Origin of the sequence: Streptomyces sp. WMMB 322 (assembly GCF_900090145.1) — a bacterium.
Lineage (GTDB): Bacteria > Actinomycetota > Actinomycetes > Streptomycetales > Streptomycetaceae > Streptomyces.
This window is the reverse complement of record NZ_FMHI01000002.1, coordinates 1-55,572: the sequence shown is the minus strand read 5'-3', so window position 1 is coordinate 55,572 and position 55,572 is coordinate 1. Positions and strand designations below refer to the sequence as shown.

Annotated in this window: 53 protein-coding genes, 1 tRNA gene, 2 pseudogenes and 2 CRISPR repeat arrays (1 of these 58 only partly in view); of the genes and pseudogenes, 33 read left to right on the top strand and 23 right to left on the bottom strand. The window is 68.9% G+C overall.

Annotation, left to right across the window (positions count from 1 at the left end; genetic code table 11):
• Positions 1–411 carry the end of an FkbM family methyltransferase gene (locus H180DRAFT_RS03790; protein ID WP_055484553.1) on the top strand. 510 nt of this gene lie to the left of the window's left edge, so only the last 411 of its 921 coding nucleotides appear in the window; its start codon lies off the left edge, out of view; its stop codon occupies positions 409–411.
• Positions 412–475: 64 nt separating this feature from the next.
• Here the strand turns inward: H180DRAFT_RS03790 and H180DRAFT_RS03785 are convergent, their stop codons facing one another.
• The 3 genes from H180DRAFT_RS03785 to H180DRAFT_RS03775 are packed head-to-tail and all read right to left on the bottom strand — an operon-like array spanning position 476 to position 1,797.
• On the bottom strand, positions 476–679 hold the full coding sequence (locus H180DRAFT_RS03785; protein WP_139151353.1) for a hypothetical protein: 204 nt from the start codon (positions 677–679) through the stop codon (positions 476–478).
• Complete coding sequence (locus tag H180DRAFT_RS03780; RefSeq protein WP_055484551.1) at positions 679–1,464, bottom strand: GntR family transcriptional regulator; 786 nt, start codon at positions 1,462–1,464, stop codon at positions 679–681. The genes H180DRAFT_RS03785 and H180DRAFT_RS03780 overlap by 1 nt, the downstream gene beginning before the upstream one ends.
• Before the next feature lie 51 nt (positions 1,465–1,515).
• Complete coding sequence (locus H180DRAFT_RS03775) at positions 1,516–1,797, bottom strand: hypothetical protein (protein WP_055484550.1); 282 nt, start codon at positions 1,795–1,797, stop codon at positions 1,516–1,518.
• A 77-nt stretch (positions 1,798–1,874) separates the two neighbouring features.
• On the opposite strand from H180DRAFT_RS03775, the gene H180DRAFT_RS03770 reads away from it, so the two are divergent.
• Positions 1,875–2,651 (top strand): GntR family transcriptional regulator, encoded by a 777-nt coding sequence (locus tag H180DRAFT_RS03770; protein WP_055484549.1) that lies wholly within the window; start codon positions 1,875–1,877, stop codon positions 2,649–2,651.
• 1,309 nt (positions 2,652–3,960) lie between these two features.
• Here the strand turns inward: H180DRAFT_RS03770 and H180DRAFT_RS29680 are convergent.
• The 3 genes from H180DRAFT_RS29680 to H180DRAFT_RS03755 form a co-directional block, all read right to left on the bottom strand.
• Positions 3,961–4,116 (bottom strand): hypothetical protein, encoded by a 156-nt coding sequence (locus tag H180DRAFT_RS29680; RefSeq protein ID WP_159033555.1) that lies wholly within the window; start codon positions 4,114–4,116, stop codon positions 3,961–3,963.
• Positions 4,117–4,806: 690 nt separating this feature from the next.
• Positions 4,807–5,571 carry a glycosyltransferase family 2 protein gene (locus H180DRAFT_RS03760; protein WP_254665861.1) on the bottom strand — a complete coding sequence of 255 codons (765 nt, stop codon included), beginning with the start codon at positions 5,569–5,571 and terminating at the stop codon, positions 4,807–4,809.
• Positions 5,565–6,353: a GntR family transcriptional regulator gene (locus tag H180DRAFT_RS03755; RefSeq protein WP_055484546.1), complete on the bottom strand. Its 789-nt coding sequence runs from the start codon at positions 6,351–6,353 to the stop codon at positions 5,565–5,567. Before H180DRAFT_RS03755 ends, H180DRAFT_RS03760 begins: the two co-directional genes overlap by 7 nt.
• 458 nt (positions 6,354–6,811) lie before the next feature.
• On the opposite strand from H180DRAFT_RS03755, the gene H180DRAFT_RS03750 reads away from it, so the two are divergent.
• From H180DRAFT_RS03750 to cas2, 19 genes and pseudogenes are all read left to right on the top strand, one after another.
• Complete coding sequence (locus tag H180DRAFT_RS03750; protein WP_055484545.1) at positions 6,812–7,120, top strand: hypothetical protein; 309 nt, start codon at positions 6,812–6,814, stop codon at positions 7,118–7,120.
• Positions 7,117–8,100 carry a DUF2637 domain-containing protein gene (locus tag H180DRAFT_RS03745; RefSeq protein WP_055484544.1) on the top strand — a complete coding sequence of 328 codons (984 nt, stop codon included), beginning with the start codon at positions 7,117–7,119 and terminating at the stop codon, positions 8,098–8,100. Before H180DRAFT_RS03750 ends, H180DRAFT_RS03745 begins: the two co-directional genes overlap by 4 nt.
• 144 nt (positions 8,101–8,244) lie before the next feature.
• On the top strand, positions 8,245–10,434 hold the full coding sequence (locus H180DRAFT_RS03740) for a cell division protein FtsK (protein ID WP_055484543.1): 2,190 nt from the start codon (positions 8,245–8,247) through the stop codon (positions 10,432–10,434).
• Positions 10,435–10,574: 140 nt separating this feature from the next.
• A complete protein-coding gene (locus H180DRAFT_RS03735) occupies positions 10,575–10,832 on the top strand; it encodes a hypothetical protein (RefSeq protein ID WP_055484542.1) in 258 nt (85 codons plus the stop codon).
• A gap of 34 nt (positions 10,833–10,866) precedes the next feature.
• Positions 10,867–11,049, top strand: coding sequence for a hypothetical protein (locus H180DRAFT_RS03730; RefSeq protein ID WP_055484541.1), 183 nt, complete (start codon positions 10,867–10,869; stop codon positions 11,047–11,049).
• Between the two features lie 18 nt (positions 11,050–11,067).
• The gene (locus H180DRAFT_RS03725) at positions 11,068–11,331 is read left to right on the top strand and encodes a hypothetical protein (RefSeq protein ID WP_055484540.1); all 264 of its coding nucleotides are present in this window, start codon (positions 11,068–11,070) and stop codon (positions 11,329–11,331) included.
• A 76-nt stretch (positions 11,332–11,407) separates the two neighbouring features.
• Positions 11,408–12,067, top strand: a complete 660-nt coding sequence (locus H180DRAFT_RS03720) for a hypothetical protein (RefSeq protein ID WP_055484539.1) — start codon at positions 11,408–11,410, stop codon at positions 12,065–12,067.
• Complete coding sequence (locus H180DRAFT_RS03715; protein ID WP_055484538.1) at positions 12,067–12,414, top strand: hypothetical protein; 348 nt, start codon at positions 12,067–12,069, stop codon at positions 12,412–12,414. The genes H180DRAFT_RS03720 and H180DRAFT_RS03715 overlap by 1 nt, the downstream gene beginning before the upstream one ends.
• Positions 12,415–12,593: 179 nt before the next feature.
• Entirely contained in the window at positions 12,594–14,570 is a 1,977-nt protein-coding gene (locus H180DRAFT_RS03710) for a DUF3987 domain-containing protein (RefSeq protein ID WP_074466617.1), read from the top strand.
• 383 nt (positions 14,571–14,953) lie between these two features.
• The gene (locus tag H180DRAFT_RS03705; RefSeq protein WP_107097579.1) at positions 14,954–15,169 is read left to right on the top strand and encodes an excisionase family DNA-binding protein; all 216 of its coding nucleotides are present in this window, start codon (positions 14,954–14,956) and stop codon (positions 15,167–15,169) included.
• Positions 15,170–15,179: 10 nt separating this feature from the next.
• On the top strand, positions 15,180–16,403 hold the full coding sequence (locus H180DRAFT_RS03700) for a tyrosine-type recombinase/integrase (RefSeq protein WP_055484536.1): 1,224 nt from the start codon (positions 15,180–15,182) through the stop codon (positions 16,401–16,403).
• Between the two features lie 152 nt (positions 16,404–16,555).
• Positions 16,556–16,972: direct repeats of the CRISPR family, unit length 29 nt; unit sequence GTTGCGAACCCTCCAGGGCTGATGACGAC.
• 371 nt (positions 16,973–17,343) lie between these two features.
• Complete coding sequence (cas6, locus tag H180DRAFT_RS03695) at positions 17,344–18,033, top strand: CRISPR-associated endoribonuclease Cas6 (RefSeq protein WP_074466616.1); 690 nt, start codon at positions 17,344–17,346, stop codon at positions 18,031–18,033.
• Positions 18,030–19,466, top strand: coding sequence for a hypothetical protein (locus tag H180DRAFT_RS03690; RefSeq protein ID WP_055484887.1), 1,437 nt, complete (start codon positions 18,030–18,032; stop codon positions 19,464–19,466). The genes cas6 and H180DRAFT_RS03690 overlap by 4 nt, the downstream gene beginning before the upstream one ends.
• Positions 19,466–20,524, top strand: a complete 1,059-nt coding sequence (cas7i, locus tag H180DRAFT_RS03685) for a type I-B CRISPR-associated protein Cas7/Cst2/DevR (RefSeq protein WP_055484535.1) — start codon at positions 19,466–19,468, stop codon at positions 20,522–20,524. Before H180DRAFT_RS03690 ends, cas7i begins: the two co-directional genes overlap by 1 nt.
• On the top strand, positions 20,508–21,200 hold the full coding sequence (gene cas5, locus H180DRAFT_RS03680) for a CRISPR-associated protein Cas5 (protein WP_055484534.1): 693 nt from the start codon (positions 20,508–20,510) through the stop codon (positions 21,198–21,200). The genes cas7i and cas5 overlap by 17 nt, the downstream gene beginning before the upstream one ends.
• Positions 21,182–23,605, top strand: coding sequence for a CRISPR-associated helicase/endonuclease Cas3 (locus tag H180DRAFT_RS03675; protein WP_055484533.1), 2,424 nt, complete (start codon positions 21,182–21,184; stop codon positions 23,603–23,605). The genes cas5 and H180DRAFT_RS03675 overlap by 19 nt, the downstream gene beginning before the upstream one ends.
• Positions 23,602–24,117, top strand: coding sequence for a CRISPR-associated protein Cas4 (locus H180DRAFT_RS03670; RefSeq protein ID WP_055484532.1), 516 nt, complete (start codon positions 23,602–23,604; stop codon positions 24,115–24,117). The genes H180DRAFT_RS03675 and H180DRAFT_RS03670 overlap by 4 nt, the downstream gene beginning before the upstream one ends.
• Positions 24,117–25,079, top strand: a pseudogene (gene cas1b, locus H180DRAFT_RS03665) (type I-B CRISPR-associated endonuclease Cas1b); the annotation flags it as partial. The gene H180DRAFT_RS03670 and the pseudogene cas1b, both read left to right, overlap by 1 nt.
• Positions 25,039–25,362: a CRISPR-associated endonuclease Cas2 gene (gene cas2, locus H180DRAFT_RS03660; protein ID WP_254665860.1), complete on the top strand. Its 324-nt coding sequence runs from the start codon at positions 25,039–25,041 to the stop codon at positions 25,360–25,362. The pseudogene cas1b and the gene cas2, both read left to right, overlap by 41 nt.
• An 89-nt stretch (positions 25,363–25,451) precedes the next feature.
• A CRISPR array of direct repeats spans positions 25,452–26,660; the repeat unit is 29 nt; unit sequence GTCGTCATCAGCCCTGGAGGGCTCGCAAC.
• A 221-nt stretch (positions 26,661–26,881) separates the two neighbouring features.
• On the opposite strand, the gene H180DRAFT_RS03655 is transcribed toward cas2, so the two are convergent.
• The 4 genes from H180DRAFT_RS03655 to H180DRAFT_RS03640 form a co-directional block, all read right to left on the bottom strand.
• A tRNA-Ser gene (locus H180DRAFT_RS03655) sits at positions 26,882–26,966 on the bottom strand.
• A 132-nt stretch (positions 26,967–27,098) separates the two neighbouring features.
• Positions 27,099–27,596 carry a tRNA adenosine(34) deaminase TadA gene (tadA, locus tag H180DRAFT_RS03650; RefSeq protein ID WP_055484530.1) on the bottom strand — a complete coding sequence of 166 codons (498 nt, stop codon included), beginning with the start codon at positions 27,594–27,596 and terminating at the stop codon, positions 27,099–27,101.
• 34 nt (positions 27,597–27,630) lie between these two features.
• Positions 27,631–28,176 carry a tRNA adenosine deaminase-associated protein gene (locus H180DRAFT_RS03645; protein ID WP_055484529.1) on the bottom strand — a complete coding sequence of 182 codons (546 nt, stop codon included), beginning with the start codon at positions 28,174–28,176 and terminating at the stop codon, positions 27,631–27,633.
• A 247-nt stretch (positions 28,177–28,423) separates the two neighbouring features.
• Complete coding sequence (locus tag H180DRAFT_RS03640; RefSeq protein ID WP_254665859.1) at positions 28,424–28,714, bottom strand: hypothetical protein; 291 nt, start codon at positions 28,712–28,714, stop codon at positions 28,424–28,426.
• 92 nt (positions 28,715–28,806) lie between these two features.
• On the opposite strand from H180DRAFT_RS03640, the gene upp reads away from it, so the two are divergent.
• The gene (gene upp, locus H180DRAFT_RS03635; RefSeq protein WP_055484528.1) at positions 28,807–29,442 is read left to right on the top strand and encodes a uracil phosphoribosyltransferase; all 636 of its coding nucleotides are present in this window, start codon (positions 28,807–28,809) and stop codon (positions 29,440–29,442) included.
• Positions 29,443–29,597: 155 nt separating this feature from the next.
• Here upp and H180DRAFT_RS03630 read toward each other — a convergent pair whose 3' ends face one another.
• From H180DRAFT_RS03630 to H180DRAFT_RS03610, 5 genes are all read right to left on the bottom strand, one after another.
• Complete coding sequence (locus tag H180DRAFT_RS03630; protein WP_074466615.1) at positions 29,598–30,275, bottom strand: LytR C-terminal domain-containing protein; 678 nt, start codon at positions 30,273–30,275, stop codon at positions 29,598–29,600.
• A 95-nt stretch (positions 30,276–30,370) separates the two neighbouring features.
• Positions 30,371–30,667, bottom strand: coding sequence for a type II toxin-antitoxin system VapB family antitoxin (locus tag H180DRAFT_RS03625; protein ID WP_031508611.1), 297 nt, complete (start codon positions 30,665–30,667; stop codon positions 30,371–30,373).
• A gap of 285 nt (positions 30,668–30,952) precedes the next feature.
• Positions 30,953–32,455, bottom strand: coding sequence for a M28 family peptidase (locus tag H180DRAFT_RS03620; protein ID WP_107097578.1), 1,503 nt, complete (start codon positions 32,453–32,455; stop codon positions 30,953–30,955).
• Between the two features lie 517 nt (positions 32,456–32,972).
• Entirely contained in the window at positions 32,973–34,067 is a 1,095-nt protein-coding gene (locus H180DRAFT_RS03615; RefSeq protein ID WP_055484884.1) for an acyltransferase family protein, read from the bottom strand.
• A gap of 598 nt (positions 34,068–34,665) precedes the next feature.
• A complete protein-coding gene (locus tag H180DRAFT_RS03610) occupies positions 34,666–35,760 on the bottom strand; it encodes a tetratricopeptide repeat protein (RefSeq protein ID WP_055484526.1) in 1,095 nt (364 codons plus the stop codon).
• A 395-nt stretch (positions 35,761–36,155) separates the two neighbouring features.
• On the opposite strand from H180DRAFT_RS03610, the gene H180DRAFT_RS03605 reads away from it, so the two are divergent.
• Positions 36,156–38,582, top strand: coding sequence for a terpene synthase family protein (locus tag H180DRAFT_RS03605; protein ID WP_074466613.1), 2,427 nt, complete (start codon positions 36,156–36,158; stop codon positions 38,580–38,582).
• 186 nt (positions 38,583–38,768) lie between these two features.
• Here H180DRAFT_RS03605 and H180DRAFT_RS03600 read toward each other — a convergent pair whose 3' ends face one another.
• From H180DRAFT_RS03600 to H180DRAFT_RS03590, 3 genes are all read right to left on the bottom strand, one after another.
• On the bottom strand, positions 38,769–39,281 hold the full coding sequence (locus H180DRAFT_RS03600; protein ID WP_055484525.1) for a hypothetical protein: 513 nt from the start codon (positions 39,279–39,281) through the stop codon (positions 38,769–38,771).
• A gap of 60 nt (positions 39,282–39,341) precedes the next feature.
• Complete coding sequence (locus H180DRAFT_RS03595; RefSeq protein ID WP_055484882.1) at positions 39,342–40,910, bottom strand: sensor histidine kinase; 1,569 nt, start codon at positions 40,908–40,910, stop codon at positions 39,342–39,344.
• A gap of 83 nt (positions 40,911–40,993) precedes the next feature.
• A complete protein-coding gene (locus H180DRAFT_RS03590; RefSeq protein ID WP_055484881.1) occupies positions 40,994–41,815 on the bottom strand; it encodes a response regulator transcription factor in 822 nt (273 codons plus the stop codon).
• 364 nt (positions 41,816–42,179) lie between these two features.
• Here H180DRAFT_RS03590 and glgC point away from each other — a divergent pair, with 364 nt between their 5' ends.
• From glgC to H180DRAFT_RS03565, 5 genes are all read left to right on the top strand, one after another.
• Entirely contained in the window at positions 42,180–43,400 is a 1,221-nt protein-coding gene (gene glgC / locus H180DRAFT_RS03585) for a glucose-1-phosphate adenylyltransferase (protein ID WP_055484524.1), read from the top strand.
• Between the two features lie 590 nt (positions 43,401–43,990).
• Positions 43,991–44,437, top strand: coding sequence for a DUF485 domain-containing protein (locus H180DRAFT_RS03580; RefSeq protein WP_055484523.1), 447 nt, complete (start codon positions 43,991–43,993; stop codon positions 44,435–44,437).
• On the top strand, positions 44,434–46,077 hold the full coding sequence (locus H180DRAFT_RS03575) for a sodium:solute symporter family transporter (RefSeq protein WP_055484522.1): 1,644 nt from the start codon (positions 44,434–44,436) through the stop codon (positions 46,075–46,077). The genes H180DRAFT_RS03580 and H180DRAFT_RS03575 overlap by 4 nt, the downstream gene beginning before the upstream one ends.
• A gap of 145 nt (positions 46,078–46,222) precedes the next feature.
• A complete protein-coding gene (locus H180DRAFT_RS03570) occupies positions 46,223–47,416 on the top strand; it encodes an ATP-binding protein (protein ID WP_254665858.1) in 1,194 nt (397 codons plus the stop codon).
• Positions 47,413–48,450, top strand: a complete 1,038-nt coding sequence (locus H180DRAFT_RS03565) for a ParA family protein (RefSeq protein WP_055484521.1) — start codon at positions 47,413–47,415, stop codon at positions 48,448–48,450. The genes H180DRAFT_RS03570 and H180DRAFT_RS03565 overlap by 4 nt, the downstream gene beginning before the upstream one ends.
• Positions 48,451–48,474: 24 nt before the next feature.
• Here the strand turns inward: H180DRAFT_RS03565 and H180DRAFT_RS03560 are convergent, their stop codons facing one another.
• The 3 genes and pseudogenes from H180DRAFT_RS03560 to H180DRAFT_RS30910 form a co-directional block, all read right to left on the bottom strand.
• The gene (locus tag H180DRAFT_RS03560; RefSeq protein WP_055484520.1) at positions 48,475–48,684 is read right to left on the bottom strand and encodes a DUF397 domain-containing protein; all 210 of its coding nucleotides are present in this window, start codon (positions 48,682–48,684) and stop codon (positions 48,475–48,477) included.
• Positions 48,681–49,187, bottom strand: coding sequence for a DUF5753 domain-containing protein (locus tag H180DRAFT_RS30915; protein WP_368073106.1), 507 nt, complete (start codon positions 49,185–49,187; stop codon positions 48,681–48,683). Before H180DRAFT_RS30915 ends, H180DRAFT_RS03560 begins: the two co-directional genes overlap by 4 nt.
• A gap of 169 nt (positions 49,188–49,356) precedes the next feature.
• Positions 49,357–49,512: pseudogene (locus tag H180DRAFT_RS30910) on the bottom strand (multiprotein-bridging factor 1 family protein); the annotation flags it as partial.
• Between the two features lie 130 nt (positions 49,513–49,642).
• Here H180DRAFT_RS30910 and H180DRAFT_RS03550 point away from each other — a divergent pair.
• From H180DRAFT_RS03550 to fdhA, 5 genes are all read left to right on the top strand, one after another.
• On the top strand, positions 49,643–49,888 hold the full coding sequence (locus H180DRAFT_RS03550; RefSeq protein WP_254665857.1) for a hypothetical protein: 246 nt from the start codon (positions 49,643–49,645) through the stop codon (positions 49,886–49,888).
• Complete coding sequence (locus H180DRAFT_RS03545; protein ID WP_055484519.1) at positions 49,885–50,121, top strand: hypothetical protein; 237 nt, start codon at positions 49,885–49,887, stop codon at positions 50,119–50,121. The genes H180DRAFT_RS03550 and H180DRAFT_RS03545 overlap by 4 nt, the downstream gene beginning before the upstream one ends.
• Before the next feature lie 342 nt (positions 50,122–50,463).
• The gene (locus H180DRAFT_RS03540; RefSeq protein ID WP_055484518.1) at positions 50,464–51,852 is read left to right on the top strand and encodes an FAD-binding oxidoreductase; all 1,389 of its coding nucleotides are present in this window, start codon (positions 50,464–50,466) and stop codon (positions 51,850–51,852) included.
• Between the two features lie 307 nt (positions 51,853–52,159).
• Positions 52,160–52,945 carry an Fpg/Nei family DNA glycosylase gene (locus H180DRAFT_RS03535; RefSeq protein ID WP_055484878.1) on the top strand — a complete coding sequence of 262 codons (786 nt, stop codon included), beginning with the start codon at positions 52,160–52,162 and terminating at the stop codon, positions 52,943–52,945.
• 183 nt (positions 52,946–53,128) lie between these two features.
• The gene (fdhA, locus tag H180DRAFT_RS03530; RefSeq protein WP_055484517.1) at positions 53,129–54,358 is read left to right on the top strand and encodes a formaldehyde dehydrogenase, glutathione-independent; all 1,230 of its coding nucleotides are present in this window, start codon (positions 53,129–53,131) and stop codon (positions 54,356–54,358) included.
• Between the two features lie 238 nt (positions 54,359–54,596).
• Here the strand turns inward: fdhA and H180DRAFT_RS03525 are convergent, their stop codons facing one another.
• Together H180DRAFT_RS03525 and H180DRAFT_RS03520 are read right to left on the bottom strand one after the other, a co-directional pair.
• On the bottom strand, positions 54,597–54,896 hold the full coding sequence (locus H180DRAFT_RS03525; RefSeq protein ID WP_139151352.1) for a hypothetical protein: 300 nt from the start codon (positions 54,894–54,896) through the stop codon (positions 54,597–54,599).
• Between the two features lie 234 nt (positions 54,897–55,130).
• Positions 55,131–55,427 (bottom strand): hypothetical protein, encoded by a 297-nt coding sequence (locus tag H180DRAFT_RS03520; protein ID WP_139151351.1) that lies wholly within the window; start codon positions 55,425–55,427, stop codon positions 55,131–55,133.
• Between the last annotated feature and the right edge of the window lie 145 nt (positions 55,428–55,572).

Below are 55,572 nucleotides of genomic sequence, written 5' to 3'. Positions count from 1 at the left end.
CCCTACTCCGGCCCGGCACTGGCCGAATTCGAGGTGGACGCCCACCCGTTGACCATGCTGCTCAGTGAGCAGGAGATTGAACGCGCCCGCGTGATCAAGATCGACGTCGAAGGGGCCGAAGGAGCCGCCGTACGAGGGCTGAAGCCCGCCTTCGCGCGTCTGCGGGAGGACGCGGAGGTGGTGGTCGAGGTGACGCCCGAGCGCATGCGCGCACTGGGGGACTCGGCAGAGGAGCTGCTCACGTCGTTCACCGAGGCCGGCTTTCACGCGTACCGGCTGGTCAACGACTACGACCCGGGGAGCTATCCGTCGGCCATCCGTCGTCCCCTGCCGCCGAGACGTTGGCGCCAGCCCGTCAGCGAGGAGATGGATCTGGTCTTCTCCCGCGTCGACGCCGAATCGCTGGCCTGAACGCCGACGGAGCCCTCACGCATCTCGCGTGAGGGCTCCGCCGCTCCATCCATTCCATTCGCGGTCAGCTCTCCGGGGGCCACAGCCCTAACTTGGCCAGCTCGTCAGGCAGCCAGTCCGGGGCGTAGGAGCGTGTCGCGTACTGCTGCGCGCACGGTGTGGGGCAGGCGTAGAGGCTCCAACCGGGCCCCGAACCACTCTCGATGCACTGGACGAGCACCTTCTCCCCCTGCTTCTCATCGCAGAGGCAGCACGGCTTGCCGAACATCACCGCAGATCACCGCCTTCCGACCCGGGGAGGGCCTTCGAGAAGACGACCTCGATGCGGTCCTGCGGGGCCACGAGTTGCGCACCTTCAACGACCCGGCCGCGATCGTCGACCGAGGTCCGCTCGACCTCCAGCACGGTCGCTCCGGCCGGCAGATTCAGATGGTCCGCCTCATCCTGCGTCGGCGGTCGCGTGGTGACCCGCTCGGTGATGTGCGCCAGGCGGACGCCGGCGGCCTGTAAGCCGTGGGGGATCTCGGCGCCCCAAGGCAGCCTCGCCGTAGGGGTGTCGAGAAGTTCCGCCAGGTCGAGAGGGACGTGAATGCGCGCCAGGCTGTACGGACGCTTGTCTCTCCGGCTGAAGTACAGGTACTCCGCGAGTTCGGTCCCCCGCTCCACCTGCATCAGGGCCGTCAGCGGCGCCTCGGCGAGAACCGAGCCCGGCCTGACGTACGTCTCGATCTCGACGTTCTCCGCTTGCGGCTGCGGGAGACCATCGCTGCATGCGCTGACGTACGCCACTCGCTGCGGCGGCCGGCGGACGAAGGTGCCTCGGCCGTGGAACTTCTCCACGAGCCCTTCGGCCTGGAGGACGTCGAGGGCGTGACGGACGGTCAGTCTGCTCACTGCGTACTCGTCGACGAGCTCCGGCTCCGTCGGCAGTCTGTCCCCGGCGCTCAGTGTTCCGTCGGCGATCTGCCCGCGGATCGAATCGGCGACTTGCTGGTAGCGCGCCACACACATCACCGGCCCTTCGTGCCGCGGGCCGGTGCGTGAGGAACGCACCGTGGCTGCTCGCTGGTGTAGTGGCTACGGTTCATCATGTCGCTCAGCTCCCTAAAGCTGACGGCCACGCCCCCGGGCAGCCGGCGCTGTCGCGGGGGTCTCTTTGAATACGACGGCCCACACGGTCTTGTTGCCGCTGTCGTCCTCGTCCTGGCCGAGACGGTCGACCGATGTGAGCGCGCGTAACGCCGCCATCCAGGACTCTTCGGAGGTCCCGTCAGGCGCCTTGGCTTCCACGCGGATGTGGTCCTCGTGGTCCTGCACCGTCGGGCTGAAGCCGGCAGCGGTCAGGCACTCCGCCATCTCGCGGGCGCGGGACGCAGGTGTCGACATTGCGGTGGCCCCCGACCCTACGAATACAGATAGTCAAGGTGGCTAGTCAGCTTAGCATGGTCGGTTAGATTTTCCATATGCCTGAGCAGCCGCCGTACCTGCGCATCGCCGACTTGCTCCGGGCGCGTATCGCCAGTGGTGAGTGGGAAGTTGGGGAGAAGCTGCCGTCACGTGCCCGCCTCGCTGAGGAGTACGGGGTCGGACCGGCGATCGTCAGGCGCGCGAACAACGTGCTGATCGCTGAAGGTCATCTCGAAGGGCGCACCGGCTCGGGCACGTACGTCGCCCAACCTCGGGCACGCATCCGCATGATGCGCTCGCCGATTCGGGAGCAGCAGGGAGGCTCCCCGTTTCGCGCGAACATGGCAGCACTCGGCAAGCAGGGCACCTGGGAGAGCCACACCGAGGCGAAGGCCCCTGTGCCGACGGACATCGCCGCGCGCCTCGACATCGACGAGGGAGCGCTCGGCGTCCACACTCGGTACGAGTTCATGGCCGACGGCAAACCCGTGCAGCTGTCTACCAGTTGGGAACCGTACGACCTCACTAGCCGGACGATCGTGCTGCTACCCGAGGGCGGGCCACACGCCGGCCGCGGCGTGGTCGAGCGCATGGCCGAGATCGGCGTCACCGTCACCCACGCCGTAGAGCGACCGGAGCCGCGCCTCGCGACGGCCGAGGAGCTCGCCCTGCTCAGCCTGCCGCGCGGCGCGCTGGTGACGCAGATCCAGCGGACGTACTACAGCGACGAGGGACGGCCGGTGGAGACGGCGGACATCGTGGTGCCGGCGGCGTTGTGCGAGCTCGTGTACGAGATCCCGGTGAGTCGGACCGACTGCGCAACGCCCATTTGAGATGAGCACCCTGCCCCGAACACGCGGGTGTCGGGGACCAGGGTCCTGCATGCACTAACAACGTGTTGAAGAGGGCTGGATCGACTTAACCCGGGGCCGGCTGGCAGCAGGGGGGATGGCGAGACACTCCTCGCACGGAGGCCCCCGAAAGGCTGGAGTTGGGTGGCGCAATACCTTGGGAGGCGCAACTCTGCCCGCATTACGGGACTGGCTGCGCGTACGGCCGACGTCACGCCCTGGCGCGCAGTCGGAGGGCTAGGACTCTGGCCCCCGTGCGCAGAAGGGGCCGCACCGTGCGCGCGCTTCCCGTTCTGTCTCCCGAATAGAGAGACAGAACGGTCACGCAAATGCGTTATCGCCTGCCGCAGTTGAGCAACTTAAGCGTAACACACATTCCCACGATGAAAACGACTGCATCGATTCCAGTCATCTCTTCCCCACCTCCGCTCTCGGTCTCGTTCCGATCCGTTGCTGAATTCACTATGAGTTGGATAGATCGAGAAGTGCAAGTGACACCTTTCCGGCACATTTCCGCAGGTCAGAGGTAACGCAGGAAACTTGAAAGACCTGCTAGCTGGAGGTTTCCGAGAGGCGCCTCTCCGAGGGTTTCCAATCTTTCTCGCAAATTGGAAACACTTGAGGTCGCGAAACAGCGGAAAGAAACAAGCAGCAACGCTGGAAACCTGGAAACTACGTCTACCCTTTCCTGCAAAGATGCACCTCAGAGGCGTAGCCTCCACGGCCTTCTGGGCGGCTTCATCGACATCCGGGACTCGTCTCCCTCCTTGAGAAGCCCCATAGCGCGTCTCCGATCTGCGTGCAGGGCATTCGCGAGAGTGGCTGTCGTGCCGCGCACGCACCGATTGTGCATTTTTCGACAAGGGCGAGAGTCACAACGTCGTCGACGACGTTGAGGACCAACAGTGTGATGACTGCGTGGATAAGCGCAGGGTCCGTGGCCGCGAGTACGCCCGCGACGGACGCCGACTACTGGGCCACAGCCCTACGAGACACGATTTCGACCGTCTTGCTACCTGGTGTTTCTCCGTTGTCCTGATGACGTGATGGGCGTCCTCGTCAGTGACGTCGATTACACGTCGGTGTCCGCTTGCACAAATGGCTCCGCTTCAGGCGCCGAGGGGCCCTGAAGTGCCGTTCACGGGTCCACAGGAAACGCTTGCCGTCGCTCATGATGCACCAGTCTCCGCAGCGTGAAATCGACGGGTTTGCAGATTCTGGAGTGAGTTGAGGAGAGAACCCGAAGCCCTTCGTCGTCCTGGTGGACGGATGTGCCTCGTTCGGTTGAGCGTCAGACGAGGTAGACGGCTCGATACGACGTCCTGGTCTGCAAGTCGAGGACGGTTGTGCGCTCCACCTTCTCGGCGTCGACCAGATCGACCCGGACCCGTGACCCGTGGCTCCGCAGTGCGTCGTTGAGCAGCCGGAGGTCAGGGTCCAGCTTCATACGAATCTTGAGGTCTTGTTCCGGGCTCATCAGAGGAGGTCGGTCTTCATTGATCAGCCGAACAACGGACTGGACGCCGTGCTCGCCGTAGGCGGCCTCTTTGAGCTCGACGAGTCCTCTTCCGGCCAACCCGTTGATGGCCCGTCTTGTACTCGAGCGGTCCGATCGCTCAACCCTCTGGCCCTCTTTCGGTGAGACGAGCCCGCTGCGAAGTACCCACGCTCCGGGAAACTCTCGCTCAACGTTCCTCAGCGCGTCCAAGATACGCCGCTGCACAACCCCAGGCCCTCGACTCACACCCCTAAGTGTTGCATCAATTGAACATCGTGCCCCGGATACCACGCTTACCTGTAGACCTGGATGCTCCTCGGCATGATGTTCTCCATGGCGGCGGAGGCCGCTTCCCTAGAAGTGACCGCCGCCTCAGGCGAGTTCGTGTACAGCCAGGTCACGCTCACGGTCCTTCTCATTGTGTTTGCGGCCTTCGCTGCCTTCGCGTTGGTGCTCGTGTCCCGGGGAGCTAGGCAGGGCGGTGCGAGTGCTGCGGGCTCCACCCCCGAAAATTCGACGCACGGGTGGACGGTCGCAGGGGTCATCGTGTCCGTGATCGCTCTTGTGATCACTGCGATCCAGCTGCTGCACGGATGGTGAGATCTCCGTGGACGCTGCTCAAGAGGGCGCCGACAGGGGTCACGGCGAGTATCGCCACTTCAGCTCGACCAGCTCCCGCGCCCGCGCCTCGATCACCGCCATCCGCGCCTCGCGCTCGTCCTTGTGTGCATGCGCTGCCTGGTTCGTCGCCTGGCCAGGCCACTTGCGATACATCAGCCCGACCTCGCGGGTGAAGTAGCCGCGGCTGACCGCGTTCAGGGCGAGCAGGAGCCCGGTGTCTTCGGATGCCGGCAACGCCATCCAGCCGCCCAGCGCCAGCAGGAGGTCTCGGCGCACGCAGAGGGTCGCGGGGTGGACCTGGGCGCGGTAGTCGTGGGCCTTCCAGTGCTCGTGGACGGAACCGCGCTCGATGGGGCCCTCGTCGGGGTCGCCGTCGAAGCCGACCGTGGAGCCGTCCGGCATGGCGTCGAGTACGCGTGAGGTCGTCCAGGCGATGTCCGGTTCGCGCTCAAAGACGGCGATGTCACGGGCGAGAGCGCCCGGGGTGAGCATGTCGTCGGCGTCGAGGACCTTGACCAACTCGCCCCGTGCGCGGGCGAGTCCCATGGTCCGGGCGACGCCAGGGCCCCCACGCCGCCCCTGCGCGAAGCTCACCCGCGGGTCGTCGGGGACGAGTTCGGCGACCGCGTCCGTCTCGCCATCCTCCTGGATGACCCACTGCCATTCCCACCCGTGCGGCAGCTCCTGCTCCTGGAGCGACCGGTATGCGTCCGGCAGGTGGTGGGCGCCGGGTGCGTGGACTGCCGTGAGCACAACGATGCGCTGCTGCAAGGTGGTTACCACCGATCCAGTGGGGTCACGAAGGTCATTTCGGTGCGGTCTCCGGGGAGGATGACGTCCGACATCTCCACGAGGCGGTCTCGGGTGTCGTACGAGGACTTGCGGAGGACGATCACAGCGGTGCCGGGCGGCAGTTCAAGCTCCTCGGCCTCTTCGGCGGAGGGCGGGCGTGCGGTGACTCGTTCCTCTATGCGGTCGAGCTCGATGCCGACCGTGTAGAGCTGGTTCTGAGTGCCGCCGGGCCACGGCTCGTTCGTCTCGTCGAGCAGGTCGGGGTTCTTCGCGACCATGTCGCGGACGAGGTATGAGGTCACCAGCGTGAAGGGCGCAGGCTCGGCGCTGTAGCGCGTCCGGTACGTGCGCTCCAGCATTGCCGTGCCCTCGGGTACGCCGAACGACGTCGCGAGGTCTTCGTTCGCGGTGATCTCCGCGTAGTGCGCGTGGAAGACCAGGTCGTCGACGGTCAGCCCGGTGTCGTGCTCCGTCGACCCCGTTTGCAGCCGCTGCTTTTCCGGCTCGCGAGCACGGTCCTTCTCCCACTGGTGACGCTCGTTGCTGCGTGATACCAGCTTGCGCGGCGTACGTACGAAGGTGCCTCGGCCGTGCTTCTTCTCGACGAGCCCTTCGGCCTCCAGCTGCGCGAGCGCCTGGCGCACCGTCGGCAGCCCCTTGTTGTAGCGCTCCGCGAGCTTGGCCTCGGTGGGCAGCTTGTCGCCCGGCTTGAGCTCACCTGCGCGGATGGGACGCCGGAAGTCATCCGCGATCCGCTCGTACGCCTTCGCCATGGCCGGTCACCGCTCTCTCTGGGGAAGCTAGTCAAACCTTACGTGTCATCAAGAGGACTTGACGAGTGGGGAGAGGGACGTCATAGTCGAAGCAAGTTATCAAGAAGACTTGAGGACAAGACATCTTGATGGCGACTTGACCGCATCATGCCCACCTCCGGGATGGGCCCGCGGCCGGGAAGCGCCCGGGGGGCCTGGTGACAGAGGCCCGAAGGAAGCGCCTGTGGCTTGAGAACTCAACAGAGTGCACCTGGACGAATGAGTGCTTTTGATCTCCGGCATCGCCTTCGTGAAGGCATGTCGGAGGTCATGACCACTCGTTCGCCGACGAGGTGAGTGGTCCCTGCGAAAGCCACGCGCGACGGCACAGCCGTGCTGATCGCGCCCAGGGGAGCGGCCAACGGATCAGGAAGCCCGCTGCCCCGAGCCCCATCCCACCGACACGACGAGGAGAGAGCATGCGTGCCTACGCAGGCGATCAGGAGGCCTGGCAGGCCTCCGAGTTCGAGGAACTGGCCCTGAGTTTCGAGGAACCCGCCGAGTCCTTTCGGGACTTGTTCCTTGGCTTCCCCGGTGAGCCGCACGAGGTTCGGGAGGCCCGACTGGCTGCAGCTCGTGACGTGCTCGCGGAGCTCGACGAGCTGGGGCAGCACGACGAGATCGCCCGGGTGAACGCCGAGTATGCCGCGGCGCTCCGCGACGTCGCGCCGTTGTGGGGCCGCCGGTCGAAGCGGGCGTGGATGCCGTGGACCAAGGGAGCGGCGTGACCGCCCCTGAGCCTCCGCCCTTCGGCAAGGCGGAGAAGGCACTGCTCGTCGCGGTGGTGCCGGCGGGCGTCGGAGTCGGCGGCCTCGGGCTGGCGACGTCGTTCGGTTCCGTCGCTCGCGCCGCCGAACGCTGGGGCTTCGTCCACCCGTGGATGCTGCCGGTCGGGATCGACGCGGCGATCCCCGTCTTCACCGCGGCGAATCTGCTGCTCATCAGGCTGGACATGCGTCTGTCGTGGGTGCGTTGGGTGCCGTGGGCGCTCACGTTCGTCACGTGCTGGCTCAACGTCGCGGCCGGTGACAGCCTCTCCGCGAAGGTCGCGCACGGCACGATGCCGCTGCTCTGGGTCGGCCTGTCCGAAGTCGTCGCGCATGTCTACGCCGTACGTATCGGAGCCGCCACCGGCGCCCGGATGGAACGCATTCGGCGCTCCCGGTGGCTGCTCGCTCCCCGCTCGACGTTCTCCCTGTGGCGCCGCATGACGCTGTGGGAGATCACCAGTTACCGCGAGGCGCTGGAGCGGGAGAAGGACCGGCAGCTCGCTCGCGCCGGGCTTCGCGAACGGTACGGGCGGCGCTGGCGCCGTGAAGCGCCGTTGCGGGAGCGCGTACTGCTCAAGCTCGGGGACGTCGCTCCGGACGGGGCGCTTGCCGAGCAGGACGACGACGCGAAGGGCGAAGGCGGCGAGGAGGAGTCGGGCGCGGGACCGAAGGCGGGCCGTCCGCCTCGCCGACGGTCTGCTCGGCGCAAGTCGTCGGGCAGCAAGGCGTGGCCTTCCTTCGAGCAGCACTTGGTCAAGGCCCGTGAGGCGACAGCCGATTGGCCCGACTCAGCACTCACCGCGGAGCGCATCCGTGACGCCGTCGGCTGTGGACAGTCCCGCTCCCGCGAGCTCCGAGAGGAGCTGAAGGCGGAGCGCCGACAGCGCACGGACGAAGAGGAACAGCTCCCGGAGCTGGAGCCGACAGCGGCGAGCTGATTCATGGAGCTCGGTCGGCCGACCGGGTCGGCCGACGTCCGCGGCTCAACTCGCGTACTCGCAACCGCTCATGCGCCGGGCCCGGCTGACGTACCTACCACAGCAGCAGCCGGGCCCGGCCCTCCCAACAGGAAGGACGTGCCAGTGAACCATGACGACGAGAACGAACACTTCGAACGACTCGAATCAGAAATGGCGGTCGAAGAATCCAACGACGTGGTCGACCTGAACGAGAAGCGGTCGGTCCGCTCGGAGCCGACCGAGTCGGCGACATCCGCCGAGGATGCCCCCGACGAGTCCGGTGACCCGACGACGCGGCTGACGGTCGACAGGCCCGGCGGTCCGTCGGGCCCCAGCTTCATGGATCGGGTGCGCGGCGCCAAGCGTCGGCCGGTGCTCCCGGCGTGGGCCAGCTCCAAGCCGGAGTTCGTCACCGCTGCCGGGTGGCTCGCGGGCCACACCTGGCACACCGCCGCGTACCACGCGGTGCGCCTTCCCTGGTACGGGGTGCGGCTGACGGCTCAATCTCCGCACGGCGCAGCTCAGTTCGTCGGCGGGACGATGCGTTGGCTCGCCGACCGGGAAGGCGACCCGCTGCGTGCGGCTGCCGCCAGGCGCGAAGACGTCGCGGAGTACCTGAAGCTCAGCCGGCAGCGCGACCGCCGCGTCCGCTGGCGCACGCTCGTCGCCGTCGCGGCCTCGATCGTCGGGATGTCCACGGCGATGTCCCTGTACGTACTCGCGTCCGCCTGGCTGCTCGCCCTCTCCGGCGCGATGGTGACGCTGGCCCTCGGCTGGCTCGGTCAGCCCGCCGACGCCCCGGTGGTCCACCGGGCTGTGGAGATCCCGAAGGTCCAGAAGCTGACCAGCGACATCGTGCTCAGGGCGCTCGGTTCGCTGGGAATCGGGCAGATCAACCAGGCCATCGCCAAGGGGCGCGAGCCGCTGACGTTCACCGCACCGATCACCAGGGACGGGCCCGGCTGGCGCGCAGAGGGCGACCTTCCGTTCGGCGTGACGGTGGCCGACGTCGTCGACAAGCGGGACAAGCTCGCGTCCGGCCTGCGCCGTCCGCTGGGCTGCGTGTGGCCGGACTCCGTGCCGGACGAGCACACCGGCCGTCTGGTGCTGTGGGTCGGGGATCAGGACATGTCGAAGGCCAAGCAGCCGACTTGGCCGCTCGCGAAGTCCGGCTCCGTCGACCTGTTCAAGCCCGTCGCCTTCGGCACCGACCAGCGGGGCCGCTGGGTGGAGATCACGCTCATGTACATCGCGGGAGTGATCGGGGCGATCCCGCGCATGGGCAAGACGTTCCTCCTGCGCCTGCTGCTCCTGATCGCGGCACTCGACCCCCGGGCCGAACTGCACCTGTTCGACCTCAAAGGCACCGGCGACCTTGGGCCGTTGGAACAGGTGGCCTACCGCTACCGGGCAGGAGACGACGACGAGGACATCCTCTACATCCTCGCCGACCTTCGGGAACTGCGCGGCGAACTGCGGCGCCGGGCGAAGGTAATCCGCTCTCTTCCGCGCGACCTGTGCCCGGAGTCGAAGGTGACCAGCGACCTGGCGTCGAAGAAGTCCCTGGGGCTGCACCCGGTCGTGGTCGGCGTCGACGAGTGCCAAGTCCTCTTCGAACACCCCAAGTACGGCGAGGAGATCAAGGAGATCTGCACCGACATCACCAAGCGCGGCCCGGCGCTCGGCTTCGTGCAGCTCCTCTCCACACAGCGCCCGGACAAGGACGCTCTGCCGCCGGGGATCGGCGCCAACGCCTCCGCGCGGTTCTGCCTCAAGGTCCTGGGCCAGATCGAGAACGACATGGTGCTCGGCACCGGCGCGTACAAGCGCGGCGTACGGGCCACCATGTTCGCCTGGGCGGACAAGGGCATCCACTACTTCGTAGGGGAGGGCGCCGACGCCCGCATCGTCCGCTCCGTGTACGCGGACGCCGTCATCGCCGAACGCATCGCGCTGCGGGGGCGGAAGCTGCGGGAAGACGCCGGAACCCTCGCCGGGCACGCGCTCGGCGAGGAGCTGGAAGCCGATCCCGCCGCCTCGTACGACCTGCTCACCGACATCCTCGCCGTCCTCAGCCGCAAGGAATCCAAGCTGTGGTCCGAGGAAGTCGCCTCGCGGCTGGCCGAGTTGCGGCCGGAGATCTACGGCGAGTGGGGCGCCGAGCAGCTCACCTCGGCGCTCAAGCCGTACGGGATCAACACCATCCAGATCGGCCGCCGTGTGGACGGCAAGGTCGTCAACCGGCGAGGCATCGCCCGTGCCGACATCGCCAAAACCGTCGCGGAACGTGACGGAAAGCCCGACGCCGCATGACGGTCGGAGCCGCTTCCGCTAGCAGCACGCCTCGCTAACGTTAGCGGCCCCGCTAGCGCGCCATTCCCCCAGTGACCAGGCCGCTAGCGGATAGCGGCCTGGCCCGGGGACACCCTTCAACCGCCGCTCAGGGGGAGTTCATGACCTCGACGCTCGACGCTATCGCCAGCCTGCTCTTCATCACTCTCAGCTACGCAGCACTGTGCACCGTCTCGCCGTTCGGCGACTGCCGCAAGTGCCGCGGCTTCGGCTTCCACGTCCGCCGCAACCGCCGTGGACGCATCAAACGCGGGCCCGACTGCCGCCGCTGCCGCGGCCACGGCAAGCGCATCCGGATCGGCCGGCACCTCTACAACCTCGTCGCCCGACTGCACCGCGACCACTCCCAGACGCTCTGACCGCCAGGCCACCCCGGCAGAAAGGACCCGACCCGTGGTCACGCTCTCGCTCGTAATCCTCTTCGGCTTCATCGTCGCGCTGCTGCTCAGGTTCCGCGCGGTCAGCGCCGGTGCGGCCGTCGCATCGCTGCTCTTCGGCTTCTACCTCGCCAACACGCCCGCCGCCGGGCCCATCAACCAGGTCATGACCGCCCTCGTACACGCCATCGGCAACTGACACCGAAGGAGTTCGATCATGTGCAACTCGATCAGCACCGCCTCACGCACGTCGTCCGCGTCGCCCTCGTCCCAGATCTCGCTGACGGCCGCCGGCGAACTGCGCGACGCACTCAGCGCGTTGCAGCGCGGCAACGCCCCGGTCGCCGTCTCCGCGCTCATGGCCATCGACGCCGAGTCGTGGGCCGCCATGGAAGCGCGCCTGGCCGCCGTCGGCGGAGACCTCCGCGAACTCCTCGAAGCCGCAGGCGAGAACACGCCCGTGCGGCTGCCTCTGCACTGACCGCTCCCGTACGGCCGACCGTCATCGGCCGTACGGGAGCACCTCGTTCCCTGCACCTGCCACCTGGAGAACTTCCATGGCTGACACCAAGACGACCTGGTTCCGCACACTGCCCGAGAGCGTGTACGCGCTGGGCGCCGCCGCCCGCGAGTACCGCCTCGCTCTCCACACGGCCAAGCTCGGCATCTCCAACACCGACCCGTCCCGCACCCACCACCACCTCGGCGAACTCGCCGTCCCCGGCACGCCGTTCCACCGCCCGCACGACGTCGCCCTGGTATCCGTCAGCGACCTCTACACCGACCTGGAGAAGCAGGTCCGCCGCCTGTACGAGAACGCGGCACGGGCTTACGCACATGGCGCCGCCTGGGCCATCCGCTCCGTGCTCCGCGGCAAGGAGCCGTCGCGCGTGCTGCTGCACCGCGAGCACGGCGAGTACCTGTTCATGGGCGAGATGCCCGACCTCAGCGAGGGGCTCGCCCGTTGGAGTGGCGGAAAGCGGCTGCACGCCCTCCGTGAGGATCTCCTCTACCGGGAGAGCGCCCGCCACGCAGCCGACTCCCTCTCCGCCGAACAGCACCTCAAAGCACACGAGTCCGCCGCCCTCGCGGCTGCCCTGGACTCGGCCGAGGCCCTCGCCCAGACCGCGTACGACTACGGCGAACTCGCCGAGAACGCCCTGCACTTCGCCATCGACAGGGCACGCACAAACCGGCTCCCGAAGGACGTTCAGTAATGCCGCAGACGACCGACACCGCCACCACCACACATCACAGGGTCTCGACCGATGAGGTGTACGCCGATGCGCCGAGCATCGAGCGGGAGATCGCCTCACTCGCCGAGTTGAGCGAACGGTACTCGCACGACAGCGCGCTGCCCCGCGAGTTCTGGCTGCGGAAGGCGGCCTTAGTGGATCGCATCGCGCTGACGGAAGTCTCAACGTACGGGCCCGAACTCGCGAAGTCGGCGATACAGGCGGCAGAAGCGGCGGCCGTACAGCTGATCGCGTACGACGCGAAGCACGGCAGCCGCGAGTACGTACGCAACGAGTACCGCCGCTGGAGCCTCACCGAGGACTCCTGAAGACGCCCGGGGCAGCGGCCAACGGATCAGGAAGCCCGCTGCCCCGGCCTCCCATCCCACGAAGAAACAGGAGGTGCGAACAGCATGCCTCAAACCAGGTACCGCCCGCTGCCCCGCCCTGCGCAGGGTCGGCGACACGTAGGCGCTCAGGCTCAGCCGTACGCCGGAGAGGCCGCACGATGACCGAGCAGCCCCAGGCATCCCGCGGGGACAACGTGCTGCCCCTGCACTCCGCCCCCGAGCGGAACGGGGCGGCACCGTGCGACCTCGAAGCCGAACAGGCAGTCCTCGGCTCGATGATGCTCGCAGCCGAGGTGATCGCCGAGGTGCAGGCCACGCTCAGCGCCGAGGACTACTACCGACCCGCACACGAGACCATCCACCGCTCCATCACCGTCCTGCACGGCCAGGGCAAGCCAGTCGACCCGATCACCCTGACCCACTTCCTCGGACAGACCGGCGACCTGCGCAGGGTCGGCGGACCCGCCTACGTCCACGGCCTCATCCAAGCCGTACCGACGACAGCGAACGCCGGCTACTACGCGGAGATCGTCCACGAACTCGCCGAGCGGCGCCGTCTGATCCAGGCCGGGACTCGTCTCGTGCAGGCGGCCTCCACACCGGACGCCACCGCCGACGAGGTGCGCGAGGCTCTCGCGCTCGGGGAGGAGAAGCTGCCCGAGGCGTGGTCGGAACCGATTCCGCTCAACACCCGTCCACAGCTTCCCCGCTTCCCACTGCACGCGCTGCCGTCCTGGCTCGGGGACTTCTGCGCGGCGCTGGCGGAGGAGACGCAGACGCCGCCGGACATGGCCGCCGCGCTGGCGCTGAGCGTGCTCGCCACAGGGGCGGGCGGGCGCGTCGTCGTCCGCGTACGCGGACGCTGGCACGAGCCGACCAACCTCTACGTCGTGGTCGCGCTGCCTCCGGCGAACCGCAAGTCCGCGGTCTTCTCCGCCATGACCGGTCCGCTCTACGAGGCGGAGAAGCATCTCGCGAACCAGGCCGCCGGGCGCATCGTCGAGGCCGAGTTGACCCGGAAGATGGCCCAGGAGGCCGCCGACAAGGCAGCTACCCGCGCGTCGTCGGCGGAGGGGCCGGAGCGGGACAGCCTCGTCGCCGAGGCTATCGACCTGGCCCAGCAGGCCGAGGAGTTGACGGTCCCGCCGAAGCCGCGGCTGCTGGCGGACGACTCCACTCCGGAGACGGTGACCTCGCTCATGGCCGAGCAGGGCGGCAGGTTGGCGGTGATGTCCGCGGAGGGAGGCATCTTCGACATCATCGCCGGGCGCTACTCGGGCGCTCCGAACATGGAGGTCTTCCTCAAGGGCCACGCCGGCGACCGGCTCAAGGTCGACCGCCGCAACCGCGAGGAGTTTATGGAAGCCCCCGCGCTGACCATGGGCCTGGCCGTCCAGCCGTCCGTGTTGGAGGACATCGGCAAGAACCGCGGCTTCGACGGCCGCGGCCTTCTCGCCCGATTCCTGTACGCGCTGCCTGAATCGCTCGTCGGCTACCGCAAGATCGGCCCGGCGCCGGTGCCGGAGTCGGTCGCGGCGCGGTACGAGCGCAACGTCACCGCGCTGACGCTGTCGCTCGCCGAGCAGTCCGAGCCGTACGTCCTCCACCTCACCCCGAACGCGGGCGGCGAGCTGCTCGGCTTCGAGGAGCGGATCGAGCCCCAACTCCGGGCCAGGGGCGGCAAGCTCGGCCATGTCGGCAAGTGGGCGGGCAAGCTGGTGGGCACCGCAGCCCGTATCGCCGGACTGCTTCACGTCGCCGCCCACCTTGAGGACGGCTACGGCACGCCCGTAGAGCCGGAGACGATGACGGCGGCCATCGAGATCGCGGACTACTTCGCCGACCACGCGCTGACGGTCTTCGATCTCATGGGAGCCGACGCGGCGCAGGCGCGGGCGCAGACGCTCCTGGAGGTGCTCCGTGCGAACGGGTGGGACACGGTCTCGCGCCGCGACCTGTTCGCGAAGCTCTCCCGCTCGGAGTTCCCCACGGTCGCCGACATGGAACCGGCCGTCGCCCTCCTCGAAGAGCACGGCTACCTCCGCAGCCACACCCCACCCCGCACCGGCAAACGCGGCCGCCCGCCGGCACCTCGCTACCTCATCCACCCACAGGTGAGGGAGGGCCAGGCATGACACGCCGCATGAGCGCAGACAACTCGCCGCACAAACCGCCGAATCCGCAGAAAGGCCGATCCGACGGCGCTGACCAGCAGCGATTCAACCCGGTTGAAACCGACCCCGGTTGCTCGCAGAAAGCTGCGAAGGCGCCGCAAAAAGCCCATGCAGCTGCGCTTCCGCAATCCGTCCACTGCGGCGATACAGATTTGTGCGGCGACTCCGCCGGATTGTGCGGCGGCCACCCTGACCGCTTCGACACCGCAGGTCAGACGGAAGCCTTGGCGGTTTCCGCGGATTCTGCGGTTTCCGCGGGCGAGCACCCCGCCCATCGTCTCGAAGGGAGCATCGTGCAGTCCGTACCGAGCACCGACTCCGTACCGACTCCGGATGAAGTGGGTCTGCCGATCGACACGACGCTGGTTCTCCTGACCGTCGAGGAAGCAGCCCGGCGCCTCGGCATCGGACGAACTGTCTGCTACCGGCTCATCAGTTCCGGCGAACTGGAGTCGGTCACCCTCGGACGGCTCCGCAAGGTTCCGGCTGAGGCCGTGCCTGAATACGTCGCCCGCCTCCGCAACAACAACAACCGATCCGACGTCCGTAACGCAGCCTGAGAGGACAGCCATGGGAGAGCAGAAGAAGCGCACTCGCCAGCCCAACGGCCGTTCCTCCATCTACCGAGGAAAGGACGGAACTTGGCACGGCCGCGTCTCGATCGGTGTCCGTGACGACGGCCGCCCGGACCGCAGGCACATCGAGCGCAAGACCAAGGCAGAAGTCGCCGCAGCCGTACGGGAACTGGAGAAGCAACGCGATTCCAAGACCGTACGGAAGCCCGGCAGGACATGGACTGTGAAGGCCTGGCTCACGCATTGGGTGGACACCATCGCACCGCTCGCCGTCGGCGAGAACACGATGGTCGGCTATGGCGTCGCCGTACGGGTCCACTTGATCCCGGGCCTGGGGGCTCATCGCCTCGACCGACTCACCCCGGAACACATCGAGCGTTTCTACGCCAAGATGCAGGCCAACGGCAGCAAGCCCGCCACAGCACATCAGGTGCACCGCACGTTGCGCACGGCGCTCAATGAGGCTGTGCGGCGTGGCCACTTGGGGAAGAACCCGGTGCGGCTGGCCAAGGCCCCGCGACTCGACGAGGAGGAGGTCGAACCGTTCACGGTGGAGGAGGTACGTCGAATCCTCCAGGCCTCGGAGGGGCGCAGAAACTCGGCTCGTTGGGCTGTCGCTCTCGCTCTCGGTCTTCGCCAGGGCGAGGCACTGGGCCTCAAGTGGTCTGACGTCGACCTGAACAACGGAGTCCTCTTGGTCCGTCGCAGTCGCCGCCGACCCCGTTACGGGCACGGTTGCGGAGACACGTGTGGCCGGAAGGCCGGCTACTGCCCACAACGACGCCGTACGAATCCGGAGACGGCGGCTACGAAATCCCGCGCGGGCCGCCGTGCGGTGGGCCTGCCTCCACAGCTTGTGGAGCTTCTCCGCAGGCACGAGGTGCGGCAGGAGACCGAACGGGCATCGGCCGACACCGATTGGCACGACGAGGGCTGGCTCTTCGCGACCAAGACAGGACGCGGGACATCGACCCGCGTCGACTATGACGAATGGAAGGAGTTGCTGCGCGACGCGAAGGTACGTGACGGCCGCCTCCACGACGCCCGGCACACCGCGGCGACGGTGCTGCTGATCCTGGGAGTGCCGGAACGGGCGGTGATGGGCCTCATGGGCTGGTCGTCGACGTCGATGGCTGCCCGCTACCAACACATGGTCGACTCAGTACGGAACAACATCGCCGAGCAGGTCAACGGTCTCCTGTGGGAGCAGGAGCCGTAGGCCGGGATGACACTCCTGAATGGGGTTTTTGGGCGGGGGTGGGTTGTTGGTCCGCCCCCGCCCGTCGGTAGCTACCCGAGTCAGTCGTGGACCGCCACGGGCGGATGGTGACTGGGGGTGCGCCAGAGCACAGGACGGCATGGTTTTTTCAGTTCTCAGCCACTCCAGGGCTGATGACGACCATGCAGGACATCCTCGGAATCAACCGGCAGTACAAGTTGCGAACCCTCCAGGGCTGATGACGACCCCGCAGGCAGAAGCGAACGGCGCCCCGGCGAACGAGTTGCGAACCCTCCAGGGCTGATGACGACCACGGCAGCTTCCCCGTCTACATGCTCGCGTCCCTGTTGCGAACCCTCCAGGGCTGATGACGACGACCTGGAAGGCGTCCGCGTACTTCAAGGAGACCTAGTTGCGAACCCTCCAGGGCTGATGACGACTGGCTGATCTCTGTCGCGAAGCCCCGGTGCGAGTGTCGTTGCGAACCCTCCAGGGCTGATGACGACCTCCGCCAAAGGGGTTCGCCCCTACAGCTGGTTCGTTGCGAACCCTCCAGGGCTGATGACGACCCGATGGTAAAGCCCCAGCTCACGCCGCCTTTGAAGCACTGCGGACGGCGCGATTCTGCAGCGACTCGGCGGTAGTGCATCTGCCCTGGTCAGAGCCTCAGCCATGCGTCTTGGCGGAGTCGCCTGATCAGCCGCAGCTTCCATCATGCCGGGCTGTCAGTGCTGCCCGCTAGCGTCGCAGGGGTCGGTCCGTCGTGTGCCACGCATAGTCGAGCCATTCGTAGATTCAGTATCAAATAGATCGAATCTCCCACACAATGGCTGAAAGGTGACTCGGCGCTGCGTCTGCCGTCGCGTACGGTCCGACTCCTTGATGAGAGAAAGCAGTTCACAGCGCGGCCTATGACCGGTCGTCGCTTGGTGGGGGTGACATGCGGGTCAGGGTCGACGTCGAAGCCGACGTGCCGAGTCTGCACTGGAAGGACGTGCACGGGCCTGCAAGGGGCGTGCTCTACTCTGTGCTCCGGACAGCTGATGCCGAGTTGGCAGGCAAGTTGCACGATGCGGGCTGGGCGGGACATCGCGTGAAGCCTGTCGGTCTCACCAGCCCACAGTTCCGCGGAGCGCCGAAGAAGGCGGGCGTGTATACGACTTCCCGGGACGGGTCCGTGTGGTTCGGCTCACCAGTACCGGAGATCGCATCTGCACTTGTGACCGGTCTGGCGACACGTAAGGAACTCGCCTGGGGCCCGGCAAAGCTGCGAATCCGGGGGTTCACCCTCGACATTGATGCTCCACCTGCCGGTGACGAGGTGGAGCTCTCCACAGCGACTCCCGTGATCCTTAAGCACGATTCGCGCTATCTCCTGCCCGGGGATGAGCACTACGTGGAGCGGCTCCGGCACAACCTCTGGCACAAAGCGGATGTGCTGAGTCTTCCCGCTCCCGGTGCCCTGCGGGTGCTGGAGGCCGGTCCCCAACGAAGGTTCATGGTGCGGGGGTCTCCTCGGATCGGTGCTCAGGTGAGAGTGGCGCTGTCTGCTGATCCGCGACTGGTCGACGCTTTGCGCTCGTGGGGCCTCGGTCTGGACACGTTGCAGGGATTCGGGTGGGTTCGATGAATGCCACGACCACGGCCTCCCCTTTGACCGTCACCGGTCATCCGCTGCAACGTGCCGGCGCATGGGCGGTTGTGGCCATGGCCGGGAAGCAGTCAGCAGAGGAAGTGACCGACTCGGATCTCGACGCCGTGGCGGCCCGCGTCGTGCAGGACGTCTGTACCGCAGCAACGGCGAGCAAGGACGATCCCGCATACGACTGGTGGAAGGTGCTGTTCGCGCTTTACCCCAACTCCAAGCCCACTCACGCGAAAAGACCACGCGACCGGGCGGTGCTGGAAGCCGAGGTCGCTGGATGGTTCGAGGCCGATCGTCAGGGCGGGCTCGAGCGATGGCCTTGCACATTCTGCGGGGCATCGACGAGGAAGACCTGGACGAAGTCCCATCTGCCTATGTTCGATACGAACAAGGCGTTGAACACGCTGCCTCCAGGTTCGCCGGGCTGGCCCGTCTGCCGTGGGTGCCGCCTCGCAGCCTGGACGCTGCCCTATGGAGCCTGGGTCACCGCCGGCTCGGCCACGGTCCTCTCGTGCGAACGGGCAAAGGTCGAGCAGGGGTTTGTACGGAGCAATATCCGTCGGTCCGAATGGCTGCTCCAGGTCGGCTTCGGATCCAAGGGCGAACCGGCAGGTGCACGGCCGGAAAGGGTGATCCTTGCGGCCTTGAGGACGCTCGGCGCTGGTCTGCCCGCAGCAGCGACACTGTGGACCTTCAAGAACGACAACCAGGAGCCCTGGCTGCGAATCACCAGGTCTCGCCGGACCATCCCGAGATTCCTGGCGCGCATTGAGGCCAACGCTCCCCTGCGACGGGGCTGGGGACTGCTCGTTGCAGCCATGACCGAGCGGGACAAGCAAGGGAAGCCCCTGAAAGACGGCCGCACTGAGGCGGCAAGGCTGTTGTTCGAAGCCGACGACGGTCGATCCCGTTCATTCCTCGATCAGCTCGCGCGGATGCTCCTGAACGTGGAGTCCTGGCGCCTGGAGAACCGTGCCGCACTCACCCAACTCGCCTTTGACTACGCCAAGGAGGTACTCGGCATGGACGTGGACCCGCACAAGCCGTCGCCGGTCGCGTCGCTGCTGGCGGACTGGATCGAACACGGCAGCGGCAGTCCACGGGGCCGCGTTGCCGAATACCGATCCGTCGCTCTCAGCGACTACAAGCTCGGCCTGTTGCTCATGAAGGCCCACTCGCGTCTCTGCTTGGACGGCCGGGAGGTGGCGGCGGGGCCCGAGGACTGGGCACCGCTCATCCAGCAACGGCCGCGGGCCTGGGAGCAGCGCATGCTCCTGTTTGCCGGTGTCTTGCAGATGCTGCAGCAGCGCGGGGTGGCCATCGGCGAGAAGCAAGGGATGGACGAGGAAGAAGACGAAGAGGTCGAGCGGCTCATCGAGGAGCCGATCATCACCGCGTACGACGAGGAGCCGATGTAATGGCGTTTCTGGCAGGCAAAATGGTTCTGGCCGTTGAGGCCGGAGCGCCCAACAACGGCAGGGGCGAAGAGACCAAGGCGAAGGTCAAGTACGCCCGTGTCCGCGGGAAGATGCACCCCTACATCTCGGCTCAGGCCGCTCGTCGCTGGGCACGGGACGGCATGGTCGAGCTTGGAGCTGTTCCGTCTCCAGTCGAGCGGGTGGGCAAAGCCCAAGGCAAGGCGCAGAAGGCGAACACCGCGGCCGACCCTGTTCGTTACGCCGATGACGACCTCTTCGGGTACATGCGGGCCGGAGCGAAGAAGGACGATGCGGCCACGACGCTCCGCGACAGCCCGTTCATGCTCGGAACCCTGATGTCGGTCGAACCGGTCTATCCCACGGAGGACTTCGGTGTGATGTCCCGGGGCGTAACCGAGCCCGTGCTGCACGGCCACGAGTTCTACACCGCGGATCTTGCCGCTCCGTTCTTGCTGGACGTACCGCGCATCGGTACGTTCACGCTGCCCAGCGACAAGGGAGTGGGCCGGCCGAACTACCTCAGCCAGGAGCAGGCGATGGAGGTGGCGAAGGCTGCTCAGGCCGGCGCCGTACCCGTGGACTTCCGAGGGCAGGGGGCAGTTCGGCTGCCGATTGAGGAACGCCGCCACCGGGCGGCGCTGCTGCTTGAATCGCTGGCGCATTTGAGCGGCGGTGCGAAGCAGGCTCTGCACTACGGGGACCGGGTGCCGTCGCTGATGATGCTCGTCCCGTTCAAGGGCGGCATCAATCCGCTCGCCAACTGCATCGACGGGGAGCCCGGCTCGGGGCTACGCGTGCGTGGCAAGGTCCTGCTGGACGAATTGAAGGCGTGGGAGAGCGAGTGGGAATCTCCCGTCCGCGTCGGATGGCGCCCCGGCTTCCGCGATGAGCTGAGGGAGGCCTTCCGTAAAGACTGCGCTCAGGAGTTGGACGAGGGGAAGATCGTCATCGAGCACCCCCGGACGATGCTCCGCGACCTCGCCGCGGAGATTCGCGAAGGAAAGCTGGACGGCTGGTTCGATGATCCCGAGCGCTGACGACGCGACCGGCAGCCGAAGGGGGTGGCGGGCGGACTTCTTCGCCCCCGTCGCCTCCTTCCGCGACCCTCTGTTTCCGGGAATGACGCACGGCCTTCCCGTGCCGCCGCCCTCGACCGTCCGTGGCCTCCTGGCCGCCGCGAGCGGCGAGGACGTGGAGAACCTGCCCGTGGGGCTGGCGAGTTGGCCGCAGGGGAGTGGAGTGGACGCTGAGACTTACCACCCGATCGCAGCCGACGGCAGCAATCCCGCCTTCTCGGGGCGGGTGCGTGCGGTCAAGGGAGGCATGACCATTCGCGACCGACCGTTCCTCACCGGAGTCCGACTGACGGTCTGGATGACCGGCCCGGACGGGGACCGGCTGGCAACGGCCCTACGTCGTCCGCGCTGGCCGCTGCGTCTGGGGCGGTCCCAGGACATCGTCCATCCCCTCGGCCTCCATCGGACGCGGCTGGAGGCCGCCGACGAGGCGGTGGTGGGGCACGCTCTGGCGCCGGCCGGCGGGCACGACGCACCGCAGGCAACGCTCCACCGCATGGCCTCCAGCATTTCGCCGGATCGTCTTGCCACTCGGTTGACGGAGATTCTTTGGTGCGAGGAGTCGGCCGGAATCCATCAGGTTACGGGCGCTTTCCGGGACGAGGACGGACAGGCGGTATGGCTGCTGGCCCCGTGAACAGGCACGCAAGACGGCTCGTTGACGTGCGGGCCAAGTCCAAGCCAGCCCACGATCCTGAACGTCTCACCGCGCATTCGCTGACGGTGCGCTCCAGCTCCGAGCAGATCAGAAAACGGATCGGCATACCCCCGGCGCTGGCTGCAGATACACGCATGTGGGAATGCGTGCGCGCCGCGGCACTTCTGCATGATGCGGGGAAGGTCGCGGCCGGATTCCAGCAGCAACTCCTGCCCGGGGAACCGCGCTGGGGAGAGCGGCACGAGGTGCTGTCGCTGGCCTACGTGGACATCCTGGCCCGAACTGCCGGTTGGAGTACAGAGGAACGCCTCCTGGTCGCCACGCTCGTGGCGACCCATCACCGAGCCCTATTCCCCGGCAGTGAGCCGCCCTCCAAGCCGGCCATCTCCCAGCAGTACAACGACACTACGGACTGGGCAGAAGCCTTCACCGTCAGGCATCACCTGGGCTCCCGGCAGGTCCAGGTGACCCGATCCGTACACGAAGAGCTGGTCGCATGGTTGGCGCGTGAGCTCCGCATCGCGCCGCCTCTACCGGAGGACGCGGGCGACGGCATCAAACTCGCAAATCGGGCCCGGCGAGTTCTGAACGAGCTCTATGAGGAGTGGCGCCGTCCGGTCGACCCCGTCCGAGGGCTGTCCGCTGTCCTGGCACAGGGCGCACTCACCCTGGCGGACCACGCCGGCTCTGCTCACCGGGATCTTCAGACACACATGCCGTTGCCCGCGGACTATATGCAGCGCTTCCCGTACACCCCGCACGATCATCAGCGGCTGGCGGCGGGTACGGACGGCCATCTCATCCTGGTTGCGCCTACTGGCAGCGGTAAGACCGAAGGCGGCCTGGCATGGGCAGCCCGCCAATTGCGGACCATGCCTGCTCAGCCCCGACTTGTATGGACGCTCCCTTACCGGGCCTCGCTCAATGCCGCCAGGGACAGACTGCGGCGCGACTTGCAAGCAGCCGAAGGAGAGCGGCAACCCGACATCGGCTTGCTGCACGGCACCCTGGCGAGCACGCTGCTACGGGAGTCACTTGAGGACGAATGCACACCTGGCGAGGCCGAGCCGGGTGCCGCTCTCGCACGTCAGGCCCGCAGCCGGGCCGCGGCCATGAGGCTCTTCGTACAGCGTGCGCGCGTAGCAACGCCCCACCAACTCCTCAACGGCGCGGTGGCAGGGCCCTCGCACTCGTCGGTGCTGCTGGAACAGGCCAATGCGCTCTTCGTTCTCGACGAACTGCACGCCTACGCACCTGAGACCTTTGGACGGCTCTGCGCCACTTTGCGCCTATGGGAGCGGCTCGGCAGTCGCGTCGCCGTGCTGTCCGCGACCCTCGCTCCGCAGATGACGGAAATCATCGAAGAGAGCCTCGTAGAGCAGCGGGTCTCAACCCACCGGGCAGCACCTGGAACGAGCCCTGATCGGCATCGCGTCGTCCTGGATGACCAACTGATGACGGCCCCGCCCTCTCTGGCCGCGCTTCGTGCGTGGATTCAGCAGGGCTACAGCGTCCTCGCTGTCGTGAACAAGGTCGCCACCGCACAGGAACTCTTCGAACTCCTGGCCGGCGATGCCCGAGAGGCCGTACCTGACGACCCAGATGCCGCGCTCCTGCTGCACTCGCGGTTCAAGAACCAGGACCGTGCGGCCATCGAGAAGCGCCTCCTCGAACGCCACCGAGAGCGGAAAGCCGGAGACCCTGCCCGACGGGGGGGCTTGGTCGTCGCCACACAGACCGTTGAGGTCTCTCTCCAACTCGACTTCGACCGCGGAGCGGTGGAGGCCGCGCCGGTGGAGGCAGTTGCTCAACGCGCAGGTCGTGTGAATCGCCGCGGTCTTCACCCTGAGGGCCCGGTCGAGTTCCATGTGCACCAGCCTGCGGGCCACGAGCCCTATGAGGAGGCAGCAGTCGCGGCGGCCTGGGCAGCATTGAGCGCCCATACGGTAGCCGGCACCGGCACGCTCAGCGAGCAGGACATCGACAGGCTCCTCGCCGATGCCTATGACACGGCCTGGGGCGAGGACTGGGTCGCCAGAGCGCGAATGGCGCGCGACGCATTCGCCCGTACCTTTCTCACCTTCGACCAGCCGTTCCACGACCGCAGCGAGTTCGCCGAGAAGCTCAGCAGAGAGTTCGACGGCGTCGAAGTGGTGCACGTGGACGACGTGGACACCTACCGTGAACGGACGAAAGGGCGAGAAGGCGATCCGCTCCTGGCCGCCGAGTTGCTGATCCCGCTCAGGTATGGCCAACTCAAGGCTTTTGAAGCGGAGTTCGACCGTCACCTCGGAATTCGAGTAGTTCACGCTCCATACACGGCGATGGGTCTCCAACGCCCGGACCAGCTGGCTCCGCCGTCCGCTCCGGAGACGATCCTGTGAGCGAGAGGGCAGCAAGCGGGCACCAGGGTCAGGTGGGCGGCGTTCACATCAAGTACCTGCTGCACTGCCGCAGGCAGTTGTGGCTGTACAGCCGAGGCTACCGGCCCGAACGACGAAGCGAGGATGTCGCGTTCGGCGAGGTTGTGGACGCCACGACGTACACCCGCAGACGTGACCTCGACTTGGGCGAGGCCAAGGTCGACTGGGTGACGACTGGGGCGGTGGTGCATGAGACGAAATCCTCCCGCTCACCGGCGCCGGCTCATGCAGCTCAAGTACGCCACTACTGCTTGCTGCTCGAGCGCCGGGGAGTAACGGTCAGGGGAGGGACGGTGCACTATCCGCTGATCCGCAGAACCGTGGATGTTCCCTGGGACTCTGCCGCCCGCAGCCAAGCGGAACAAGCCGAGGCGGAGGCGGCGGAGGTCATGGCGGCCCCGGGTCCGCAGGCGAGGCTGCCGCGAGGCGAATGCCGTAAGTGTTCCTACCTCGACTACTGCTGGGGGGACTGATGCCTGCTGTCGGCCGCACCTATTGGTTGACGGAACCCTGTCGTATCCGTCGCGAGGACAACAGCGTCCGCATCGAACGCCCCGACGGCAGTCCCGTCCGTATCCCGGTCACCGACATTCGTGACCTGGTCGCTTTCGACCACGTTGACATCAACACATCGGTGATGTCCCTGCTCAGCAGGCACGGAGTGATTCTCCACGTGCTTGACCACTATGGGAACCACGCCGGTCACTTCGCTCCCTCGGAGTCCATGTCCAGCGCGGGTGTTGTTCGGCGGCAGGCCGAGCTGACGTCCGTCCGGCAGACCTGTTTGCCGATTGCCAGGTCCCTGGTGCTCGCCACGGCGGAGAATCTCCGATGGGTGCTGGGTGAAGGCCTCGACCAGCCTCTGAACGCACTGAGGACAGCGCTGGAAGAGTGCGAGGACAGTGCTCAGATCATGGGTCAGGAAGGAAACTTCAGGCGTACAGGGTGGTCGGTCCTGGACACGCAACTTCCCTCTTGGCTAAGGCTTGAGGGACGTAGTCGCCGGCCCCCCACCAACGCGGGCAATGCCTTCATCAGCTATCTCAACGCTCTGGTGTACGCCCGGGCGCTGACAGCCTTGCGAAGTACGCCGCTTCACCCCGCCATCGGCTTCCTCCACGCGGACACGGACAGGCGGCGCAACACCCTCGCCCTGGACCTGGCGGAGCCCTTCAAGCCTCTCTTCGCCGAACGCCTGCTCAAGAGAGCGGCAGCACAGAAGACGCTCAAGCCGTCGGATTTCGAAACCGAAGTCGGCAGAGCGTCGCTCAGCAAGGAGGGCCGGAAGAAGGTATCCGCCCTGATGAAGGCGGAACTTGCCACGACGATCTATCACCGCTCCCTGAAACGGAAAATCACCTACGAGGAGCTCATCCACCTCGAAGCTTTGAAGCTTGTCCGACTCTGTCTCGAGGGCACCCCTTACAAGCCTTTCCGTCCATGGTGGAGATCCCATCTTCGTCGTCCTTGTCTACGACACGGCAGTCGAACGCAACCCGAAGGTTCTCAAGACGTGTCGAAAGTATCTTCACTGGACGCAACGCAGCGTCTTCCAGGGCGAACTCTCATCCGCCCAATACCGCGCGCTTACTGCGGAGTTGAAGGAGACCATCGACCCGGACTATGACAGCATCCTTACGTACTCGGTCAGGTCCCCGGATCTAGTCGAGACCGGCTCGCTGGGCGCCTGGTTGGGTGGGCCCGGAGACATCCTTTGACCTGCGGAGATGCACTACCGGCGAGTCGCTGCAAAAGGCCCGGCGAACGGAGGTTCCCGAGCGGGTCTGACCTGCGACTTTACCCTCGGGTCGTCATCAGCCCTGGAGGGCTCGCAACGGCAGGTCGGGACGGTGTTCCGGGACGGCCCGAACCAGTCGTCATCAGCCCTGGAGGGCTCGCAACCAGATGATGCGCACCGGCCTGGCGAAGAACTCCAGTCGTCATCAGCCCTGGAGGGCTCGCAACATGGCCCGGAGCAAGGCCGCCAGCTACGACGACGACCTGAGTCGTCATCAGCCCTGGAGGGCTCGCAACGGCAGGGTCGAGTGCGGCGGTCTGTGGGGCCGCGGCGTCGTCATCAGCCCTGGAGGGCTCGCAACAGGTCAGAGCACCGCGTCCGGCCCGTACAGGGCGAGGTCGTCATCAGCCCTGGAGGGCTCGCAACGCCGTCGACGGACGCAACCAGCTCGTCCAGCTTGTGTCGTCATCAGCCCTGGAGGGCTCGCAACCTGAGCAGGCCAACGGCCTCCCAGGCGGGGACGGGTCGTCATCAGCCCTGGAGGGCTCGCAACTGTGGCCCGCCAGAGGGCCCAGGTGGCGGCGAGGGGTGTCGTCATCAGCCCTGGAGGGCTCGCAACATGGTCAGCGGGCCCGTGTGAACGTCGCCGGACACGTCGTCATCAGCCCTGGAGGGCTCGCAACACAAGGGCTGGGGCTGGATCAAGAACGCAGCCTCCGCGTCGTCATCAGCCCTGGAGGGCTCGCAACGACGTACCCGACCGCCTTCGGGAGCTTGTAGAGCGCCGTCGTCATCAGCCCTGGAGGGCTCGCAACAGAAGGAACGCCGTCGTGCCGCACGCGCTCGGAAGGCGTCGTCATCAGCCCTGGAGGGCTCGCAACCGAAGCGCTCCGGGTCGCGATGTCAAGCACCTCAAGTCGTCATCAGCCCTGGAGGGCTCGCAACAACATCGTCAGATGCCCGATAGTGCCGTGATCCATGTCGTCATCAGCCCTGGAGGGCTCGCAACCGCGGGGGATGTTCAGGCGGGAACTGGTGCGGTCCTGTCGTCATCAGCCCTGGAGGGCTCGCAACGTACTGAAAGTTCCCGTTTCCGTTGGCGTTGTGCGTCGTCGTCATCAGCCCTGGAGGGCTCGCAACGACGGGGCGCACCATCCGGCGGAGGCCGTCAGGCTCCCGGTCGTCATCAGCCCAGCCCTGGAGGGCTCGCAACATGAAGTCGGCCGCCTCGGACAGCAGCGACATCGCGGTCGTCATCCACCCTGGAGGGGCGCCCCACAAGATGTTGCGCCGCTTGCAGGGACGAGATCGGCGGGAAGCGCGAGCAGAGACTGGCCACTACGCCGAGACATGGGCCCGAGGTGGGACACCTCGGTCTTGCCCGTGCTGGGCACTCTCGTGGCGACCCACGCCGAAAGCCAGGAGCGCAACTGAGACGAAAACTGAGACGGAACGCCGAAGGGCCGGACCCCCGCTGGGGGTCCGGCCCTTCTGACCTGCGGTAGCGGTGGGATTTGAACCCACGGAGGGTTGCCCCTCACTCGCTTTCGAGGCGAGCTCCTTCGGCCGCTCGGACACGCTACCGAGACGCACTCTAGCCCAATGGTGGCCGTGTGCCGAAATCCGTTCGGGACAGGAGCGCGGGACATCCGCGCCGAGCTCGCCGCCGAGCTCGCCGCCGAGATCGCCCCGCCCGGGCCGGCGGGCAGAAGGCCCTCAACAGGGGCCGGGGGAGCCGCGGAAGAAATCCGTGAGCAGCGCCGCGCATTCGCCGGCCAGTACGCCGTGGATCACCTCCGGCCGGTGGTTGAGCCGGCGATCGCGTACGACGTCCCACAGCGATCCGGCCGCGCCGGCCTTGGGGTCCACCGCGCCGTAGACGACCCGCTCCAGGCGTGAGAGCACGGCCGCACCCGCGCACATCGTGCAAGGTTCCAGCGTGACGAGGAGGGTGCAGCCTTCCAGTCGCCATTCGCCGGGCAGGGCGGCCGCCGCGGCGCGGATCGCGACGATCTCCGCGTGGGCCGTGGGGTCGCCCCAGGCCTCGCGTGCGTTGTGGCCGCTTCCGATCACGTCGCCGCCGGGGCCGAGTACGACCGCTCCCACCGGTACGTCGCCGCTCTCCCGTGCCCGTTCGGCCTCGTCGAGGGCGCGGCGCATCGGCTCCCGCCAGCGGTCGCGGACGGGATCGGGCACGGAAGAGGCGTCGGTCATGCAGCCAGTTTCCTACCGCCCCGCGAGACCGGGGCTACCGCACTGCCTCCAGCACGTCGGTGCAGCCCAGCGCGTCCGCGATCTCGCTCAGTGCGTCCTCGGGAGCGAGGGAGAGCAGGGCCTTGTCCTCCAATCCGAGGTCGGCGAGCAGACCGGTGTCGCCCAGCGGACCGATGGGCGCCCCTTCCGGGGCCTCCGGGCCGCTCTCGTCGCCGTCGGCCGTCTCCTTGGTCTCCGGTTCACCGTCCTCGGTGCCGTCCAGGTCCACGAGCTGGTCCAGCGCGTCGGGGTTCTCCGGCTCGCGGCCGAGGAGTTCGTCCGAGAGGAGGATCTCGCCGTACGAGCTGCGCATGGCAGCGGCCGCGTTGGAGACGAAGACGCGCGGGTCGTCCTCGCCCTCGATTCTTACGACTCCGAACCATGCACCTTCCTGCTCGATGCAGACCAGCACAGGCTCGTCGTCGGTTGCGGCCTCCCGGGCCAGGTCGGCCAGGTCGGCCAGGGTCTCCACATCGTCGAGCTCTGTGTCGCTCGCTTCCCACCCGTCTTCGGTGCGCGCGAGCAGTGCGGCGAAATACACCGTGACTCTCCCACTGGTTTCTGAGGTGCCCGATGGCTGCTGACGAGGACTTCGCCCCGCCCCAATCGGCATCGTGGCAGAAACCGCGGCTGTGCGAAGGGTCTTCGACAGTGCGTCGTGCGGGTGTTTGCGCAGATCTCTTGTGCGGACCGTGTGATGAGAACCCTGCGTGACCGATTACGGACCAGGTGTTGCGATTTGATCGCGTCTGTGCTCGCGAAGATTTCACGGCCTGCACATCATCGCTCTACCAACGGAACGTGCGCATCCGCATCGCCTGGCGCATGCGTGCGGTTCGGCTGCGGCGCGGCTGCACGCGGTCGCGCAGCTCTTTCGCCTCGTTCCGTTCGCGCAGGAAGCGGGCCCGGCGGCGCAGCCGCTCCGCGTCCGGCTCCGCGTCCGGCGGATCCTCGGCGGCTTCGCTGCCGCGGGACTTGGCCTCGTTGCGGGCCACGCTCACCTTCCGGGCGCGGGCGTGCCCGGGGTCACCGGCCGGGCGGGAGCCGCTGGTACCACCGGGATTCTGCGAGTCGGACATCTGTACACCTCCGGCATACCTGACCACTTTCCCCCGTCGCACAGTGGTACGCCAGTGCGAGCCGTACTCATGCCTCCGCTAGTGTCGGGCCCATGCGGATCCACGCCGTCGACCACCCGCTGGTGGCACACAAGCTCTCCACGCTGCGCGACGAGCGCACCGACTCACCGACGTTCCGGCGCCTCGCCGACGAGTTGGTCACGCTCCTCGCCTACGAGGCGACGAGGGACGTGCGTACCGAGACGGTCGACCTCACCACCCCCGTCACCGCCACCACCGGTGTGCGTCTGTCGCACCCGCGGCCCCTTGTCGTGCCGATCCTGCGGGCCGGTCTGGGAATGCTCGACGGCATGGTGCGGCTGCTGCCGACCGCCGAGGTCGGCTTCCTCGGCATGATCCGCGACGAGGAGACCCTTCAGGCGTCCACCTACGCCAACCGGATGCCGGACGACCTCTCGGGACGGCAGGTGTACGTCCTCGACCCGATGCTGGCGACCGGCGGGACGCTCGTAGCCGCGATAGACGAGCTGATCCGGCGCGGCGCCGACGACGTGACGGCGATCTGTCTGCTGGCCGCACCCGAGGGCGTCCGCCTCATGGAGCGAGAGCTGGCCGGGACTCCCGTGACCGTCGTGACGGCCTCGATCGACGAACGGCTCAACGAGAACGGCTACATCGTTCCGGGACTCGGCGACGCGGGCGACCGGATGTACGGCACCGCCGGCTGACGCTGCCGGGACCTGCGCGCGAGGCTCCGGGCGGCTTCGCTTCCCCGGCCGGCAGCCGATGCGCCGGCTTCCCCGGCAGCCGATGCAACGCCTTCCCCGGCCGCTCCGCTTGTGCGCCGGCTTCGCCGGGGCCCACCGGTGCGACGGCGGCGGTGTCAGTCCTTGCAGTGGCTGCGGGAAGGTGACGGCTTCGGGTCGTACAGAGCCGTCAGCGCGGCATCGGCTTCCTTCTCCTTGACGAGCTTTTCGTACTTCTTGCCGATGATGAAGTCGACGTCTTCGCCCTTGCGGTCGTCGAACCGGGTCTCGGGGTCCTCTGCGAACTGGGTGCTCAGCACCTTCAGACGGGCGTCGCCGTCCTCCCCCTGGGCCCCCATCAGGATTCCGGTGTTCTCGACCTTCTTGTCGAACTCGGCCGGCGCGTTCTTCACCTCGCCGATCTTGAACCCGCGCTTCTTCAGTTCGTCGGCGATGGACCTGGCGAGGCCGCTGCGGTCCGTGGCGTTGAGCACGTTGACCTCGACCGCGCCGGGCTCGGGATATTCGGCCTGCTTGCCGTCGTTCTTCGGGCTCTGCCCTTCCGCATTCGTTTCGGGGGCGCAGTCCGCGCCTTCCTTGCCCTTGCTGCTGCTGCCTGCGGCGTTCGCGGAGGTGCCGCCCGAGAAGATGTCGATGAGCTGGAGCGTTCCCCATCCGCCGAGTGAGAGCACGCAGACGGAGGTGAGTGAGGCGAGCACGATCCTGCGACGGTTTCGGGGGCGGCGCATCCGGGGGTAGCGATTTCCCGTGATGCGGTACTTTCCGCCCATGCCGGGGGGAGTCAGCATGCTCATGGGCGCAGAGTAGTGCGGGACGAAGGCGATGCCTACTAGATGATCAATGGTTGTGACGTGATGACCCTGAAAGGCCTAGTGCGGCCGGTGCCGGTTCAGTCAAGTTCCAACACGCGGGCGTGGAGCACTTGTCGCTGTTGCAGGGCGGCGCGGACCGCGCGGTGCAGCCCGTCCTCCAGATAGAGGTCGCCGTTCCACTTCACGACGTGCGCGAAGAGGTCCCCGTAGAACGTCGAATCCTCCGCCAGGAGGGTCTCGAGGTCGAGTTGGCCCTTCGTGGTGACGAGCTGGTCGAGGCGCACCGGTCGTGGGGCGACGTCCGCCCACTGGCGGGTGCTTTCCCGGCCGTGGTCGGGGTACGGCCGCCCGTTTCCGATTCGCTTGAAGATCACACGGAAAGCCTACCGGCCCATCGGCTCCGGGCGCAGCTTCCTCTGGTTCTTACAGGTGCACGTGGCGGGGCCGTGGACTGCGACGGTACGGGGGTGGCGCGGAGGCCTGCCGGGGCCGGAACGGGCGGCGGCGCCGGAGCAGTGCGGGGCGCACGCGCCCGGTGCCTGCGCCGCGCGAAGGGTTACGAGGTATCGCACGGGCGGGCACGGGGCGGCGGACGCCGGGAAGTGCACGGGCGCGCCAGGGAAGAGCCCCGGTGCGCCCGTGCTTCTGCGTCAGCTCCGTCAGGGCAGGTCGCCGACATCCCGCGAGTAGTGGCCGACGGCGTTGGCGATCACCTTGATGTTCAGGTCGAAGGCCTTCTTGTTGATGTTGCCGAGGTCGTCGCACTTCTGGTGGTAGCAGCCGTCGTACGCGGCTCCGGCCTCGCCGCCCCACAGTTCCTGCTCCTCCGCGGACTTGATGCCCTCGGCACCGGTCTTCGAGCCGCCCGCCGCGATGCCCGCCTCGATGAAGGGGCCGTAGTCGGAGCGGCCGTCGAAGTCGGCGCCCCTCGCCTCTTCGCCTCGCGACTCGATGAAGTCGACGATGTCGCTCTCCAGTTGGGCGGAGCCCTCCGGGCCGGGGCCGCTGCCCTCGCCGTCGGAGTCGTCGCCGTCGTAGACGAACAGGCCGTAGTTCGGAGAGGCGATCATGTCGAAGTTGAGGTAGAGGGCGATCTTGTCGCGTTCGGCGTCGGAGAGTTCGGAGACGTAGTGCTCGGCGCCCTGGAGGCCGACCTCCTCGGCCGTCCACAGCGCGAACCGCACCTTGTTGCCTTCGTGGCCGTGACCGCCTCCGGTCCTGGTTCCCCCGGCGGCGGCGAACTGGAGGGCGGTCTCCAGGATTCCGGCCGAGCCCGAGGCGTTGTCGTTGATGCCGGGGCCCTCGCTCACCGAGTCGAGGTGTGCGCCGAACATCGCCACGCGGTTCTCGTCGCCGCCCGGGGTCTCCGCGATGACGTTGGGGGTGCTGCGCTCCTCCTGGAACTCGCGCAGTTCGACGTTCGCCGTGACCTCGCCCGAGCCGGCCTCGGCTGCGAGCGCATCGCCGTCCTCCTTGCTGATGCCGCCGGTCGGGATGACGCCGGCGGCCGGGTCTCCGAGGGTGCCGTTCAGTTCGCCGTCGGTGTTGTTGTAGATGACCGCCGCGACCGCGCCCGCCTCGGCGGCCGCCTTCTGCTTCTCCGCGAAGGTGCAGCCGCCGCGCTGGATCAGGGCGATCCTGCCGTCGAAGTCGCCGGAGGCGTAGTCGTCCGCCGTGCAGCCCGAGCTTCCGTCCTCGTCCTCGGGGGCCGGGGCCACGGCGGCCTCCGTGCCGCCCTCGGGGGTGCTCTTGGTGTACGTCATCAGCTTGACCGGCACGTCGCGCTCGTCGGGCGAGGTGACCGTCATCTTCTCCGCGAGGGTCTCGCGGTAGATGAAGTCGAAGTTCTGGTAGGTGACTTCGTAGCCGGCGGCCTTGAGCAGCGTGCCGGCGTACTTCGCGGAGAGTTCGTGCCCCTTCGACCCGGCGGCGCGGTGTCCGTCGCTGTGGCGTGCGATGGCCTGGAGGGCCTTGAGGTGCTTCATCGCGCCCTTGGCGCCCGTCCGGCGGACGAGCTTCTTCGCCAGGCGGTCGCCCTCCTTGGACGCGGCGGCCTTCGCGGCGCCCGGCGCGGATGCCTTGGCAGCCGCGGACGGGTCCGCCGCCGCGGGTGAGGCGGCGGCGGTCAGCAGCAGCGGCGTGGCCAGGGCGGTGGCGGCCAGTGCGGCGAGGGAGCGGCGTCCGAGCCGTCGGCCCGGCCCGGAGAGGGGTCTCGCGGGCGAACCGGCTGTTCGAGGCGGTACGTGCACTGTCGGGGTCCTTCCGGTGCGTACGGCGGCAGGCGGCACACAACGGGCCCCGAGGCGTCCGGTCCGATGTGCGCCATGTCCGGGTTGCGGACGTGTCGTACCGAAAGCTAGCGGGCGCGGCGCCAACAGGGAACGCTTGTGCGGCACTTGGCCCTGATCCGCTGTGTCGCCCGCCGTGTCGTCCGTTGCGTCGTCCGTTGCGTCGCCCGTTGCGCCGGGCGGACGCGCCCCGCGCTCCTGCTCCGTGCCGCAGCACCGTCAGCCGGCGGGCGCCCGCACGCGTCCCGCAGACGGCTGAGCGACCCTGGTCGTACGGCGGCGTCCGGCGGCGTACGGCGGTGTCCGGCGTTGCGGCACCCCCGACGACGGACGAGGCCCGTGGCGCGGTCTGCGCGCCACGGGCCTCGGGGGTCGTTCGTCCGCTGCCGCGTCAGGTCTTCGCGCGGGTGCGGGCGGCCGCAGCCGCGTCCTCCTTGAAGGCCCACTTCATCTTCGGCTCCATCGCGAAGCGGAAGACCCGCTGCACCGGCGGTGTGCACAATGCGGTGATCAGCGCGGCCGCGATGCAGGTCACGCCGATCGCGCCCAACGGCGTGTGCACCCAGTCGACTTCGTACCAGTCCCAGAAGCGGGACCCCTTGGCGACGAAGCCGTGGAGCAGGTAGCCGTACAGCGTGCCGGCGCCCAGGGCCGTGAACCACAGGTTGCGGCGCGGAACCCACGCCAGGAAGCACGCGGTGAGCACCATGGAGCACCCGAAGAGCGCGAAGGTCATGATGACGCCGATCCACCACGGGGCGCCCATCTCCTGGGCGCTGTTGTAGTGGTAGAACCACGCGGAGTTCATGCGTTCGACCGCCCAGTACGCCACGACCAGGGCCACGGCCAGCACGGGCAGCGACAGCAGCCGTGCCCGGCGGCTGCGCACCAGGTCGAAGTGCTCGGGCTTGAGGAAGAGCCCGATGACGAAGAACGGCAGGAACTGCAGCACGCGTTGCAGGTCCATGTCGTCGCCGATGTCGGGCGAGACGGACGCGAGGACGGCGACCGCGAGGGCGAGCGCCACGGGCCAGCGCACCGTCTTCCACAGCGGCGTCGTCAGGCGCCAGATGAACAACGCGCCCAGGAACCAGGTCAGATACCAGGGGTCGAGCAGGCTGATCGGGTACGAGGGGTCGTCGTCGGCCCAGCGCTTGAAGAAGGTGTAGGCGACCTCGAAGAGGACGTACGGCACGGCCACGCCCGTCAACAGCCGCTTGAGCTGGTGCGGTTTGCCCTGGAAGCTGCGTGAGAAGTAGCCGGAGATCACCATGAACGCCGGCATGTGGAAGGTGTAGACGAAGATGTAGAGGGCACCCGCGGCACGCGAGCCGTCACGCAGCGGCTCCCAGGAGTGGCCGAGCGCGACGAGCACGATCGCCAGGTATTTGGCGTTGTCGAAGTACGGGTCGCGCTGCTTCTGCTTCTGCTTCGGCTGTTGCGCCGCGGCCGGCCGGGGAGGCCTGCCGCCTTCCGGCCCGTGCAGTTTCCCGGCGTCCTCCGGGCGGGAGGTTGCGGCGCCTTCGGCCGGGGGGAGGGGTGTCCGGGCGGCGGTGCCCGGGTGGAGTTCCTGTCTCACGGGACCTCCCTGGGAGGCCGTGCGGAATAGCGGGCCGGAGCGGTGAGGGGAGAGCGGAGGCGCATCGGCCTCACTGTAATAGTGCTGCCAGAGCTCGCAAATTCGCCCTGCAAGGACTGTTTCTGACGCCACAGAAGTTCTGCCGCGTCAGTTGTCGCGTTGCCGGCCGGATCGGGGAAGGGGCGGACGGGGACGGGCCGGGTGCGTCTCTTCCGAAGGTCGGGGGTTCGTCGCACTCGTGTCAGAGTCATGGAATACGTGTTCCCACGAACGCCGGTTCCGTGCCTCCCAGTTCTGCACGGCCCAGTTCTGCACGGCTCCGCATTCTCTCGTCGCTCGTCCCTGCCGATGCCCTCGCTGCTCGGATACCGCTCGGATACCGGTCGGACACCGCCGGGCTTCCGTCCGGTCCGCTCGGTCCGCTCGGCTTCCGTCCGGTCCGCCCGGCCTCCGCCCCGCTTCCGCTCGGACTTCCCGGCCCGAACGCCCCCTCGCGGGGTTCGCCTCAGGCCGCCACCGCCGGGTCCGCCGGGTTCCCGTCCTCCGGCTCCCGTGCCGTCCCGTCGTCCGCGGCGGGTGCGAGGCCCAGTTCCCTGCGGGCGTCGTCCGTCAGCCGGCGTGCGTGGCGCAGGCCGATCGCCTCCAGGGCGTTTCGGAGCTCGTCGAGGTCGGCGGAGGTGCGGCCGGGTTCACGGCCGAGCCGCGAGTGGGACTTGACCAGCCCCAGTCGCGCCAGCGCCTCCCCCCTCGGCTCGCCGATGGCGAGGAACTCCGACCGCGCCCGCTCGTACATCGCGCGGGCCTCGGAGTAACGGCGGGCCCGGTAGAGGACGTTGCCGCGCATCTTGTGGTTGTAGGCGAGCGCGCTCGCGAGGTTCATGGCGCGGCACAGCCCGGCGGCCTCGGAGAGCAGCGCGAGCGCGCGCTCCGTGTCGCCGTCGCGGAGGGAGACGAGGTCGGCGACGCCGCGGAGCGCCCATGCGCGGCCGCGCCGGTCGTCCGCCGCCTCGGCGATCGCCGCCGCCTCCTCGAACATGGCCAGCGCGGAGTCGTGGGCGCCGGTGTTGCGCCGCATCTGCGCCAGGCCCTCCAGTGCCCACACCATGTGGCGGGACTCGCCGCGTTCGCGTGCCTCGGCGAGCAGTTGCTCGTGCAGCGCGTCGACGGCCTCGTAGTCGCCCTGGATGCGACCGGTCTCGGCCAGGCCGGCGAGCGCGTATCCGCGCGCGAGCAAGTCGCCGCCGCGCTGGGCCAGTTCGGCGGAGAGGGCGAGCAGTCTGCGGGCGAGCGGCATCGCGCCGCGCTGGCGGGCGAGGGTGCCTCCGCTCCATGCGGCCCAGGCCATCGCGCCGGCGTCGCCGGCGCCGCGGGCCGTACGGTAGCTCGCCTTCCACGCCCGGTCCGCCTCCCCGGTGTTGCCGAGGCGGCGGTGTGCCTCGGCGACGGCGAGCCGGCAGCGTGCCGCGTCCTGCCGGGTGCCTTCGCGTTCGGCGGTGCGCAACTGCTCGGTCGCGCGGGCGAGTACGTCCGCGAGCGAGGAGTTGACCGACAGCGATTCGAGGGTGCCCTGGTACTCGGGCGCGAATGCCTTGCCGTACATGCCCGTCCCTTCCGCGGTCCCGTGCGGGGCCCGATCGTGGTCCCTGCTATGCACAGGGTGTATACATCGCGTGCATAGACGCACGGCGGGGCGGACGGGTTGAGTGATGCGGAAGTGAATTCCGCTGCGAGGCACGGGAGTTGAGGCGGGTGCGAGGGCTGCCCCTGTGCTCCTTCCGGACGGCAGTACGTGGGCTCATATGACTGTTTTCCGTCATGGATAGGGCACCCGGGCGTCGGGTAGTGCTGAGCGCGACCGGCGGCGGGGGCGGCCGCGGCGGCGCACGGCAGCCGGGCCTCAGGGGCTGTGACGCGCCTTTCCGCAGGGGTGCCGTGCCGCCTCGTACAGCCTCGTACGGCGCGGGAGACCACGTGAGAAAGGCCGGGGGCGGATCAGTGACAGCAGCGGGCAACCCCTTCGAACTGCCGGACTTCTACCTGCCGTATCCGGCGCGGCTCAACCCGCATCTGGACCTCGCACGGAAGCACTCCACCGCGTGGGCACGCGGGATGGGCATGCTGGAGGGCTCCGGCGTCTGGGACCTGCGCGACCTCGAAGCCCACGACTACGCGCTGCTGTGCGCCTGCACACATCCCGACGCCACCGCCGAGGACCTCTGCCTCGTCACCGACTGGTACGTGTGGGTCTTCTTCTTCGACGACCACTTCCTGGAGAAGTTCAAGCGCACCCCCGACCGTGAGGGCGGCAGGCAACACCTCGACAGGCTCGCCCGGTTCATGCCCGCGGACCGTTCCGCCGCGACGCCCGAGCCGGAGAACCCCGTCGAGGCGGGCCTCGCGGACCTCTGGGCCCGCACGGTGCCGCGCATGACGGACGCCTGGCGGGCACGGTTCGCGGAGAGCACGGAGAACCTGCTGCGCGAGTCCCTGTGGGAGCTGTCCAACATCGGCGCGCACCGCGTGCCCAACCCCGTCGAGTACATCGAGATGCGGCGCAAGGTCGGCGGCGCGCCCTGGTCCGCCGGGCTCGTCGAGTACGTGACGGGTGCCGAGGTGCCCGCGGCGATCGCCGCGTCACGCCCGATGCGCGTGCTGCGCGATGCCTTCTCCGACGCCGTCCATCTGCGCAACGACCTCTTCTCGTACCAGCGGGAGGTCCAGGACGAGGGGGAGAACAGCAACGGCGTGCTCGTGCTCGAGCGCTTCCTCGGGTGCAGCACGCAGGAGGCGGCCGACGCCGTCAACGACCTGCTGACCTCGCGGCTCCAGCAGTTCGAGAACACGGCGCTGACCGAACTCGCCCCGCTCTTCGCCGAGTCGGGGCTCGATCCGCAGGCGTGTGCGGGTGTGCTCGCGTACGTAAAGGGGCTTCAGGACTGGCAGTCGGGCGGCCACGAGTGGCACATGCGCTCCAGCCGCTACATGAACGACGGCGGCTCGCGGGCCGGCGCCGGAGCCGATGCGGCAGGCAGTGGCGGCGCCGGGGGCGGTGGGGGTGCCGCGGGCGGCGGGTTGCCGCTGCCCGGGCCGCCCCGCCCGCTGCCCGAGCCGTGGCTGCGGCCGGCCGGGCTGGGCACGTCGGCGGCAGCGCCGGGCGCGGCACCACCGCTGCGCCCGTCGGCGGCCGGGCCGCTCGCGGCGGGCGGAGTGCGCACCACCCCGCGGGCCGAGTCGGCCCGCGCCCGCAGCTTCACCCACATCCCGTACGACGGGGTGGGGCCCTCCCGACTGCCCGAGTTCTGCATGCCGTTCACGGCACGGCTCAGCCCGCATCTGGAACGTGCCCGGCACAACGTCGTGGAGTGGGCCCACCGGACGGGCATCCTCCAGCCGCAGCCCGGAGTCCCCTTCTCGCACGTGTGGGACCAGCGCCGGCTGACCGACATCGATCTGCCGCTGTGCGCCGCCGGCATCCGCCCCGACGCCTCACCCGACGAACTCGACCTGAGCGCCGCCTGGTTGGCCTGGGGCACGTACGGCGACGACTACTACCCCGCCGTCTACGGACGTACCCGTGACCTGGCCGGAGCCAAGGCCGCCACCGAGCGGCTCGCCGCGTTCATGCCGCTCGACGACCCGTGCGCGACCCCGCCGCCGGCCACCGCGCTGGAACGCGCCCTCGCCGACCTGTGGACCCGTACGGCAGGACCGATGGCCCCGGACGCCCGCCGCACCCTGCGCCGGGCCGTCGAGGACATGACGGGAAGCTGGCTGTGGGAACTGGCCAACCAGGCGCAGAACCGCATCCCCGACCCCGTCGACTACATCGAGATGCGCCGCCTGACCTTCGGCTCGGACCTGACGATGAGCCTGTGCCGCCCGGCGCACAGCGAGACCATCCCGCCGGAGGTCCACCGCAGCGGTCCCGTACGTTCCCTGGAGAACGCCGCGGCCGACTACGCGGCCCTGCTCAACGATGTCTTCTCGTACCAGAAGGAGATCGAGTACGAGGGCGAGATCCACAACGGCATCCTCGTCGTGCAGAACTTCTTCGACTGCGGCTACCCGGAGGCACTCGGCATCGTCCACGATCTGATGACCTCGCGGATGCGACAGTTCCAGCACGTGGCCTCCCATGAACTCCCCGTGTTCTGCGACGACTTCGGGCTCGACGACGAGGCTCGCCGCACCCTCGCCTCCTACGTGACGGACCTGGAGAACTGGCTGTCGGGCATCAAGGTCTGGCACGAGGGCTGCCGCCGCTACCGCGAGGAGGACCTCCGCCGGACCCACGGCCCGCCGGGCCGCCCGGGTATCCCGAGAGGGCTGGGCACCTCGGCGGCGCGCATCCTCCAGGCGGCGGGCGGCGGGCGGCGGACACCAGTTGTAGACGCCAGTTGTACTGGTCACGAGCGTTGTTGACTGTGCGGCCCTCGCTGTCACGAAACCAGTGCCCGGCCCGAGGGTTGTTCCCGTGACCCGTGAAGGGCTGCGGCGGCCGGCTCGGATGCGCCGAGTACGTTCTTGGCGTGCGTCTGCGACGGTGCCGGGGGCGGGCGCCCGTCCGCCCCCCGTGGCGTGGACGGGCGCCTGCCCCCGGTCCGGGCGTCAGCCGGCGCTCTCGCCGCTGCTGTTCTTCTCGCTCTTGCCGTCGTCCTGCGTGGCACACCAGGCACGGACCTTCTTCAGGCCCTCTTCGCGGTCCTTCAGCCTGACCTTGAGTTCGCGGCGGTCGTCGAGCCGGTCGCCCAGGAAGTCGGCGATGACGCCGTGGTCGGCCTCCTTCGCGTTCTCGATGCGCTTCTCCAGGCGGTCGATGGATCCGCGGGTGCGCAGACCCCCGTCGAGCCGGTTCTGGACGCGGTCGATGCGCTTGTCGATCTTCGGGGCGCGTTTGCACAGCACCTTCGAGCCGTCGCCCTTCGGCGCGTGCTTCGCCAGCCGCTTCTTGGCCTTGTGGTGGCGGTCCTTGCGGTCCTTCGCGCTCTGCGCCTGCGTCTGCGAGGTGTCGGCGGACACCGGAGCGGCATCGCTGCCGGCGACCGCCGCGGCGGCGCCGCCCGTCGCGATCAGCGCCGCGACGGTGGACAGGGCGACGACGGTGCTCTTCGTTCTCCTCATGACGGACTCTCCTCCTTGTCGGAACGGCACGAGTGCGGATCGCCCGCGCGGTCCCGGACGTTAGAGGCCGTCTTTGTGAATTCCCTGTGATCCGGGTGCCGTTCCGATCAGCCAGTCGCGCTGCTCCGGAAGGTGCGGTCCGGCAGCGGTCTGCTCGCGAGGTGCCAGAGGGATGCGCACCTCGACGCGCGTGCCTTCCCCGCCGTCCGGCCGCTCCCGTATTTCGACCGTCGCCCGGTGCAGCGCCGCCTGCTGCGCGACGAGCGTCAGGCCGAGCCCCGAACCGCCGCTGTCCGCACCGCGCCGGAAGCGCTGGAAGACCGCCGCGCGCTGCTCCTCGGGGATGCCCGGCCCCTCGTCGTCGACGGTGAGGATCGCGACGGGGCCGGCCGGCGAGGCATACGGCCGCACCGCCACCTCGACCCCGCCCGGCGCTCCGCCCCCGCCCGGCGCTCCGCCGCCCCGGCGCCGGCGCCCGTGCGTCAGCGCGTTGGCGATGAGGTTGTCGAGCAGCGAGCGCAGGCCGGGCTCCCACCCGTGCACGGTCAGCCCGGGTTCGGCGGCGGCGAGGCTCACCGGCGCCGTACGGTCACGGCGACGGGCGTCCGCGACGGCCGCCTCTGCCACCTCGCCCAGGTCCAGCGGCCCGAACGCGTCCGCCTCGACGAGGTCGCCCTGCCCCAGCTCCCGCAGCATCACGAGCAGGCCCAGCAGCCGGGAGTGCTCCCGCCGCAGGTCCTCCAGCAACTCGTCGCGGTCCTCGCCCGCCAGTTCGGGGTGTGCGGAGAGGATCTCCAGATTGGTCTGCATGCTCATCAGGGGTGTACGCAGTTCGTGCGCGGCCGCAGAGGAGAAGGAGCGAGCCGTCGCCAGGGCCTGTTGGGTGCGTCCGGCCTGCTCGTCGTAGCGCGCCAGCACCGTGCGCAGCGTCTCCGCGAGGTCGTCGACCTCGGTGATTCCCGTCGGGGCGTGTTCGAGGCGCGAGGTGTCGGAGCGCGGGTCCAGTCCGCTGGTGCGCCGTTGCAGCCTGCGCAGCGGCCGGCTGGCGCGGGAGGCCGCGGCCCACGCCAGCAGCGCGGAGACCGGGGCGGCGACGATCGCGACGCCCACCACCCGCCGCCGTACGAGCGCGAGTCGGTCCCTGCCGGTGGTGTCGGGGGAGAACAGCCACAGCGTCCCGTCGACTCCGGCCCGCCTGCCCTGCACCGGCACCGAGAGCACCCGCCAGCTGTCCACCCTGCGCTTGCCCCGCATGCCCTCCGGTGTGCCGCTGCCCCGCTCACGCACGGTGACGGGACGCGGCGCGGCCTTGGGCAGGCGCGTACGGGCGTCGGGCTGCGGCCCCCCGGAGAACGTGCCCTGCGGGCCGACGACGCGGATGCCCACGTCCAGCGCCGCCGCGTAGAGCCGCCGCTCCCGCACCTGTGCGGCGCGCGGCTTGTCCGACGCGGTCACGCGCAGCAGCCGCCGGGCGTCCTTCTTCACCACGGCGGCGCGCTCGCGCAGATGCGCGTCCTGTTCGGCGTGCAGGTCGCGCGAGACCAGCGCGAACAGCAGCCAGCCGGAGGCGAGTACGAGCAGCGGCACGGTCACGCCGACCGCCAGCGCGATGCGTGTGGAGAGCTTCATCTTCACGGGCCTGCCCCTTGCTTCCGGCTTCTCCTCGCGTACTTCCGGCTTCCCCTCGCGTGCTTTCCGCTCTTCGTCGCGGCCTACTGCTTCTCCTCGCGAAGTACGAAGCCGACGCCCCGCACGGTCTGCAGCAGCCGCGGCCGTCCACCGCTCTCGGTCTTGCGGCGTACGTAGCTGACGAAGGTGTCGACGGCGTCGGTGCGCACCTCGAAGTCGTAGCCCCAGACGCGCTCCAGCAGCTGGTCCCTGGTCAGGACGATGCCGGCGTTGCGGGCGAGTACGAGGAGAAGTTCGAACTCCCGGCGTGTCAGCGGCAGTTGCTCGCCGTCGCGGTGCGCTTCGCGGGTGGCCGGGTTCAGTTCGAGGCTGCCGACGCGCACGGCCTCGGCGGCGCCGGGGCCGGCGCCGGGACTGGTGCTGGGACCGGCGCCGGGAGGGGCGTCCGGCCCGGTTCCGGCTCCCGCGCTGCCTCCGCCGCCCCCGGCCCCCGCCGGGCCCGTCGCGGGCGCCCGTCTGCGCAGCAGCGCGTCCAGCCGCAGCACCAGCTCCTGGAGGGCGAACGGTTTGACCAGGTAGTCGTCACCGCCTGCCTGGAGGCCCGCGATGCGGTCGGCGGTCTCGTCGAGCGCGGAGAGCATCAGCACGGGTACGTCGTCGCCGCCGTCACGCAGTGCCTGGCACACCTGGATTCCGCTCACGTCGGGCATCGAGATGTCGAGCACGACGACGTCGGCCGGCCGCTCCCGCATGAGCGCGAGGGCTTCGCGCCCGCCCTCGGCCAGTTCGACGGCGAAGCCGTTCAGCCGCAGGCCGCGGCGCAGGGAGCGCCGGATCGCCGCGTCGTCGTCGACGACGAGGACACGTCCGCGCTCGCCGCCCGCCGGGCCGGCGTCCCCGCTCATCGCCATCCCCTCCTCACCTTCCCCCCTCCGCCTCCCGCCCCGCCCGCCCGCCTGCCGTGCGCCGCTTCTCCGCGCAGTCTGGCGTGTGCACCTTCCGGCCCGCGAGCCCCCTTCGTCACGCCCTTCCCTCCGATCGACGTTTGCCGCCCCCCGATCGTGCGTACAAGGGGTTTACGGGACACGGACCGGCCGGCCCCGGAAACCCACCGGACGGAGCGCGGAGCAGGCAGCCCGAAGGGCGGAGCAGGCAGCGCGCGGCGTGCGGTGAGCGAGGCGGGCACCGGCTCCGGCTTCGGGGCGGGTGAGGTGTGACCGGCGGCCGGGCGCGGGCACGGCCGGAGGATCAGGCGGCGGAGGTTTCGGGATGGCAGCAGGACCGCGCGTACTGGGCATCGTGCTGGCGGGCGGCGAGGGCAAGAGGCTGATGCCGCTCACGGCTGACCGCGCCAAGCCCGCGGTGCCCTTCGGCGGCGTCTACCGGCTGATCGACTTCGTACTGTCGAACCTCGTCAACGGCGGGATCACGCGCATCGCCGTCCTCACCCAGTACAAGTCGCACTCGCTCGACCGGCACATCTCGACGACGTGGCGGCTCACGAGCCTCCAGGGCGACTACGTGACGCCGGTTCCCGCGCAGCAGCGGCTCGGGCCGCGCTGGTTCCTCGGCAGCGCCGACGCGATCTACCAGTCGCTCAACCTGATCCACGACGAACAGCCGGACCACGTCGTCGTCTTCGGCGCCGACCACGTCTACCGCATGGACCCGCGCCAGATGCTCCGCAAGCACATCGCGGGCGGTGCGGGCGTGACGGTCGCGGGCATCAAGGTGCCGCGCGACCAGGCGAGTTCGTTCGGCGTGATCAACACGGAGCAGGGGAGCGACCGCGTCAGGGAGTTCCTGGAGAAGCCCGAGGACCCGCCCGTGCTGGCCGGTGACCCGGACCATGTGTTCGCCTCGATGGGCAACTACGTCTTCTCCACCGACGTCCTCCTCGATGCGCTGCGCCGCGACGCGGAGGACGAGGACTCCGTCCACGACATGGGCGGCAGCATCCTTCCGCTGCTCACCGAGCGTGGACAGGCCCAGGTCTACGACTTCGACGAGAACGAGGTCCCCGGCGAGAGGGAACGCGACCACGCCTACTGGCGCGACGTCGGAACCCTCGACGCGTACTACGACGCCCACATGGACCTCATCTCGCCCGAGCCGCTGTTCAACCTCTACAACCGTGCCTGGCCCATCTTCACCAACCAGGCGCAGCTGCCGCCCGCGAAGTTCGTGGCGGGCGGCATCGCCAGCGAGTCGATGGTCAGTACGGGGTCGATAATCGCCGGTCAGGTCACCGGCTCGGTCCTGGCGCCCGGTGTCGTCGTCGAGGAGGGCGCCGTCGTGCAGGGCGCCGTGCTGCTTCCGGGCGTACGGGTGGGCCGCGGCGCGGTGGTCCGGCAGTCGATCCTCGACAAGAACGTGGTGGTGCCCGAGGGCGCGACCGTCGGCGTCAACAGCGAGCACGACGCCGAGTACTGCACGGTGTCGGCCGAGGGCATCGTCGCGCTGGGCAAGGGGCAGCACGTGCGGCTGTGAGCGACGACTTCCCCTGTGAGCGGACGGCTTCCCCGGGGCCGCCGCGGCCGATGGGGGAGCCTGCCCGAAGGGGCCGCCGGGGGCCTTTGGCCGGCGGGGCCGGCGAGGCCCCTGACCGTCCGGGCGTCGGCCTTCGGCGGAGGCCGCCCGGGCCGGGTGACCCGCCCCGCGGGACTGCCCGCCAAGTCCCGTGCCGCACGGTCCCTCCGGACTGCCCGCCAAGTGCCTTGCCGCACGGTCCCTCCGGACTGCTCGCCAAGTGCCTTGCCGCACGGCTGAGTTGCTGGTCAGAGAGTGCCCGCCGGGTGAGCACTCGCGCACGTTACCTTCACGTAGCACCTCACCGAGAGCCCTTCCGTGATCACCATCCGTGGCTCTAGACTCCTGTAACTGCCGGTAGTACCGGCTTCTCGCAGCCTCCCGTGTCCCGGTGTCTCAGGCTGCCCTCCTCCCCCCATGACCAGCTGGAGAACCCTTTGACCTTCGCCCGTCGCCCCGGCATGTCTTCGCACCCCCACCGCCGGGCGCCGCAGAGTCATCCCAACGACCCTGTGTTGCAGGGGAGTTCGGGCTTTCTCCGACGGGACTCCATGCGGCCGGCCTACCGCACGGGCTCCTCCAGCCAGGCCCTGACCGCCGCTCGCCGCACCCAGCTCCGCCGGGGCCTCGGCCTCGTCCTCGGTGTCTTCGCGCTCCACGCGCTCGCCTCCGTCCTGCTCCCCGGCCTGATGCCCCTGCACGTCGTCGGCGCCTTCCGGGTGGCCGAACTGGCGGCCGCGGCCCAGGTGCTGGTCATCGCCGTCGCGGTGCTCCTCCACGACAGCCATGCCCGGCGGCACGTCGAACCGCTCGCGCAGCGCATCGCGAGGCGCCAACCCTCCGGACAGGCAGCGGACTTGAATGGTCCGTGGACGGGCCGCGCCGAGGCCCCGGACCCCCGGGAGCAGACCGGCGTCTTCAACGCCTTCGACTCCTCCCGCGCCTTCGGCGGCGGCCGGACGCACAGCGCCCGCGCCGCTGCGAGGGCGACCACGTGAGCTCACTCGCCGACGAACGGGCCCTTGCGATCTCCCTCTTCCTCGTCTTCCTCGCGGGCTGCCTCTTCATCTCCATGCTGACCAGCCCCGACCTGCACGAGGGCATGGACGACTTCTTCGCGCCCCAGGGCTCCCAGGGCAGCCCACGCCCCCTGCGCCAAGGGATGGCCTTCACGGGCGACTTCGTCTCCGCGGCCGGTGTCCTCTACCTCTGCGGCATCGTCGCCGTCGGCAGCCAGGACGGCATCCTCGTCATCGCCGCCACGGCCCTCTCGCCCGTCCTGATGAAGGTATGGCTCGCCGAACGCCTGCCCAGCGGGCCCGGCTGGTCACTCGGCGACGTGCTCTCCCGCCGGCTGCCCGCAGGTCCCGCCCGCCGCGCCGCCGGCTTCGCGACGCTCGTGGTCTCCGTCCCGCTGCTCGTCGCGCAGCTCGTCCCCGTCGGCCGGATCACCGCCGCGCTGATGGGACTGCCGGGCGAGCACGGCGAGATGGCCGGGATCGCGCTGGTCGGAGTCCTCATCCTCTCCTGCGCCGCCATCGGGGGCGTACGGGGCTCCACGCTGCTCCAGATCGTCAAGGCCACCGGATTCCTCCTCATCGCGCCACTGCTGGCCGTGCTGCTGCTGGCCCACTTCGACTGGGACCACGGCCAGTTGCTCTCGCAGGCCGCGCAGCGCAGCGGAGCCGGAGACGCCTACCTCGCCCCCGGGCAGCTGTTCGGCACCGGCATCGCCGGACGCCTCGACACCCTCAGCCTCGCAGTCACCGTGCTGCTCGGCACCGCGTTCCTGCCGCACATGGTGATGCGCCTCTCCACGAGCCGCACGGCCGAAAGCGCCCGCCGCGCGAGCAGTTGGGCCGTGGCCGCGATCTGCCTGATCTGCGTCGCGGTCGCAGTCATCGGCTACGGGCTGCAGGCGCTCGCCGGAGCGGAACAACTCGACGACGCGGGCCCGCGCGGCGGCAACAACCTGCTGATGCTCGCCGCGTCACTCGACGGGAGCGACCCCGACAGCCCCCACGGCCCGGTCACGTTGCTCACCTTCATCGCCTGCGCCGCGTTCCTGACCGTGCTCGCCTCCGCCTCGGTGCTGCTGCTGGCGGGCTCCGCCGCGATCGTCCACGACATGGGACGCCACCGGCACGCCCCGGCCGGCCGCGTCGCCCCGCACCGCCCGCTGCGCGCGAGGACCGCACTCGTCGCCGTCGGCGCCGCCTGCATCGCGCTGGCCGTCTTCGCACGCTCCGCCGACGCGCAGTTCTGGCTCGTCCTCACCTACACCGAGGCCGCCACCGTCGTACTCCCCGCCCTCGGATGCGCCCTGCTCTGGCGGGACTTCACCCTGCGGGGGCTGCGCTGGTGCGTGTACGGGGGCACGCTCGTCACCCTGACGCTGCTCGCGGTCTCACCGGCGGTCTCCGGCAGCCCGGACTCCGTCTTCCCGGACGAGGACTGGGCCCTCTTCCCGCTCTACTCGCCGGGCCTGGTGAGCGTTGCGCTCGCATTCCTGCTCGCCTGGGCGGGCACGCGCCTCACCCGCCGACCACGGCCCGAGCCCGCCCCGCAGGACCCCCAACAGGCCGTCGCCCCGGGAGACTTGGACCTGCTCAGCGGCGCCGGACCACGCCGCCCTTGAGGGCGGACACGCTGTGAGCCCCCAGGCCCGGCGCGTGCGCTTCTCCGTTGGTCCTGCCCGAATGCTCGACGCGGACGGACGGTCCGAGAAGCTGACGGCAAGCACTTGCCGGGCGGCGGCGAGCACGTACGAGAGGATGGGTGCCGTGAGCACCCAGGACCTGGCAGACGTACTCGGCACCCGTGAGACGCCGACCCTTGAGTTCAAGCGCACTGCCAAACGTGAAGGCAAGCGCGGTGACGCCATCGGCAACGCGGTCTGTGCGATGGCCAACGATCTGCCCGGCAAGGGCGGTGGCGACATTCTCGTCGGTGTCGGTGATGACGGACTCCCGGTCGACGGCGTGGACACCGGCGACCGTGCCCTTCTCGCGCTCACCGATCTCCGCGACGACGGCCGTCTCCTCGACAGGCCCTCGTTCACGGTGCAAGCAGCCGTCTACCGGGGAAAACCCGTCGTGCATCTGCACGTTGAGGCGTCGACCACTCCTCCCGTTCGCTTCGAGGGCGTTGTGTGGGTCCGGCCGGGCCCCACGACCAGGCGGGCCACGCGCGACGACGAGCGGGTCCTGGCAGAACGCCGACGCGCTCTGGACGGGCCCTTCGACAGCCGGCCGGTGCACAGCTCAGATCTCGATGACCTGGACCTGGAGCTGTTCCGCAGCAGTTATCTGCCCTCGCTCGTCGACCCTGACGTGATCGACGAGAACGGTCGCCCGTTGACCCAGCAACTGGCGTCGCTGCATCTCACCAGCCCGGAAGCGACGCCTACGGCGCTGGGGCTGCTCGCTGTCGGTTTCGATCCCAGCAGCCGAATCCCCGGTGCGTATGTGCAGTTCATCCGCTATCAAGGCACAGACCTGGATGCTCCGGTCGCAGACGATCAAGAATTGCGGCAGAACCTTGCAGGAACGGCGTCGCGGCTCGAGACGGTGCTGCGCGGGCACCTGCATACTCGCCTGGTCGAGGACGGATTCCGGGAGACACAGCTTCCGGAGTACCCCTTGGAGGCGCTTCGAGAGGTGTGCATGAACGCGTTGATGCACCGCAATTACGAGACCTCCTATGCTCCGACACGTATCGCCTGGTTCGACGACAGGATCGAAGTGACCAACCCGGGCGGCCCGTACGGGCAGGTGCGGGACGACAACTTCGACCGCGTGACCGACTACCGGAACCCGTCCCTCGCCGCAGCGATGAAAGGGCTCGGCTATGTCAACCGCTTCGGCCGCGGAATCGGACGCATCCAAGCTGCGCTGAAACGGAACGGAAATCCGCCGGCAGAGTTCCAAGTCGACGACTCGTCCTGGGCGGTCGTCCTCCGGAAGGTTCCGGCATGACCTCCATCGCGCTTTTCAACAACAAGGGCGGCGTCGGCAAGACGACGCTCACGTATCACCTGGCGCACATGTTCCGGCGGCTGGGCCTTCGGGTCCTGGCGGTCGACCTCGATCCACAAGCCAACCTGACATCGATGTGCCTGGACGAGACCGAGATCGAAGAGCTGTGGGAGGACAGAGACTCCGAACTCATCGCACAGGGGGCGGTGCCGCCGGCGCTTCCGGGCTTCAGCCGGGTTCGTCCCGGCCAGACCATCGCCGATGCCGTCAAACCGATCCTCGAAGGTACAGGTGACATCGCCCCGGTCGAACCCGCGGCTCTGATGGAGGAGTTGTGGCTGCTGCCGGGCAGCCTCGACCTGAGCCGGTTCGAGGACAAGCTGTCGATGGAGTGGTCCAGGACGTTCGCCGGCGACATCGCGGCGATTCGCACGACTACAGCGTTCCACCGCTCTGTGGCCCAGGCGCGGGAGCACGTGCAGGCCGACATCGTGCTCCTCGACGTAGGCCCCAACCTCGGTGCCATCAACCGGGCGGCGCTCATCGCCGCGGACACTGTTCTGATGCCGCTCGCGGCCGACCTGTTCTCGCTCAAGGGTCTGACCAACCTCGGCCCCACCCTGCGTACTTGGCGGCACGACTGGCGGCAGCTCGTGCTACCCCGCATTCCTGAAGGGTTCGAGGCGCCGCAGGCGGACATGAGCCCGCTGGGCTACGTCATCATGCAGCCGGAAATGAGGCTCGACCGGCCCGTGAAGGCTTATGAACGATGGCTGGAACGAATTCCGTGGGTCTTCAGCGTGGCCGTGCTCGATCAGCAGCCGACCTCCAAGGACGACGCCAGGCACCGCATCGCCACGCTCCGCAACTACCGCAGCCTGATGCCGCTGGCTCACGATGCGCGCAAGCCGATGTTCGACCTCAAGCCCGCCGACGGAGCGCTGGGCAGCACACAGCAGTATGTGCAGACCTGCTTCCGCGAATTCCGGCACTTGGCGGAAGCCGTTCTTTCGCGCCTTGAGCAGCACGACTAGGACCCGACTTCAGGTTTGCGCTGCTCAAGCGCGGCGCCCGGCCCTGACGGACCTCACAAAAGCGGCCCAGCTCCCGGCCGGGAACACGAGCGCGGGTCCGTGCGGGACCTTGCTGTCGCGGACAGGCATCACACCGTCGAATCCGTCAGCGACTTCGAGGCAGCTTCCGCCTTGCCCGTCGCTGTAGGAGGACTTCCGCCAGACCGCCGTGCCCAGATCGTGTGCAGTGCTCATCGTCTCTTGTAGTCCTCAGCCGCTGATTCGAGCAGAGTCAGAGAGGCTGCCGGGGTGAGCGCGGCTGCCCTGACGAGATCGTATGACTTCTGGTTCTGCTCAACCAGCGAAGGTTCGTCGATGAGTTGGCCGGTACCCGCACCTTCGGTGTAGGTGACTGGCGGCGCGTCCTTGAAGGTCATGCCGGACGCCATGCCGTTCAGCACGGCCTGCGCCGCGGACTCGAAGGGGAGCACCTGAACCATCGTTCGGTGCGTCCGCCCCAACTCTGCGATGTGCAGGAGTTGTTCGGCCATGACGGCCGGCCCGCCCATGGGAATGCGGAGAACCGCCTCGTGGATGACCGCCCACAACTGAGGCGTTGTTGGGTCGGCCAGCAGCCGTTGCCTTTCGAGTCGGGCGCGTACGTGCTGCTCGATCTCCTCCTCCGGAGCGAACGGCAGCGTGGCCCTGGTCAGCGCCCGCGCGTACGCCTCCGTCTGAAGCAGCCCGGGCACGAGCATCGGCGCGTACTCGCTGATGGTGGTGGCCAGCTTCTCCAGCTCCGCCGGCGTCCGCGAAGTAGTCGGGGTGCTTGGACCGCCGTGCCAGCCTGCACAGGCGCTGGATGTGCTCGCCGCTTCCGAGGACTTCGTCGAAGAGTTTGGAGACGTCCGTCTGCGGGCGGCGCACCGCTGATTCGAACTGCCCCACGTACGTGCCGGAGCAGAAGACGCGCTCGCCCAACTGCTCCTGCGAGAGCCCGGCTTGCTCGCGCAGTCGGCGAAGTTCCGCGCCGTAGAAGGCTCGTGGCGAGGTGTAGGGGTCGAGTTCCTTGGGCTGGGTCACGCCGGTTCCCCTGTCGTACGGCTGTCGTGCAGATCGCTTGCTGGGTCGGATTCCCTACTCAGCGTAGCCGTCGCCGGTCACGCTGTGAGGGCGAACCGTGACAACGGGCAACCAGTGAAAGGTGATTGCAGTGCACTCCGTGTATCCGGACTTCTTCGACGACCGTGCCGTCGAGGCCATCACGACATCGACGGAGGCGGTGGTGCGGCTCCAGGAGGCCCTCGGCGGCGTCGGTGTCACCCTCCCGTTCCTCGGCATCGATCTGCTCTCGTGCAGCCGGCCGCTGGACCCTCGTCCCCTCATCGAATTGGGGCGCTGCAACCTGGAGACGGCCGATGCGCTCACCGAGGCCCTTCGCAGGGTGCAGGACGGTTGAGCCGTGAGGCCGCCGCGCCGCCGGTTCCGGGCAGCGTCGTCGTCGACGAGCAGCGGGGCCGGGTCGGGGAGGTGGCGGGCCGGGGGCCGGGCGGGGCGCTGCGGCTGCGGCCCTTGCGCGGTGGCCGCGAATGGGCCGCGGACCCCGCCCGGGTGCGCAGGGCCACGCCCGCCGAGCGTCTGCACGCGACGCTCGCCGCGGTGAACGCGGCCAGCCGATCGGGCCGTTCGTAGGCGGCCCGGGGCCCGAACGGCCCGAACACGCCCCGAGCGGCCCGATCACGTCGGGCATGGCGGCGGCGAACCGTTCCGCGGTGTCACGGAAGGGCCGCGGACGGTCCGCCGCCGGGTCCGGACCGGTGTCCGGACGGCAGACCGGAACCCCCAACGAGGGTGCCGGCCGGGCTGGTCGAGGCAGGCATCGTACGCGTGAGAAGTGAAACCGGGAGTCCGGCGGCCACGCGTGACCTGCCCGTTCCATACTGTTATGACTGAGTTGCACCGAAAATCACATCTGCCTACGCTACTCGAAACAGGTCCCCCCGCAAGCCGCGTTCCGACGGTGGAGAGTGCCACATGAGTGGATCCGGCAACCGCAGTCCGATCGTCATCGAAGGGGTCGAAGAGGAGGTCTCCAGGCGCGGCGACCCGGATTACGAACGCAAGCGGGCGGAGGCCGTCTGGAACGGCCTCAAGCCGGAGCGGTTCCCCGAGCTGATCGTGCGGGTGGCTTCCGCGGAGGAGATTCCCCAAGTCCTCGCTCACGCACGCGAACAGGGGCTGCGGGTGTCGATGCGTTCCGGCGGGCACCACTGGTCCGGGTCGCAGCTCCGCGAGGGTGCCCTGCTGCTCGACCTCTCCCGGCTTCAGCACTGCGACGTCGACCCGGACTCCTCGACGGCCGTGGTGGGCCCGGCCGTCACGGGCCGGACGCTGGGCGCCGAACTTGCCCGGCACAGGCTCGCGTTCCCCCTCGGGCACAGTCCGGCCGTGGCCCTGGGCGGCTATCTGCTCAGCGGCGGACTCGGCTGGAACTCACGCGAGTTGGGGCCGGCCTGCAGCTACGTCGAGGAGATCGAGGCCGTCACCGCCGACGGCAGGACGGTCCGGTGCAGCGAGAACGAGAACCCGGACCTGTTCTGGGCGGCGCGCGGAGCCGGACCCGGATTCTTCGCCGTCGCCACCCGCTTCAAGCTGCGGCTGCTCCCGCACCCGGGTTCGATCATGTCCGTCTCCTTCACCTTCCCGCTGTCCGAGGCCGATCCCGTGGGGAACTGGGCGCTGCACACGGCACTGGAGAGGCCGCCGAACATCGAGGTCAGCCTCGTACTGACCGCCGCCGCGCGGGGAGTGTCCGGCCCGGGGCCCCGGCTGCGCATCGCGGCGAGCGCCTTCGCCCCGTCCCGGCAGGAGGCCGCGGACGCCCTCGCGCCACTGGCCAACTGCCCCTTCGCCTCCCGCGCCGTCGACTCGGAGTCCCCGCATCCGACGACCTTCAGGGACCTGTACGGAGGCCGGGCAGCGACCTGGCCCCCCGAGCAGCGGTACGCGGTGGACACGCTGTGGTCGCCCGAACCGTACGAAACCCAACTGGCCCGCAGCGCACACCTGATCGACCGGGCGCCGTCCCCGGACTCCTACGTGCTCGTCCCCGTCGAGCCCGTCGCCCCGGACCCGGACGGGCTGCGGCACATGGCCTTCTCCGATCTGGGGAGCTCCTATCTCACCGCGTTCGCCGTGTGGGACGACCCGGCGGACGACGAGGCCAACACCCGCTGGCTGCGTCAGGGCATGGACGCCCTGGACCCGCAGGGCATCGGCAGCCACTACATCGGGGAGGCGGACCTGGGAGCCGGCTCGTCGCGCGCCCGCCGCTCCTTCACCCCCGCCGACTGGGAGCAGCTGCGGCTGCTGAGGGAACGCTGGGACCCCACCGGCCTGTTCGAGGGCTACCTCACCCCCTGAGCCGCCCCCCGCTTCCGGCACCGCCCTGCTTCCTGCCCCGCACCTCTTTCGGCTGGTGCCGAAAGAGGTGCACGCCCGGCCCGCGCACGGCAACCTCCCCGGCGGGGAGCGGTGTTCCGGCCCGGTGGACCGGGGGAGGGCCGGAACACCGCGCCGCCCCGGGTGCTTCGCGTCCGGTGCCGTCCCTCCCGTCCCGTCCCGTGCCGGGGCGACGGCGCGCGGCTACGCTCGTGACACGAGGGGTTCCCGCGAGCGGGTCCTCACGCTGCCCGGATCGGTGGTGGACGGCTGAGCAGGGGTGATGCGCATGCCTGAACTGCCCGACGTCGAAGGCTTCCGCAAGGTTCTCGACTCCTGCGCCCGCGACCGGCGCATCCAGCAGGTCGAGGTGTACGACACCGGCGTACTGCACGGCGTGAGCGAGGGGCGCCTCCGCCGTGAGCTGGAAGGCCGCCGGTTCACCGGGGCCGAGCGCCACGGCAAGTGGCTCCTCGCACCCACCGGCGGACCCACGGTGATGCTCCACTTCGGCATGACCGGTCAACTGCTGTGCTGCCGCCCCGGAGACGAACGGCACGCCCACGACCGCGTCGCGTTCACCGTCGGCAGCGACCGTCAGCTCCGCTACCGCGACCAGCGCAAGCTCAAGGGCCTCTGGCTCGCGGACGATGCGGAACTCGCCCGCACGCTCGACGCCCAGGGCCCCGACGCCGCCGCCGTCGGCCGCGAGGACTTCGACTCCCGCATCCGGCGCCGCCGCGGAAGCCTCAAGTCCGCCCTCACCGACCAGTCGGTGATCGCCGGGGTCGGCAACCTGCTCGCCGACGAGATCCTCTGGCACGCCCGCCTCCACCCGGCCCGCCGGGCGGGCGGCCTCACCGACGGCGAACGCTGCCGCCTCCACGACGACATGCGCACCGTGCTGCGCTCGTCGGTGCGTGCTGAGTGCGTGCCGCCCCGGGAGTCCTGGCTCACCGGCCACCGCGACGACCCGCACGGCATGTGCCCGCGCTGCGGTACGGAGCTGAACCGGGGCCGCACCGCGGGCCGCAGCACGGTGTGGTGCCCGCGCTGCCAGCCCGAGCCGGCCTGAACGAAGGGCCTGAACGGACAGGCCAGAACGCCCTCGGCCCGTCGTCCGGACATGATCACGTAACCGCGCATCCGCGCAGGTGGCGACGCTTTTTCCTCCCCCGGGTGGCCCTTGCCCCCGAAGTGTCTCAAACTGCCTCAAAGGGGATTAAAGCGTCCGTACGTGTGGTCGAAGGGACAGTTCATGAGCGAAAACAGGGCCGTCGCCTACATAGAACCCGGCGTCGTGGAAGTCCAGACGATCGATTTTCCTGACCTCGAACTGCACGACGGTCCCGGAGTGGACCCCCGCAACGTCGGCCGCCAGGTCCGGCACGGTGTGATCGTCAAGGTGCTCGCGAGCAACATCTGCGGCAGCGACCAGCACATGGTGCGCGGACGCACCACGGCACCCTCGGACCTCGTCCTCGGCCACGAGATCACCGGCGAGGTGATCGAGAAGGGACCGGACGTCGAGTTCATCGAGGTCGGCGACATCGTCTCGGTCCCCTTCAACATCGCCTGCGGCCGATGCCGCAATTGCAAGGAACGCAAGACCCACATCTGCCTCAACGTCAACCCGGCCCGTCCCGGCTCCGCCTACGGCTACGTCGACATGGGCGGCTGGGTCGGCGGCCAGGCCGACTACGTGATGGTTCCGTACGCGGACTTCAACCTGCTGCGCTTCCGCGACCGCGATCAGGCCCTGGACAAGCTCCTCGACCTGACGATGCTCTCGGACATCTTCCCCACCGGCTACCACGGCTGCGTCAGCGCCGGAGTCGGCCCGGGCAGCACCGTCTACATCGCGGGCGCCGGCCCGGTCGGCCTCGCCGCGGCGGCCTCGGCCCAACTGCTGGGCGCGGCGGTCGTGATCGTCGGCGACCTCAACCAGGAGCGCCTCGCCCAGGCCCGCAGCTTCGGCTGCGAGACCATCGACCTGACCCGCGGCTCCCCCGCGGACCAGATCGAGCACATCCTCGGCGAACCGGAGGTGGACGCCGCTGTCGACGCCGTCGGCTTCGAGGCGAAGGGCCACGGCAAGGGCGCCGGCGAGGCCCCGGCCACCGTCCTCAACACCGTGATGGACGTGGCGAGGGCGGGCGCGTCCCTGGGCATCCCCGGCCTGTACGTCACCGAGGACCCCGGAGGCGTCGACGCCGACGCCCAGTCCGGTTCGCTCAAGGTCCGCCTCGGCCTGGGCTGGGCGAAGGCCCACCACTTCACCACGGGCCAGACGCCGGTGATGAAGTACCACCGCCAGCTGGCCATGGCGATCCTCCACGACCGCGTACAGATCGCGAAGGCGGTCAACGCCCAGGTCATCCCCCTGGAGGAAGCCCCGCGCGGCTACGAGGAGTTCGACCGCGGCGCCAGCCGCAAGTACGTCCTCAACCCGCACGGTGCGCTGAACCGCTACCAGAAGGCCGCATGACGGACCGGTCCGCGCCGCTCCGACGTCCAGCCCCGTCCGGCCTGGACTGACGAGCTGTCACCGGCCGTGGCCAGGCGCAAAGTTTGCCGACGCTGTTGTCGAAAGCGACCTCGAACCAGTTGCCGGGCGGTCGTGTTCACCACGCGCACGCCTCCGCCGCCCCGACATGCGGACGGGCAGCTCAGGAACCGGATGAGTACCGGGTTCCTGAGCTGCCCGACGAGGCCGCTCTCGACGTCTAGCCGGTGAGGCCGGAATCCCCGCCGTTGGCGTCACCGGAGGTCTGGTCGTTGTCGTTGTTGGCGATGCCGCAGATGTTCTGCATGTTGCGGGAGTCGGCCAGCGAGATGAGCGGACCGTTGAGAGTGACGAGTCCGCCGAGGTCCGTCGTGTTGTTGTCGCCGTTCGACTGGACGCAGGTGATCGTCACGTTCTTCGGGGGCTCTTCTCCTCCGCCGGCGGCGGCGACGCCGGCACCGAGCATGCTGACGCTACCGACCACGGACGCCACAAGAGCAGCTTCGCGAAGCTTGGGCATTTCCTCTCCACTTCCATGAGGGCTTGACGCGATCGGCAAATTGATCGCTGATGGGCAGTGAAAAACCATATTCCTCGAATGGTGTACAGCGTCCTGCAACACGCCGTTCTGCACTCGCTGAAAGCCGGGCCGGCACCCAAACCGGGTTCCTCGGCCTTGCGTTGTGAACGGGTGGGACATGATTCGGGGACCGAGCCCGAGGGCCCGGTCCCCGAATGTGTGCCGACGAGATCCTCAGGCGAGGCCGTTGGCGGTCCCGCCGGTGGCGTCGCCGGAGGTCTGGTCGTTGCCGATGATGCCGATGCCGCAGTTGTTCTGCTGGTTGCGGGCGTCGGCGTCGCCGGCGCCGCCGGTGAGCGTGACGAGGGCGGGCAGGTCGACGTCACCGTTCGTGACGGTGTCGCCGTTCGCCTGGGTGCAGGTGACGTTCGGGAGCTGCGGGGGCTCCCACCCGCCGGCGGCGGCGACGCCGGAACCGACCATGCCGACGCCGCCGACCACGGCGGCCACGACGGCAGCTTCGCGAAGCATGCGCATTTGATCTCCACTTCCATGAGGGCTTGACACGATCAGTAACCGATCGCATGTAGGCAGTGACAAACGGTATGGCGTGAAATCGAGCTTTTCATCCACAACACGCCGTTTTGTTCTGATCCACGGCGTGAGTCGTCAGTCC

Coding starts and splice junctions, on each gene's coding strand:
- H180DRAFT_RS03520 (WP_139151351.1), bottom strand. CDS start 55,427: ATGCTTCGCGAAGCTGCCGTCGTGGCCGCCGTGGTCGGCGGCGTCGGC.
- H180DRAFT_RS03675 (WP_055484533.1), top strand. CDS start 21,182: ATGGCTGCTGGCCCCGTGAACAGGCACGCAAGACGGCTCGTTGACGTG.
- H180DRAFT_RS03595 (WP_055484882.1), bottom strand. CDS start 40,910: ATGAAGCTCTCCACACGCATCGCGCTGGCGGTCGGCGTGACCGTGCCG.
- H180DRAFT_RS03525 (WP_139151352.1), bottom strand. CDS start 54,896: ATGCCCAAGCTTCGCGAAGCTGCTCTTGTGGCGTCCGTGGTCGGTAGC.
- H180DRAFT_RS03755 (WP_055484546.1), bottom strand. CDS start 6,353: ATGGCGAAGGCGTACGAGCGGATCGCGGATGACTTCCGGCGTCCCATC.
- fdhA (WP_055484517.1), top strand. CDS start 53,129: ATGAGCGAAAACAGGGCCGTCGCCTACATAGAACCCGGCGTCGTGGAA.
- H180DRAFT_RS03565 (WP_055484521.1), top strand. CDS start 47,413: ATGACCTCCATCGCGCTTTTCAACAACAAGGGCGGCGTCGGCAAGACG.
- glgC (WP_055484524.1), top strand. CDS start 42,180: ATGGCAGCAGGACCGCGCGTACTGGGCATCGTGCTGGCGGGCGGCGAG.
- H180DRAFT_RS03590 (WP_055484881.1), bottom strand. CDS start 41,815: ATGAGCGGGGACGCCGGCCCGGCGGGCGGCGAGCGCGGACGTGTCCTC.
- H180DRAFT_RS03540 (WP_055484518.1), top strand. CDS start 50,464: ATGAGTGGATCCGGCAACCGCAGTCCGATCGTCATCGAAGGGGTCGAA.
- H180DRAFT_RS03715 (WP_055484538.1), top strand. CDS start 12,067: ATGCCGCAGACGACCGACACCGCCACCACCACACATCACAGGGTCTCG.
- H180DRAFT_RS03610 (WP_055484526.1), bottom strand. CDS start 35,760: ATGTACGGCAAGGCATTCGCGCCCGAGTACCAGGGCACCCTCGAATCG.
- H180DRAFT_RS03560 (WP_055484520.1), bottom strand. CDS start 48,684: ATGAGCACTGCACACGATCTGGGCACGGCGGTCTGGCGGAAGTCCTCC.
- cas6 (WP_074466616.1), top strand. CDS start 17,344: ATGCGGGTCAGGGTCGACGTCGAAGCCGACGTGCCGAGTCTGCACTGG.
- H180DRAFT_RS29680 (WP_159033555.1), bottom strand. CDS start 4,116: ATGAAGCTGGACCCTGACCTCCGGCTGCTCAACGACGCACTGCGGAGC.
- H180DRAFT_RS03735 (WP_055484542.1), top strand. CDS start 10,575: ATGACCTCGACGCTCGACGCTATCGCCAGCCTGCTCTTCATCACTCTC.
- H180DRAFT_RS03770 (WP_055484549.1), top strand. CDS start 1,875: ATGCCTGAGCAGCCGCCGTACCTGCGCATCGCCGACTTGCTCCGGGCG.
- H180DRAFT_RS03725 (WP_055484540.1), top strand. CDS start 11,068: ATGTGCAACTCGATCAGCACCGCCTCACGCACGTCGTCCGCGTCGCCC.
- cas7i (WP_055484535.1), top strand. CDS start 19,466: ATGGCGTTTCTGGCAGGCAAAATGGTTCTGGCCGTTGAGGCCGGAGCG.
- H180DRAFT_RS03785 (WP_139151353.1), bottom strand. CDS start 679: ATGTTCGGCAAGCCGTGCTGCCTCTGCGATGAGAAGCAGGGGGAGAAG.
- H180DRAFT_RS03720 (WP_055484539.1), top strand. CDS start 11,408: ATGGCTGACACCAAGACGACCTGGTTCCGCACACTGCCCGAGAGCGTG.
- H180DRAFT_RS03600 (WP_055484525.1), bottom strand. CDS start 39,281: ATGAGGAGAACGAAGAGCACCGTCGTCGCCCTGTCCACCGTCGCGGCG.
- H180DRAFT_RS03535 (WP_055484878.1), top strand. CDS start 52,160: ATGCCTGAACTGCCCGACGTCGAAGGCTTCCGCAAGGTTCTCGACTCC.
- H180DRAFT_RS03580 (WP_055484523.1), top strand. CDS start 43,991: ATGCGGCCGGCCTACCGCACGGGCTCCTCCAGCCAGGCCCTGACCGCC.
- upp (WP_055484528.1), top strand. CDS start 28,807: ATGCGGATCCACGCCGTCGACCACCCGCTGGTGGCACACAAGCTCTCC.
- H180DRAFT_RS03640 (WP_254665859.1), bottom strand. CDS start 28,714: ATGTCCGACTCGCAGAATCCCGGTGGTACCAGCGGCTCCCGCCCGGCC.
- H180DRAFT_RS03630 (WP_074466615.1), bottom strand. CDS start 30,275: ATGAGCATGCTGACTCCCCCCGGCATGGGCGGAAAGTACCGCATCACG.
- cas5 (WP_055484534.1), top strand. CDS start 20,508: ATGATCCCGAGCGCTGACGACGCGACCGGCAGCCGAAGGGGGTGGCGG.
- H180DRAFT_RS03700 (WP_055484536.1), top strand. CDS start 15,180: ATGGGAGAGCAGAAGAAGCGCACTCGCCAGCCCAACGGCCGTTCCTCC.
- H180DRAFT_RS03750 (WP_055484545.1), top strand. CDS start 6,812: ATGCGTGCCTACGCAGGCGATCAGGAGGCCTGGCAGGCCTCCGAGTTC.
- H180DRAFT_RS03710 (WP_074466617.1), top strand. CDS start 12,594: ATGACCGAGCAGCCCCAGGCATCCCGCGGGGACAACGTGCTGCCCCTG.
- tadA (WP_055484530.1), bottom strand. CDS start 27,596: ATGACCGACGCCTCTTCCGTGCCCGATCCCGTCCGCGACCGCTGGCGG.
- H180DRAFT_RS03690 (WP_055484887.1), top strand. CDS start 18,030: ATGAATGCCACGACCACGGCCTCCCCTTTGACCGTCACCGGTCATCCG.
- H180DRAFT_RS03775 (WP_055484550.1), bottom strand. CDS start 1,797: ATGTCGACACCTGCGTCCCGCGCCCGCGAGATGGCGGAGTGCCTGACC.
- H180DRAFT_RS30915 (WP_368073106.1), bottom strand. CDS start 49,187: ATGCTCGTGCCCGGGCTGCTTCAGACGGAGGCGTACGCGCGGGCGCTG.